Raw genomic sequence first — 57,671 nt, 5'->3', positions numbered from 1 at the left:
ACTGGTGGTCCTCCGTGACACCGAGCGCGGCCAGCAGCCGCTCGCGGTACTCGCCCAGCACCGGCTCGCGGTAGGAGCGCGGGTGGGGACGGTCGATGGTGAGGTCGAGTCCGATCCGGCCCCGGTCCAGGACGAGGACCCGGTCGGCGAGCACGATCGCCTCGTCCACGTCGTGGGTGACCAGCAGCACGGACGGCCGGTGGCGTTTCCACAGATCGCGCAGCAGGTTGTGCATCTTGATCCGGGTCAGCGCGTCCAGCGCGCCGAACGGCTCGTCCGCCAGCAGCAGTTCGGGCTCGCGGACCAGGGAGCGGGCCAGTGCCGCCCGCTGGGCCTCGCCGCCGGACAGCTCGCCCGGCCAGGCCCGCTCGCGGCCCCCCAGGCCGACCTCGGCCAGCGCGGCCCGGCCCCGCTCCTCGGCGTCCTTGCCGCCCAGGCCGAGCAGGACGTTCTCCAGCACCCGTCGCCAGGGCAGCAGCCGGGAGTCCTGGAACACCACCGAGACCCGCTCGGGCGCGGTGAGCTGCCCGCTCCCGGCCACCCCGTGGTCCAGGCCGGCGACCGCGCGCAGCAGGGTGGACTTGCCGGAGCCGCTGTGCCCGAGCAGGGCGGTGAACTGTCCTGCAGGCAGGTCCAGATCGATGCCGTCGAGGACCGTACGGCCCTCGAAGGAGCGGGTCAGGCCGCGCAGCTGGACGGCGGGCCGGGTCAGTTGCTCAGTGTGCGGCGCCACGACAGCACCCTCCGTTCGACGAGACGGACCACGCTGTCGGAGACCAGGCCGAAGACGCCGTAGATCAGCAGGCCGACCAGGATGACGTCGGTCTGGCCGTAGTTCTGCGCCTGGAACATCATGTAGCCGAGTCCGCTGGTGGCGTTGATCTGCTCCAGGACCACCAGGCCCAGCCAGGACCCGGTGACGCCGAGCCGGAGTCCCACGAAGAATCCGGGCAGCGCGCCGGGGATCACGACCTGGCGGATGAAGGCGAACCTGGACAGCCCCTGCACTTCGGCGAGTTCGACGAAGCGGCTGTCGATGCCGGACAGCGCGGCGTGCGTGTTCAGATAGAGGGGTATGTAGACGACGATCGCGATGATCGCGATCTTGAAGGTCTCCCCGATGCCCAGCCAGAGGATGAACAGCGGTATCAGACCGAGGGTGGGGATCGCCCGGTTGAGCTGCACGGTCCCGTCGATCAGCGCTTCCCCGGTCCGGCTGAGGCCGGAGGCGAGCGCGAGCAGCACCCCGGCGGTCAGGCCGATCGCGAAGCCGTAGCCGGCCCGCTCGAGGGAGGTCAGCACATCGGTGGGCAGTGTGCCGTCGGTCCACAGATGCCCGGCGGTCCTCAGCACCGTCCAGGGCGCCGGGATGGCACCGGTGTCGAGGGTTCCGGCGGCCGAGGCGCCGGCCCACAGGGCGAGCACGGCCAGCGGGCCGGCCAGCCGGGCGGCGGGCAGCCGCCGGCCGGGGGAGAGGCGGCGGCGCCTGCGGACCTGGGGGAGTTCCCCGGCCGCTGTCGCCGGTGCCGTGGTCGTCGTGGTCACGGTGGTCACCTCCGGTACTCCTCGGGTACGGCCTTGGCGGCGAGGGGCTCGAAGCGGTGGTCGAAGAGGTCGGACACGTCGAACTTCTTCACGAAGCCGCCCTCGGCGAGCAGGTCGGCGGTCTCCTGCTCCCACCTGATCGCCTCGTCCCAGCTGGGCGGGAAGAACGGCTTGTTGGCGAGCGCGGTGACGGCCTTGGCCTGGTCGAGGGTCAGGTTCTGCGTCTTGACGTAGAACTCCTCGTTCCACTCGTCCGGGTGCTCGTACGTCCACACCTGGCCCTTGGCCCACTGGGGGATGTAGGCGGCGATCGCGGCGGCCTTCGCCGGGTCGTTCAGCACGGACTGCGGCGCCCACAGCAGGTTGAGCAGGTCGACGACGTCCGTCTTGATGACGTGGGCGCCCTTGCCCTCGTACTGCTTCAGGTACGCCGGTGCCTGGCTGTTGCCGAGCGGTGCGATGTCCACCTGGCCGGACTGCAGGGCGGTCAGGAACTGGTTGCTGGTCAGCGGGACCAGCTTCACCTCGTCGTACTTCAGCCCCGCCTGCTTCAGTGCCCGCAGCAGGACGACGCCCTGGGCCTGCCCCTGGGAGAAGGCGAGCCGCTTGCCCTTGAAGTCCTCGACCGTGCCGATGTCGCTGCCGGGCTTGGTGGCGAAGAGGTAGTTGGGCTTGCGGGTGACGTTGATCGCCACGATCTTCGCTTCGAAGCCCTGGTAGTGCGCCTGGATCGGCGGGATGCCCGCGTTGTTGGCGAGGTCCAGGGACTTGGCGCGGAAGGCGTTGATGACGTCCGGGCCCGCCCCGATGTTCGCCCAGCTCGACACCGTGAAGGGCAGCTTGGGCAGCTTCGCCAGCTTGAACTGGAGCTGCTGGGTGTTCTGGTACGAGGCGATCTTGAGGCTGGTGCCGGCCGGGACCGTGCCGGCGAGCGGCTTGGCGGCGGCGGCCTTGGTGTCGGCGGAGGCATCGCCCTCGGCGCAGCCGCTGAGGCCCGCGACGGCGGCGGACGCCCCGACCAGGGACGTGAGAAAGGTACGACGGTGCATGGGAGGACTCCCAGGAGAAAAAGAGCGGAAAGGCAGGAGGAATTCCGGGAAACCAGGCCGGAGGAAGGGAAACTCACACAGCGGGAAACACGCGCTTCATGCGCGGCAATATGTCAGCAACAGAAGGTGCGACAGCTGGTGAGTACGTCCATGACCAGGATGTTCCCGGTCATCAGCGGCTCCTGTCAACATTCGGAGTTTCTGAATTAAATAGCCTCAGGTGATGCGCCCAGCGGATCCCGGTACAACACGTCGAGCGCCACGGATCCGCCCGCAAGTGCCAGCACGGAATCCGGGAAACTGGTCGGCAGCACGGCCGCCGCACGGCTGTCTCCGGCCGCTTCCCGCAGCGCGTTCAGGCAGTCCTCGAAGTGGATGACACCCAGCTCGGTCACCACGACGGTCTCCGGGTTCAGCACGTCCAGCAGCAGCCCGGCCGCCCGCCCGGTCATCCGGGCCCGGTCCACCAGCAGCCGCCGGGCCACCAGGTCCCCGTGCGCCGCCGCGGCCACCACATGCACCGGATTCGCCGAGTCGATCACCCCGGCCGCCCGGGCCCGCCGGCACAACGTCCGCTCGCTCAGCTCCACCTGGAGGCAGCCGGTACGGCCGCACGCGCACGGCTCGGTACCGCCCGGCACCGGCAGATGGGCGATCGCCCCGGCCGCCGAACGCGGCCCGTGATGCACCTCGTCGCCGGTCGCGAAGGCCGCGTCGACCACGTTGCCCACGAACAGGTGCAGCACGCTGCGGCTGCCCCGGGCCCGCCCGAACAGCCGCTCCCCGTGCACCAACGCCCGTGCGTGGCCGTCCACATGGACGGGCAGGCCGGTGCGGGCGCCTAGCAGCTCCCGCACCGGCACCTCCCGCCAGCCCAGCAGCTCGTGCTCGACCACGGTGCCCGTGTCCCGGTCCACCCAGCCGCCGACCGCCACCCCGACCCCCAGCGGGCGGCGCCCCGGCACCGTGGCGAGCAGCCCCGCGAGCCCCTCGGCGGCCCGCGCCAGCACCCGGCCCGGATCGGTCCGCTCGTGCTTCAACTCCCGCCGGGCCACCACCCGGCCCCGCAGATCCAGCAGCGCCACCGTGGTGTACGGCACGGCCACATGCACTCCGGCGACCAGGAACCGCGTGTCGTCCAGGTCGACGGGCACGTGCGGGCGGCCCACCCCGTTCGAGCGGCGGGGCGCGGCCGACTCCCGGATCAGGCCCAGGTCGGCGAGCCGGGCACAGTGCTCGGTCACCGACGCCGGGGACAGCCCGGTCAGCCGGGCGACGGTGCTGCGCGCCACCGGCCCGTGCTCCAGCACGGAGCGCAGCACGACGCTGGCACTGGTGCGCCGCCGGTCGCTGTCGGCGGCACGCGGAACGGGGGAGGGCAGGGTGGAAACCGCGGTACGGGGCATGGAGACCGTCCTCGGGAACGGGGCCGACACGTCTCGGAAGGCGAGGCGTGCCGCGCGGCCCGCCCCTACGGGGTTTCGTTCGGATCAGCTCGGATCAGGCCGCGGCGTCCGGTGCGGTGCGTCGCGAGGCGGAGGATCACCCGCGTACCGGGCGTACTCGGGTGGTCCGACAACGCGGCGAGGTGCCGTGCCGGACGTCGCGGACCCGGGCTGACCGAAACGAAGTCCCTTAACCCGGGCGGCGACAGGTGGCCGTGCCCTGGCGTCGCAGGTCGACATAGCGACGCGACGTGAAGTACCGGGCCTGGGCAACCATGCGTCCGAAGCTAGCAAAGCGCCCCCACGCTGCCCAGACGGCGACCGACGGGCGAGACGGGCGGCCGCCCGGCTTCGGCGGGCCCCGCTGCGACCGCGACGGGCGTCCGGATGTCCCCGACCACTCCACCGCAGTGACCGGTATCACGCCATGACCGGTGTAACCGGCAGCCTTTGTCTGGAGCCCACCACGTGCCCGTTCGAGCCTTTGTCGAGCGCTGACGGTGATCGGCGCGAGGGCGCCGGTATAGCGTCACGGTGTTCCCACCTGCCCAGACACCCGCGGAGTCCCCATGAGCACCGCCACCGCCACCGCTCGCCCCGGCGCAGTCCTCGCCGACCTGCTGCCAGCGTCCCGCGTCCGCGACGCCGCCCTCGTGCTCGGCGGTGCCGTGTTCACCGGCCTCGCGGCCCAGCTGTCGGTCCCGGTGCCCGGCTCCCCGGTGCCGGTGACCGGGCAGACCTTCGCCGCGCTGCTCGTCGGCACCTCGCTCGGCGCCCGCCGCGGCTTCCTCTCCCTCGCCCTGTACGCGCTCGCCGGTGTGGCCGGCATGCCGTGGTTCGCGGGCGGCACCTCCGGCGCGGGCGCCGTCTCCTTCGGCTACATCCTCGGCATGCTGCTGGCCTCCGCGGCCGTGGGCGCCCTGGCCCGCCGCGGCGCCGACCGCTCCCCACTGCGCATGGTGGGCACGATGATCGTCGGCGAGGCGATCATCTACGCGATCGGCGTGCCCTACCTGGCCCTGGCCGCCCACATCTCCGCGTCCCAGGCGATCGCGGCCGGCCTCACCCCGTTCCTGATCGGTGACGCCCTCAAGGCCGCCCTGGCGATGGGCGTGCTGCCCACCGCCTGGAAGTTCGTCAGCAAGCGCTGACGCCGTAGTTCCCGCGGAAGAGGTTCGCCGGATCGTGGCTCTCCTTGAGTCCGGCGAGCCTCTTCCGCGTCTCCGGGTCGTACAGCCCCGCCCCCCGGTCGCCCGCCCCGAAGGCGAAGTTGAGGGACCGGCCCAGCGTGTCACCGGCCAGCAGCGCGAACGCCGGGTCCAGCACGGACCGCGCCCGCTCCCGCTCCCCGACGCCGAGCAGCCGCACCAGGAACCGGCCCTCGCGGTACGGCACGGCGTTCGGCGCCGGCCGGGCCAGCGCCCCGCCCAGGTGATTGACCTGCACGACACACATCAGGTCCGCCTCCGGCCCGGTCCGCGCCAGCAGCTCCCCGGCCCGCTCGACGTCCAGCTCCCGCAGCACCGCGCTGTCGCCGTAGTAGGCGTGCGGGAAGTCCGGGTCGCTGTGGATGGTGTGGCTCTCGGCGTACGGCATCACACGCAGCGAGTCCGACAGCACCGGCCCGATCTCCCGCAGCGGCGCGACGAGTTCCTCGCCGTCCCCGCCCGTGTGGGCCACCCTGATCGAGACCACGTACGCGCCGCGCAGATGCGGTGGCAGGGCGGGCAGGTCGGGGTAGGGGACGGCGGCGAAGGACGAGGTCAGCCCGTCCGGCACGGTCCGCGTCCAGGCCTCGTACGCCCGCAGCACCACCGCCGGGTCCACCACGCGCCCGTCGAAGGCGAGCGAACCGCCGTACAGCGTCCGCACGGGTACGAGGCCGATCTCCAGCTCGGTGACGATGCCGAAGTTCTGCCCGGCGCCGAGCAGCGCCCAGTACAGGTCGGGGTCGGAGCCGGGCGTGACCCGGCGCGGTTCCCCGTCGGCGGTGACGACCTCCAGCCACCGCACATGGTCGGCCGCGTAGCCGAACCGGCGGGCCAGGATGCCCAGCCCGCCGCCCAGCGTGTACGACACCGCGCCCACGCTCGGCGCCGAGCCGCTCAGCGGTGCCAGGCCGTAGGGCTCGGCCGCCGCTATGACCTGGCCCCACCGCACACCCGCCTGCACGCGGACGGTACGGGCCCCGGGGTCGACCGTGATCCCGTCCATCCGCTTCGTCGTCACCAGCATCCCGCCCTCGTGACCCCCCGGCAGCCCGTGGCCGGTGGCCTGCACCGCCACCGGCAGGCCCTCGGCGGCGGCACACCGCACGGCGGCCGCCACCTCGGCGGCCGAGCGGGCGGCCACCACCACGGCCGGCCGCTGGGTGAACCCGAGCTGGAATCCGGCGAGTTCACCGGCGTAGCCGGGGTCGCCGGGGCGGAGGAGGATCAGGTCTGTGAGGTCGTCCACGAAGGTCATACGGCACAGGATGGCCGCATAACCTGACAGCTTCCGTCAGGTTATGCGGCCGCTTCCCGCCCGCTCCGCTCAGACCGGCCGGCGCCGCTGCGACCACCACAGCCCGGCCGCTCCGGTCGCGACCAGCGCCGCGCCGGCCGCGCCGAGCGGCAGCACGTCACGGCCCACACCGGTCCTGGGCAGCTCGTCGCCGCCCGGGGCGGCCGGCTTGTTGTCGGTGCCGAGCAGCAGCGGGGTGGCCGGGGCGTTCGGCGACGGGTTGGCCGTACCGAACGGCACCGGGCCCTGCTGCCAGAACGTCTTCTTCCCGTCCGCGGTCTGCACGGGCAGACAGATCCTGCCCTTCTTGCCCAGGTCGTACGTGGCCTGGACCGGGTACGACTTCGACGCGCCGGCCGCGAGCGTGCCGACCGGGCAGCTGAAGCCGCTGTTCGAACCGTCCGGCAGGTCCTTTTCGGGAATCGCCGAACAGCCCGGCACACCCGTGATCCTCAGTCCCTCGAAACCGACCACCAAAAGCCGCAGGCCCTTGGCGTCCCTGGTCCCCTCGTTCTTCACCGTGGCGGTGATCGCCGTTTTATTCGAACTGTTGTCGACCGAGATCTTCTCCGGCAGCAGCGTGCGCAGCCCGACACCTTCCGGAGCCTGGTCGACCGCCTTTCCCCCCTTGCCGCTGCCCGGTCCCTGGTCATCGGCCACCGACAGACCCGAAAGGATCAGCACGGCCGAGAAGGATGCCGTGACCAGCGATCCCATGATGGCCATCCGTTGACGAGAACTCATGTTCGCCCCCCTTGTAACCCCTGTACTGCGCCTGAATTCGCAGTACTTGAAGAGGTACCACAAGATTTCGCCACACTATGCTGGTACGGCCTGAAGCGTGACCGTTGTGTGGGGGCGGACACGCTCGTTGAGGGGGGTGCGCGGAATTGCCGGGGAATTTCACACGTGGTGGTGTTCCGGGGTTACTCGTGATGGGGCGCTACCGGTTGGTCGAAAGCATCGGCCAGGGGGGAATGGGGCGTGTGTGGCGGGCCGTCGACGAAATGCTGGACCGGTTGGTCGCGGTGAAGGAGATACGCATAGACGGCCTGGACGCCGAGGACGTCCGCACCCGCCGGGAACGCACCCTGCGCGAGGCCAGGGCGACGGCCAGGATCGACCATCCCCACGTCGTCCGCGTGTACGACGTGGTCGACGAGGGCGAACGCCTCTGGATCGTCATGGAGTTGGTCGCCGGACACTCGCTGGAGCGGATCACCGCGGAAGGGGGTGCGCTGAGCCTGCGTGAGACGGCGCGGATCGGACTGGGCCTGGTGGCGGCACTGCGGCAGGTCCATGCCCGGGGCGTGCTGCACCGGGACATCAAACCGGGGAACGTCCTGGTGGAGGACAGGGCCGGGGGCCGGGTGGTCCTGACCGACTTCGGCATCGCCGCGATCCAGGACGCGAAGGCGCTCACGATGGCCGGCATGCTCGTCGGATCCCCCGACTACATGGCCCCCGAACGCGTCTCCGGTCGCCGCCAGGGCCCGCCGTCGGACCTGTGGTCGCTCGGCGCGACCCTGTGCGCGGCCCTGGCGGGCCGGTCCCCGTTCTCCCGGCACACGACACTCGCGACCCTGCACGCCGTGCTGTACGAGGAGCCCGAACTCCCGCCTGCGGGCCCGTTGCGCGACCTCCTGGCGGCCCTCCTGCACAAGGACCCGCACTCCCGACCCGGCCTGGCGGACGTGGAGGCGGCCCTGGCGGCGGTGGCCCTGCCTGCGCCTGCGCCTCCGCCTCCGCCTCCGCCTCCGCCTCCGCCTGCGCCGGCGGAGGCAGGAGAGCGGGCGGAGCAAAGGGCGTCCGCCCGGGCCGGCGACGGCTCCGGCACCACCCCCGCCGGCCTTCCCGGCCGGGCTCAGGCCGTGACCGAGCCGCGCGCGGGCGGGCCGTACGGCTCCCCGCCCACGGCGGATCCCCGTGGTCCCGCGGACCCCGGCCTGTCCGACGGCCGTCCGGTGGGCCCCCGTCGCCGTACCGCCCTTCTGGCCGTGCTGGGAGCCGGTGCGGTGACGGTCGTGGTCACCCTGCTCCTCGTCACCGCCTCCACCGGCGCGCGCCACGGCGCCCGCGCGGGCGGCACCGCGGCCTCCTCCGCGTCCCCTCCCTCTCCGGCCTCCTCACCCGTGTCCTCCTCGCCGGCGTCCCCCACGCCCGCGCCCGACGGCACCGTCCGTCCGCGCACCCTGCCGCCGGGCGCGCGACGGGAGGCCGGCGGCTTCGCGTGGGTCACGCCGGACGGCTGGCGCAGGGACGTGAAGACTGGCGCCGAGGTGCACTACACCTCGCCCGACGGGCGCCAGGAACTCGTGGCCAAGTCCTCGCTGGCCCGGGGCGATCTCATGGAGACCTGGCGCCGCTCCGAGCGCGACGCCCGCCGGGGCAGGGACTACGTCAAGATCCGGCTGGCGGAGACCACCTTCCAAGGGCACCCGGCGGTCGTCTGGGAGTACACCTTCTCCCTCGCGGGCACCCCCTGGCACGCCCGCCTGCTCGGCTTCGAGGCGGAGGGGACGTCGTACCAGGTCAACACCTGGTACCAGCCGGGCATCGAACCACGGGCCCTGAAGACGTACAGCACGGTGAAGGAGACCTTCACCGTGCTGTAGCCGGGGACGAGGGAGGGTCAGGCGGTGGGCACCTTGTCCTCGATCTCGGCCGCGGGCGCCTCGGCGGTGCGGCCCGCCGACATCTTCTGCTTCACGAAGGCGAGCCCGATCACGACGGCCGCGACCAGCAGCGACAGGCTGACGGTCTTGCGACCGCTGCTCGGGCCCTCCGTGTCGGTGAGCATGTAGCCGAGGACGAACACGATCATCGCGGCCGTGGCCCAGGTCAGGTACGGGTACAGCCACATCTTCACGACGAGCTTCTCCGGCGCCTCACGCTGGATGATCTTGCGCATCCGCAGCTGCGAGAAGCAGATCGCCAGCCACACGAACAGGGCCACCGCACCGCTGGAGTTGAGCAGGAACAGGAAGACGGTGTCCGGGAACTTGTAGTTGAAGAAGACCGCCACGAAGCCGAAGACGACCGACACCAGGATGGCCGTCATCGGCACACCGCGGGAGTTGGTGCGGGCGAACGCCTTGGGGGCGTCACCGCGCTGGCCGAGCGAGAAGGCCATCCGGGAGGCCGTGTAGAGGCCGGAGTTGAGGCAGGACAGCACCGAGGTCAGCACGATGACGTTCATGATCTCGCCGGCGTGCGCGATGCCGAGGGAGTTCAGGGCGGCGACGTAGGAGCCGTCCTTCGCGATGGACGGGTCGTTCCACGGCAGCAGCGAGACCACGACGAGGATCGAGCCCAGGTAGAAGACGCCGATCCGCCAGATGATGCTGTTGGTGGACTTGGTGACCGCGCGCTGCGGGTCCTCCGACTCGCCGGCCGCCAGGGTGGCGATCTCGCTGCCCATGAAGGAGAAGACGACCAGCAGCACACCGGTGAGGATCGCGCCCGGACCGTGCGGCAGGAATCCGCCGTGACTCGTCAGATTGCCGAAGCCCGCCTTGTCGGAGTCCACGCCCGGCAGCACGCCGAACACGGCGAGCAGGCCGATGACGACGAACGCGCCGATCGCCACGACCTTGATGCCGGCGAACCAGAACTCGAACTCGCCGTAGGAGCCGACGGAGACCAGGTTGGTCGCGGTCAGGACGACCATCACGATCAGTGCCCAGCCCCACTGCGGGACGGCCGGGATCCAGCCCTCGAGGATCTTGGCGCCGGCGGTCGCCTCCACGGCGAGCACGACGACCCAGAAGAACCAGTACAGCCAGCCGATGGAGAAGCCGGCCCAGCCGCCGAGGGCACGGTCGGCGTGAGCGGAGAAGGAGCCGGAGGTGGGGTTCGCGGCCGACATCTCACCCAGCATCCGCATCACGAGGACGACGAGGGTGCCGACGAGGGCGTACGACAGGAGGATGCCGGGGCCCGCGGTGGCGATACCGGTACTGGAGCCGACGAAGAGTCCGGCACCGATCACACCACCGATGGCGATCATCGACAGGTGACGGTTCTTGAGACCTGCTTGAAGTCCGGAACCAGGGGTCATGGGACGGATTTCCTTTGCGCCGGTGTGCATTTCCCGCACAGGAGGGGGGTGCCGTTGTGTGGCGATGTACGGGGCCTCGCACGAGCGGTGTACGAGGCGGTCCAGTGAATCCGAGGCGAATCAATTCGGGAACCTCTGAATCCAGATTGTTACTTGAGGTTTCCTTGAGGTTCTATGCCCTAGCTCACATCTCACCGGCGTCGGCACCCGGAGCTGCTGCCCCGATACAGGCGTGTCACACTCGTGGCATGCGCGTGTATCTCGGCTCCGACCATGCGGGCTACGAACTCAAGAACCACCTCGTCGAGTGGCTCAAGGCCGCCGGCCACGAGCCCGTCGACTGCGGGCCGCACATCTATGACGCCCAGGACGACTACCCGCCCTTCTGCCTGCGGGCCGCGGAGAAGGCGGCCGGGGACCCGGACGCCCTCGGTGTCGTGATCGGCGGCTCCGGCAACGGCGAGCAGATCGCCGCGAACAAGGTGAAGGGCGTGCGGGCGGCCCTGGCCTGGAGCGAGGAGACGGCGGCCCTCGGCCGGCAGCACAACGACGCCAACGTGGTGGCCGTGGGTGCGCGCATGCACAGCACCGACGAGGCGACCAAGTTCGTCGAGGTCTTCCTCAGCACCCCGTTCTCGGGTGACGAGCGTCACATCCGCCGCATCGACATGCTGTCGGCGTACGAGACGACCGGCGACCTGCCCCCGATCCCGGCCCACCACCCGCAGCAGGACTGAGGCTCCCCCTGGGGGCGGGAAGGAACAGAGGACCGTGCCAGAGGGGCACACGATCCACCGGCTGGCGCATGACTACGCCGCCCGCTTCTCCGGCACGGCTCCCCGCGTCACCAGCCCCCAGGGCAAGTTCTCCGACGCCGCGGACCTGCTGAACGGTGCCGTGCTCACGGCCACCGAGGCCCACGGCAAACACCTCTTCCTGCGGTTCCGGGACGCCGACTGGGTCCACATCCACCTCGGCCTCTTCGGCAAGGTCGGCTTCGGGGACGCCCCCGCGCCCCCGCCCACCGACACCGTCCGGCTCCGGCTCGCGACCGACACCTCGTACGTCGACCTGCGCGGCCCCACCACCTGCGCGCTGATCACGGACGACGAGAAGCGGGCCGTCCACAGCCGGCTCGGCCCCGACCCGCTCCGCGAGGACGCCGACCCGGGCGCGGCGTACCGCAGGATCTCCCGCAGCCGTACGACGATCGCCGCGCTGCTCATGGACCAGAAGGTCGTGGCGGGCGTCGGCAACGTCTACCGCGCCGAGGTCCTCTTCCGGCACGGCATCGACCCGTACCGCGCGGGCCGGGACATCACCCCGGCCGAGTGGGACGCCCTCTGGGCCGACCTGGTCGAGCTGATGCGCGAAGGGGTCCGCAACAACCGGATCGACACCGTACGGCCCGAGCACACCCCGGAGGCGATGGGCCGCCCGCCCCGCGTGGACGACCACGGCGGCGAGGTCTACGTCTACCGCCGCGCGGCCCGGCCCTGCCACATCTGCGGCGACGACGTCCGCACCGCCGGCCTCGCCGCCCGCAACCTCTTCTGGTGCCCGACCTGCCAGACACGGTGACCCGGGGTCCGTCCCCGGACGGCAGGCCCTAGAAGCCGTGCGAGAGCCACGGCGCCACCGGTGAGCCGAACGCCACCGACGCCTGCGCCAGCGCCCCCGGCCGCAGCTCGCGTACCCGCCCGGCCGCCGCCAGCGACAACAGGGTCACGCCGCCGAGGCAGGCCGCGCCCAGCTCCCGTACCGCGAGGGCGAGATCGGGTGCGTCCGTCGTGCGCGCGCAGGACGCGCCCGCGGCGTCCCCGGTCAGCCGCCAACGCCCCGCGTTCCACGGGCAGAAGGCGTCCTCGACGTCGAACACGACGTCCACCGGTGTCAGATACGTGCGGGCCGACAGGGCCGCGCCGACGTCCACGAGACGGATGTACCCGGCGTCCCGCATCCGCGTCCGGCAGCGGCGGATGTCGGAGACCAGGTGCTGCCAGGCGTCGTCGACCGGGCGGCGCCGCACCGTCAGCGTCGTCATCAGGTCGATGCCGAACAGGAAACGCCACAGCGCGCCCTCGGTCGCCGGATCGAGCGCGGCCAGGTCCTCCAGGGTGACCGTGCCGTCGTGTCCGCTCGGCCCCCAGCCCATCTTGGTGCGGAAGCGCGCGTAGCCGGTGACCTCGCCGTCCTGTTCGGCGACCACGCACTGCAGCGCGGACGCCCCCTCCCGGTCGCTCTCCGGGTCGACCAGGCCGGCCCGCTCCCAGCCGGGCCGGCGGGCCAGCATGCCCGGGCGGCGGGGCACCAGGGCCGCGTACACCGCCTCGCACTCCTTCAGGGCGTCGGCGGGCGACGTGTAGCGCACGCGGACCTCGTCGGTGCCCGCGGGCAGCGCCAGGGCGACCCGGCCGGTGTCGATCTCGGCGCCGACCTGGAAGGTCGCCGCGCCGTACCCGAAGCGGCCGTAGATCGCGGGCTCGGAGGCGAACAGCGCCGCCAGCGGCTCGCCCTTGGCGTGCGCGTCGTCCAGCAGCCGCCGCATCATCGACGTCAGCACCCCGCGCCGCCGGTGCGTCGCGGCCACGCTGACCATGGTCACGCCCGCGGTGGGCACCTCCGCCCCGCCCGGCACGGTCATCCGGAAGCTGAAGGCCCCGGACGTACCGACGATCGCGTCCTTGTCCCAGACGGCCAGGGAACGGTCGAACTCGGTGAGTGATTTGTCCAGTTCACGCTCTTCGGGCGAGGTCGGCCCACCGCCGAACGCGCGGACCAGGTGGTCCCACCACCGGTCGAACTCCTCCGGGCGCAGCGTCTTCAACTCGGTCGTGTGGTCAGTCCCCATGAGCCATGCCTATCAGGGCATTGCGGGACGAGCCAGCGAATTTCTCCCGGACGGCGGCGCGACGGCCGCGCGTGCCGTTCACTGTGAGGACGCACCGCGAAGCGAGCGGCGACGACGAACGGCGCGGCGGAGCCTCGCACGGGGGACAAGTGGGACCTCCCGTGCCAAGCGGCCGGTCCGATGGATAGGGTCCCGAACTGATGGCAGCAGGACGAGAGCGGCGTGCGAAGGCCGAGACGTTCACAGCCCGGTGCAAGATGCAGTGGCACCGGGCACGCGTCGGCCTGCGCAGAAGTGCCGTCGACTACTTCCGCGGCGACGGCTCGGACTGGATCGCGTTCGTCGGACTGCTGCTCGTCATACCCGTTCTCGCGGCCATGACCCTCGTCGACTCGGTGTGGTGCTCGCCGGCCACCCTGGTGCTGCCGATCGTCGCGGGCGGCCTGCTGCTGCGCCCGGCGAGCCTGCTCGGGCTGTACGCGGCGGCGGCCACCGCGCTGATCGTGGAGTCGGTGCGCCTCGGCCCGTACACCGAGGGGCCGTCGCGGGTCACCCCGGGCGTGGTCCTCGTGGTCGCCGCGTGCGGCTTCTTCGGGCTGCTGACCGCGCAGTTCCGCAGCCGGGTCGGGGTGCCCTGGCGGCGCGGCGGCACCATGCTCTTCGACCTGCGCGAGCGGATCCGGGTGCAGAGCAAGCTGCCGAAGCTGCCGCAGGGCTGGCACCACGAGATGGCGCTGCGCCCGGCCGGCGGACAGTCCTTCTCCGGTGACTTCGTCGTCGCGGCCCGCACGAACGGCGGCCGCACGCTGGAGGTCGTGCTCACGGACGTGTCCGGCAAGGGCATGGACGCGGGCTCGCGCGCCCTGCTGCTGTCCGGTGCCTTCGGCGGCCTCCTCGGCTCGCTCCCCCCGCACGCCTTCCTCCCGGCCGCGAACGGCTACCTGCTGCGCCAGGACTGGGACGAGGGCTTCGCCACCTCCATCCACCTGGTCCTGGACCTGGACTCCGGGGACTACGAGTTGTACTCCGCGGGCCACCCGCCGGGGCTGCAGCTCAGCGCGGGCAGCGGCCGCTGGGAGGAGAAGGCCGCCGAGGGGCCGCTGCTGGGTGTGTACGACGGTGCCCAGTTCGACCCCGTGAAGGGGGCGCTGCGGCCCGGTGACGTGCTGATGGTGTTCACGGACGGACTGGTGGAGACCTCCGACCGCGACATCGTCGAGGGCATCGACCGCCTCACCGGCGAGGCCGACCGCTACGTCGCCGGCGGCTTCCACGGTGCCGCCTGGCACCTCATCGAAGCGGTCGCGAAGGATGTCAACGACGACCGCGCCCTCCTGCTCATCTGCCGCCAGGCCTCGCCGAACGGCCACTGAGCCGGGACCGGGGGCCTGCCCTCGGGCGCACCGCGGTCACCGTTCCGGCCCCGGGCGGCCCCGCGGCGGGAGACACTGGCGGGGTGACCGAGACGCAACTCACCCCGGCCGAGGTCGAAGCCGTCGCGCGCGCCGCCCACGAGGGGCAGACCGACAAGGCGGGACGGCCCTACGCCGAACACCTCGCGGCCGTCGCCGAGGGCGTCCGCGCCCGCGGCGGCGACCCGGAGCAGATCGCGGCGGCCTGGCTGCACGACTCGGTCGAGGACGCCGCGCTCACCCGGGAGTGGCTGGCCGCGGCCGCCCTGACCCCGCGCACCAAGGCCATCGTGGACGCCCTCACCAAGCGCCCGGGGGAGGAACCGCAGGAGTACGCCCGCCGGATCCTCGCCACCCCGGGCGCGCTGCTGGTGAAGGAGTCCGACCTGGCGCACAACGCCGACCCGGGGCGGCTGGCCGCCCTGCCCGAGGCGACCCGGAGACGACTGACCGAGAAGTACGCCCGGATGCGCGCACTTCTCGGCCTGGACCCGGCCGGCTAGACGCCGACCTTCTCGCGCTCGCGTTCCTCGCGCTGCCGTTCCCGGGCCAGTTCGGCCGCGTCCTGCTTGAACGCCCACTCCATCTTCGGCTCCATCGCGAAGCGGAAGACGCGCTGCACCGGCTTGGTGCACAGCAGGGTGACGGCGGCGGCCGCGAGGACGGTGACCGCCATGTCGCCCAGGGCCCCGTACTGATCGGCGAGGTCGAACCCGCCCGTGTAGACGGCGCTCTTGACCACGAAGCCGTGCAGCAGATAGCCGTACAGCGTGCCCGCGCCGAGCGCGGTGAACCACGTGCGGCGGCCCGGCACCCAGGCGAGGAAGCAGGCGGTCAGCAGCAGCGCGCAGCCGAACATGGCCAGCGTCATGAGCGGCCCGGTCCACCAGGGCGCACCGAGATCCTGCGCGGAGAACTGCCGGTAGAACCATCCGCCGTCCACGCGCGGCACGGTCCACCAGCCGACCGCCAGCGCGGCGGCGAACACCGGCACGGACAGGATCCGCACCCGCCGTCGGCGTATCAGCGCGAAGTGCTCCGGCTTCAGCAGCAGACCGACGACGAAGCACGGCAGGAACTGCAGGACGCGGCCGAGGTCCAGATTGTCGTCGATGCCCCGGGTGGCCGACGCGACCATGGCGATGCCGAGCGCGATGGGCAGCGGCCAGCGCACCACCTTCCACAAGGGGGTGGTCAGCCGCCAGATGAACAGCGCGCACAGGAACCAGGTCAGGTAGTACGGGGAGACCAGGCTGATCGGGTCGTCGGCCTGGCCCGCGTAGCGGCGGAAGAGCGAATAGGCGACCTGGAACAGCAGGTAGGGGACCGCGATGCCGGTGACCAGCCGCTTCAGCCGGTCCGGGCGCATGTCGAAACTGCGGGAGAAGTAGCCGGAGATGACGATGAACGCCGGCATGTGGAAGGTGTACACGACGTTGTACAGGCCTTCGAGCACCCGGTTGTCGGTCTTGATCGCCGACCAGGAGTGTCCCAGCGCCACCAGCACGATCGCCAGGTACTTGGCGTTGTCGAAGAACGCGTCGCGCTGTCTGCCCGGTCTGTCGGTCGGTGACTGCCTTTCCTGCGCACGCGTCGGGGTACGCGGACCGGGCACTCCGCGCGCCGGCGACTGTGCCGGGGGGAGCGGCCTGCGGTTGTGGCCGGGGGACGGGGCGGCGTCAAACATCTCAGGCACCCTAGCGTCGGCTGTGGGATTCCGTAAAACCCGCGTTGTTATTCCTGGTTATCACGCCCGGGTACCCCGTAATTCGACGAACTTGCCTGCCTAGCCGACGTGATGATGGGCACACAGGTGTCGCCCGTTCACCCTGGATGTACCGATTAATCCAGACTAATTCGGGCATACGGCGCCTCTGCGTTATGTACTTCGAATCGCCGGCCCAGATGGTGCGTGGATATGGAAACGAAGTCTCGTAAATTCGTGGGGATTTCGTGACCGGGTGTCCTGTCGCATTCCTGTGCGAGGTGTCGCACGCGCGAGTACTTGCCCGACGTTGTGTCACGAACGGCATGAGGAAGCCGGGTTGGTGGCACGATGGTTCTGGCGGGGGTGCGCGGGCCGTACCCCCGGGCCGGCGGAGCGGACCGACCGAGGGTGTGATCAGTTGTGGCCATTTCACTGTCAGTGGTGCTGCTGTTGGCGATCATCCTGGTGGTGCTGATCCGAGGGGGGAACATCAAGGCCGGACCCGCGATCGTCGCGATCCTCTTCGGGTTCTTCCTCGCCTCGACCGGCATGGCGCCGTCCATCAACAGATTCCTGAACTCGATAGCGGAGTCCATCAACTCGATCAGGTTCTGACCCGGCGGGGGGCCGGTAGATCCTGGACGACTGTGACAACGGGGGATGCAAAGGGCATGGCGCTGCGCGACTCCGACCCGGCGGAGGTCGGCGGCTACCGGATCGAGGACCGCCTCGGCAGCGGCGGCATGGGCGTGGTCTACCTCGCCCGCTCCGCGTCCGGCCGCCGGCTCGCCGTGAAGGTCGTCCACGGCCAGTACGCCGACGACGACGAGTTCCGCATCCGGTTCCGCCGCGAGGTGGCCGCCGCCCGCCAGGTCAGCGGCGCCTTCACGGCGCCCGTGGTGGACGCGGACGCCGACGCGCCGCGCCCCTGGATGGCCACGCTCTACATCCCCGCCGAGGACCTCGGCACCCACGTCCGCCACCACGGCCCGCTCCCGCCCGACCGGCTGCGCGAACTCGCCGCCGGCCTCGCCGAGGCCCTGCGCGACATCCACCGCGCCGGAGTGGTCCACCGTGACCTGAAACCGGCCAACGTCATGCTCGCCGAGGACGGCCCCCGGGTCATCGACTTCGGCATCTCCCGCGCCGCCGAGTTCGCCGCCATGGACGCCCTCACCCAGACCGGCCGCGTGATGGGCACCCCGCCCTTCATGTCCCCCGAGCAGTTCGCCTCCCCGCACGAGGTCGGCCCGGCCACCGACATCTTCTCGCTCGGCGCCGTCGTCGTGTACGCCGCCACCCGGCGCGGCCCGTTCGACAGCACCAGCCCCTGGGAGACGGCGACACGTGTCGTCGAGGGACGTGCCGACCTCGACGGCGTCCCGGACGCGCTGCTCCCCTTCGTCCGCCTCTGCCTGGAGAAACACCCCAAGTCCCGGGCCACCCCGGACGAGCTGCTGGGCCTGCTCCGCGACGGCCGGCTGCCCGACCGCGCCCCGGCACCCGAGGCGGAGGCGGCCGGACCGGCGACCCGGCCCGAGCAGCCGCCGCGCCGCCGCCGGCGCCGGTGGTGGCCGGCGGCGGTGGCCACCGCCGCCGTGCTGGCCGCCGTGACCGCCGCCACCACCGTCCTCGCCCGCGACGGCGGCAGCGCGCCGCACGCGCTGCCGGCCGGCTGGCACGCCTGGCACCGGCAGGCCGCGGACCCCACGGCCGAGAAGCCGAACGCCATGGGACCGAGCAGCTCCTTCAACCGCTGCGTCGTCTCGCGGCAGTCGCTGCTGTGCGCCGGCGACGGCATCATGGCCGCCCGGTTCGACCTCGCCGACGGCCGCAACGCCTGGACCCGGCCCATGGACCCCACACCCGCCGCGACCACCAGCAGCGGCGGAGGCACGATCATCGGCACCCGCCCCGGCGGCGTGTACGCCTTCGGCGCCGACGACCGTGACATCAAGGGCGCTAAGCCGGACCCGGAGAGCCGGACCCGCTACACCGTGCAGTCCCTGGACACGGCCACCGGCAAGGCGGCCTGGACGACGGTCGTCGCCGACAACGTGAACGGCGTCGGACCGGACTCCGGCGGCGCGGTCGCCGTCCCCGCGGGCGTCATCACCACCTACGGCGACGCGTCCGGCTCCTACGCCCTCCTCGACGCCGCACACGGCCGGGTCCGCTGGCACCACCGGCTGCCCTACGGCATGAACGACGAGGGCGACTGCATGCTGAGCGGCGCCGGCGGCCAGGCCTACCTGGTGTGCCACACCCCCGACGGCAAGGGCGACGCCGACCACACCACCATCGCCCAGCTCGACCCCGCCACCGGCAAGCCCCGCTGGACCCGGACGGCCGAGGGCGGGGTGTACCCGTTCGGCCAGGCACGGGGCCGCCTGGTGCTGGGCACCGACCCGTTCCTGGGGAGACTGAGCCGCCTGACCCTCATCGACCTCTCCTCGCGCGTCGTGACGACCGTACGGCTGACCGTCCCGAAGGCCGCCACGGGCGTCTACCTGGTCCGGGGCACCCTCTACCTCACCCTCGGCAGCGGCAGTGTCCGCGCGGTCGACCCGGACACCGGCCGGCAGCTGTGGCAGAGCAACTCCACCGTCGAACAGCCCGGCCCGCCCACCGCCTCCGCCACCCGGCTCTACCTGGCCTCGCCCACCGGTCGGCTGGCTGCCCTGGACCTGCGCACCGGCCGGGTCACGGGCACGCTCCCCGGCCGGGACGACAGCGACACCACCGGCTCCTCCGAGAGCCCCGCGTCCCCCGTCCTGTCCGGCGACGCCCTCTACGTCCCCTACGGCATCCGCTCGGTCTACAGCGTGGACGTCAAAGACCTGTGAACACGCCAGGGGCCCGGCTCCGCCGAAGCGGAGACCGGGCCCCTGGACCGATCGAGCCCAGCCCGTCCCTAGGCGGTCGTCTGCGGCAGCCGCGCTGACACGGCCCTCACCGCCGAGCCCGAGACGAGCACTCCTGACAGGGCGACCAGAGTGGTCAGGATGTCCTGGATCTGCGCCGCCGGGACATAGACGATCACGATGACGATGAGCAGGGCCGCCCAGTCCCTCGGGCGAGCGATTGACAGTGCAGAGCGGATCGGAGCCACACTCATAGCGGTACCTCCTGGTACTCGGTGCCCGCCCCACCGATCTTGCCGCCAAGCCCGTTCGGTGGTGCGGGCCTCCTGCTTGAGACCCATAGTGACGTCTCTTCCGCCAGGACGTATCCAGGGCGCCTCGGGCAAGGCCCACGGTCCCTCGGACGGGTGATTGCGGAGGCGTGTGCCTACGCCGAACACGCTGCCGAGGGGCCGCGCCGCGCTGATCCCAGCTCCGGGAAACGGCTCAGGGCCGGGTCGGAGGAATCATCCTCCGACCCGGCCCTGAGCCGTACAGAGCGGGCGACGGGAATCGAACCCGCGTAGCTAGTTTGGAAGACTAGGGCTCTACCATTGAGCTACGCCCGCAGCACTGCGCCGCAGGTCCGTGACCGCGGCACTGGAGGCATCGTAGCGGGTCGCACACCGCCGAGGCCAACGTGTTGCCCGGCGCGTGGACCGCGCGCATGCCGCACCCGACCGCTCCCGTGAATGCGGCCGACGTATCCGGCCGGGGCATGTACCCTACGTGTCGCACCAGACGGGGTGTGGCGCAGCTTGGTAGCGCGTCCGCTTTGGGAGCGGAAGGCCGTGGGTTCAAATCCCGCCACCCCGACCACCGGCTCGTGACCTCGTGATGATCGCCTTTTGGGGCGCTGACCGGCTGCGGTTACTATGCAAGCTGCGCGCCCGTGTGTCCCGGCCCACTCGGCCTACGAACTCCTCCGGGCGACGAAATCCGCCGGACCAGTCTGGCTCCGGCAGAAACCAAGAAGTCAGCCACAAGGAGACCGAACCGTGAAGAGCGCCGTGGAGACCCTGAACCCGACCCGGGTTCGGCTCACTGTCGAGGTGCCCTTCGAGGAGCTCAAGGACAGCCTCGACGCGGCGTACAAGAAGATCAACCAGCAGGTCACGGTGAAGGGCTTCCGTAAGGGCAAGATCCCGGCCCGCGTCATCGACCAGCGCTTCGGCCGCGGTGCGGTGCTGGAGGAGGCCGTCAACGACGCGCTGCCGAAGTTCTACACCGAGGCGGTCAACGAGGCCGAGCTGAACCCGCTGGGCCAGCCCGAGGTCGACATCACCGAGCTGAAGGACGGCGAGACGCTGAACTTCACCGCCGAGGTCGACATCCGCCCGGCCCTGGAGATCCCGGACTACTCCGGTATCGAGGTCGAGGTCGACGCCGTCGAGGTGACCGACGAGGACGTGGAGAAGTCGGTCGAGCAGCTGCGCGAGCGCTTCGCCTCCACCTCCCCGGTCGAGCGTGCCGCCGAGGACGGCGACGTCGTCACCATCGACCTGCAGGCCAAGGTCGACGGCGAGGTCCTCGAGGACGGCGTCGCCGACGGCGTGTCCTACACCATCGGCTCCGGTGAGCTGCTGGACGGCATCGACGACGCCGTCAAGGGCCTGTCCGCCGACGAGGAGGCCACCTTCACCTCCGAGCTGAAGGGCGGCTCCGCCGCGGGCAAGGAGGCCGAGGTCACCGTCAAGGTCACCCAGGTCGCCGCCCGTGAACTGCCCGAGCTGGACGACGAGTTCGCGCAGCTCGCCTCCGAGTTCGACACCCTGGACGAGCTGAAGGCCGACAGCCGCAAGCGCCTGGCCAACATGAAGCAGTTCGACCAGGCCACCCAGGCCCAGGAGCGCGTCCTGGAGAAGCTCCTCGAGCTGGTCGAGGTCCCGGTCCCCGAGAAGCTGCTCGAGGACGAGATCAACACCCGCAAGCACAACCTGGAGCACCACCAGCTCGGCCAGATGGGCCTCACCCTCGACAAGTACCTGGAGATCCAGGGCAAGACCGCCGAGGAGTTCGAGACCGAGACCCGCGAGGCCGCGGTCAAGGGCATCAAGACCCAGTTCGTCCTCGACGAGCTGGTCAAGAAGGAGCAGCTGAACGTCAACCAGGAGGAGCTGACCGAGCACCTCATGCGGCGCGCGGCCTCCTCCGGCATGTCCCCCGACCAGTTCGCCCAGGCCGTCGTCGAGGGTGGCCAGGTGCCGCTCCTGGTCGGCGAGGTCGCCCGCGGCAAGGCCCTGGCCGTCGTGGTCGAGGCCGCCACGGTGAAGGACACCAACGGCGAGGTCATCGACCTGGACGACGAGGAGGAGGAGACCGAGGCCGCCGCCGAGGCTCCGGCCGCCGAGTCCGACGAGGAGAAGACCGAGGGCTGAACCGCCCTACGGCGCCTCTGACGCGCGTACGACGGGCCCTGGGGACTTTCCCCGGGGCCCGTTCGTCTCCCCGGGCGGTGCCGCCGGCCCAAGGGGCGCGGGGAACCGCGTGAGGGGCCCCGCGCATCGCGCGGTCCGGATCACGGCGGGGCCGCCTCCTACGAACCGCACCGGTCCGTCTGCGGAGCGCTACGCCCCCGGCGAACACTCCCATCTCCGGGATTCCCCGAAGGGACCCGCGCGTTAGGGTCCATGAGTACGGGGGCAGGGGAGTCTCCTGAAACCCCCAGCCAAGCCTCCGGCAGGACGACGTGAGACGGCCCGGCGCCGTCGTAAGACGAGCAGGTGGATACGTGACGAATCTGATGCCTTCAGCCGCCGGCGAGCCTTCCATCGGTGGTGGCCTCGGCGACCAGGTCTACAACCGGCTGCTCAACGAGCGGATCATCTTCCTCGGCCAGCAGGTTGACGACGACATCGCCAACAAGATCACCGCACAGCTGCTGCTCCTTGCCGCCGATCCGGACAAGGACATCTTCCTCTACATCAACAGCCCCGGTGGCTCGGTGACGGCCGGCATGGCGATCTACGACACCATGCAGTACATCCCGAACGACGTGGTCACCATCGCCATGGGCATGGCCGCCTCGATGGGCCAGTTCCTGCTCACCGGTGGCGCCGCGGGCAAGCGCTTCGCGCTGCCGCACGCGGACATCATGATGCACCAGGGTTCCGCGGGCCTCGGCGGCACGGTCTCGGACATCAAGATCCAGGCCGAGTACCTGCTGCGCACCAAGAAGCGCATGTCCGAGCTGACCGCGCAGCACTCCGGCCAGACGGTCGAGACGATCATCCGCGACGGCGACCGCGACCGCTGGTTCACCCCGGAAGAGGCCAAGGAGTACGGTCTCATTGACGAGATCATCACGCACGCCTCGGGTGTTCCGGGAGGCGGCGGCACCGGTGCCTGACCGGCCAGGCCACGCCACGCACCGCCGAGACCGAAGCCCCCAGAACGCCACCAGGACGGTGAACACCCCATGAGCAACTTCCCCGGCGCCGCCAGCGGCATGTACGAAGGGCCCCGCCCCGACAGCCGCTACGTCATCCCGCGCTTCGTCGAGCGCACCTCCCAGGGCATCCGCGAGTACGACCCGTACGCGAAGCTCTTCGAGGAGCGCGTGATCTTCCTGGGCGTCCAGATCGACGACGCCTCCGCCAACGACGTCATGGCGCAGCTGCTGTGCCTGGAGTCGATGGACCCGGACCGGGACATCTCGATCTACATCAACAGCCCCGGTGGCGACATGACCGCCCTGACGGCGATCTACGACACCATGCAGTTCGTGAAGCCGGACATCCAGACGGTGTGCATGGGCCAGGCGGCCTCCGCCGCGGCCATCCTGCTGGCCGCCGGTACCCCGGGCAAGCGCATGGCGCTGCCGAACTCCCGCGTGCTGATCCACCAGCCGGCGGGTTCCACCGGCCGTGGCCAGCTCTCCGACCTGGAGATCATCGCCAAGGAGTTCACCCGGATGCGCGAGCAGCTGGAGGACATGCTGGCGAAGCACTCGAACCAGCCGATCGAGAAGATCCGCGAGGACATCGAGCGCGACAAGATCCTCACGGCCGAGGAGGCGCTGCAGTACGGCCTCGTCGACCAGATCATCTCCACCCGCAAGCTGAACAACTCCGCGGTCCGCTGACCCGGAGGGCGTACTTTCTGCCCCTCTTGGCACGGTGCACGTCAAAGTGAACCCTGCCAAGGGGGGCCCGAACACCGGGCCCGGCAAGGTACCGTCGGACATAAGGCAGCACCAGGAGCCGCTGGATCTCAGTGTCCAGGCGTCTCCCAGGCGAAGGGGAAGCACACCGTGGCACGCATCGGTGACGGCGGCGATCTGCTCAAGTGCTCGTTCTGCGGCAAGAGCCAGAAGCAGGTCAAGAAGCTCATCGCAGGGCCCGGTGTGTACATCTGCGACGAATGCATCGACCTCTGCAACGAGATCATCGAGGAAGAACTCGCGGAGACCAGCGAGGTCCGCTGGGAGGAACTGCCCAAGCCCCGCGAGATCTACGAGTTCCTCGAGGGCTACGTGGTCGGCCAGGAAGCGGCCAAGAAGGCGCTCTCCGTCGCGGTGTACAACCACTACAAGCGGGTCCAGGCGGGCGAGAACGGCGGCGCGAGCGGCCGTGACGACGCCATCGAGCTGGCGAAGTCCAACATCCTGCTGCTGGGCCCCACGGGCTCCGGCAAGACCCTCCTCGCGCAGACCCTGGCGCGCATGCTGAACGTCCCCTTCGCGATCGCCGACGCGACGGCGCTGACCGAGGCGGGCTACGTCGGCGAGGACGTCGAGAACATCCTGCTGAAGCTCATCCAGGCGGCGGACTACGACGTCAAGAAGGCCGAGACGGGCATCATCTACATCGACGAGATCGACAAGGTGGCCCGCAAGAGCGAGAACCCGTCGATCACCCGCGACGTGAGCGGCGAGGGCGTGCAGCAGGCGCTCCTGAAGATCCTCGAGGGCACCACGGCCTCGGTCCCTCCCCAGGGCGGCCGCAAGCACCCCCACCAGGAGTTCATCCAGATCGACACGACGAACGTCCTGTTCATCGTGGGCGGTGCCTTCGCGGGCCTGGAGAAGATCATCGAGGCCCGGGCCGGCGCCAAGGGCATCGGCTTCGGCGCGACGATCCTCTCCAAGCGCGAGCTGGAGGCCAAGGACGTCTTCGAGGACGTCATGCCGGAGGACCTGGTCAAGTTCGGCATGATCCCCGAGTTCATCGGCCGCCTCCCCGTGATCACGAGCGTCCACAACCTGGACCGTGAGGCCCTGCTCAAGATCCTGGTGGAGCCCCGCAACGCGCTGGTCAAGCAGTACCAGCGCCTCTTCGAACTCGACGGCGTGGAGCTGGACTTCGAGCGCGAGGCGCTGGAGGCCATCGCCGACCAGGCCATCCTCCGCCAGACCGGCGCCCGCGGCCTGCGCGCCATCATGGAGGAGGTCCTCCAGGGCGTGATGTACGAGGTCCCGTCCCGCAAGGACGTGGCGCGCGTCGTCATCACGGCCGACGTGGTCCTCTCCAACGTCAACCCGACCCTCATCCCGCGGGAGGCCCGGGGCCGGGGTTCGGGCGAGCAGAAGACGGCATGACCCCAGGTACGAGAAAGGGCCCCGGTCGACCGACCGGGGCCCTTTCGGCGTAGCGCCGTCCGCGTCAGGCCTTGACGCGGACCTCGTTGCGGAACTTGGCCGCCAGTTCGGCGTCGGCCGCCGGGTCGCTGGACCGGCCGGCCGCGAGGGTGGCGATGTCCATCGGCATGACCATGCCCAGGGTGCTCTTGTCGCCCCAGATGCAGACGTCGAACGTCATCTCCTTGGGACCGCTGGCGGTGCTGTCGGGGTTCGTGCCCTTGATCTGCTGGCACTTGAGGACCGCGCCCTTGAGCGAGGCGGGCTTGTACTGCTTAGGCTCGCCCACGAGGCCGACACCCTCGCTGCTGTCCTTGTTGCTCTCCTTCTTCATGTACGCGAACATCGCGTCGACGGCCTTCTCGGGGTCGTCGATCGTCCCGTACACCCCGCCGAACTTGATCATCTTCTGGCTGAGCGGGTTGCTCTCGTCACCGGACTTGTATTCGGCGCTGACGTCCTTGGGGTCGTGCACGCCCCAGTTCTCGGCGTCCTTGAGGTCACTGGACGTCATGGTGTCGGACTCGCTCTTGGACTTCTTGTACTCCGTCAGCACCGTCGCCGGAGTCGTCAGCTTGTGCGGGCCGTCGTCCGCGACGTCGCTGCCGCCGCTCCCGCCGCCGATCACGAAGTACGCACCCACGGCCACGGCCGCCACCACGGCCACCGCGGCGATGATCAGGCCCGTCTTCTTCTTCCCCCCGCTCGGCTGCGGCGCCTGCGGCATGCCGTAGGGCTGCTGCTGCCCGTACGGGTTCGGCTGCGGCGGCACGCCCTGCTGCGGGTAGCCGTACCCCGGCTGCGCCGGAGGGGTCTGCTGGGGGTAGCCGTAGCCGGGCTGCGGAGCCTGCGGCTGCTGGCCGTAGGGGCCTGCCTGGCCGTAGGGGCCCGACTGGCCGTACGGACCGGGCTGCCCCTGCTGGCCGTACGGACCCGGCTGCTGGGGCGGGCCGCCGTACGGGCCCGGCTGGTTGTTGCTCATTCCTGCGTTCCCCTCCAGGAGCTTATGTGTTCCTGACATCCTGGCCCAGGCCCGGCAAACACACGGCACCGGGGGTCGCACCGTTACAGAACAAACGCGTTTCGGGACCACCCCGTGACACCTCTAAACTGACCCCCGTGACCGAGAACGCTCAGCAGCAGCCACCCGCGCCCGACTCCGAACTGCCGACCCAGTACGCGCCGGCCGATGTAGAGGGGCCGCTGTACGAGCGCTGGGTAGAGCGCGGTTACTTCGAGGCCGACGCGAAGAGCGACAAGCCGCCGTACACGGTCGTCATCCCGCCGCCGAACGTCACCGGCAGCCTGCACCTCGGGCACGCCTTCGAGCACACCCTCATCGACGCCCTGACCCGCCGCAAGCGCATGCAGGGCCACGAGACGCTGTGGCAGCCCGGTATGGACCACGCCGGCATCGCCACGCAGAACGTGGTCGAGCGCGAGCTGGCCAAGGAGGGCAAGTCCCGCCACGACCTGGGCCGGGAGGCGTTCGTCGAGCGCGTCTGGCGGTGGAAGGGCGAGTCCGGCGGCCAGATCAGCGGCCAGATGCGCCGCCTCGGCGACGGCGTCGCCTGGTCCCGTGAGCGCTTCACCATGGACGAGGGCCTCTCCCAGGCCGTCCAGACCATCTTCAAGCGCCTCTACGACGACGAGCTGATCTACCGCGCCGAGCGCATCATCAACTGGTGCCCGCGCTGTCTGACGGCCATCTCGGACATCGAGGTCGAGTACCAGGACGACGACGGCGAGCTGGTCTCGATGAAGTACGGCGACGGGGACGACACGATCGTCGTCGCCACCACCCGTGCCGAGACGATGCTCGGCGACACCGCCGTCGCCGTCCACCCCGACGACGAGCGCTACCGGCACCTCATCGGCAAGCTCGTCAAGCTCCCGCTGACCGACCGCTCCATCCCGGTCGTCGCCGACACGCACGTCGACCCCGAGTTCGGTACCGGCGCGGTCAAGGTCACCCCGGCCCACGACCCGAACGACTTCGAGATCGGCCAGCGGCACAACCTGCCGTCCCTCACCGTGATGGACGAGCACGCCGTCATCACCGCCCACGGCCCCTTCCAGGGCCTGGACCGCCTCGAGGCCCGCTCCGCCATCGTCGCCGCGCTGCGCGCCGAGGGCCGGATCGTCGCCGAGAAGCGGCCGTACGTCCACTCCGTCGGCCACTGCTCGCGCTGCAAGACCACCATCGAGCCGCGCCTGTCGATGCAGTGGTGGGTCAAGGTCGGCCCGCTGGCCAAGGCGGCCGGTGACGCCGTCCGCGAGGGCAAGGTCAAGATCCACCCGCAGGAGATGGAGAAGCGGTACTTCGACTGGGTCGACAACCTCCACGACTGGTGCATCTCGCGGCAGCTGTGGTGGGGCCACCGCATCCCGGTCTGGTACGGCCCGAACGGCGAGGTCGTCTGCGTCGGCCCCGACGAGCAGCCGCCCGGGACCGAGGCGGAGGGCTGGAAGCAGGACACCGACGTCCTCGACACCTGGTTCTCCTCCGGCCTGTGGCCGTTCTCCACCCTCGGCTGGCCCGAACAGACCGAGTCGCTCGCGAAGTTCTACCCGAACTCCGTGCTGGTCACCGGCTACGACATCCTGTTCTTCTGGGTCGCCCGGATGATGATGTTCGGCCTGTACGCGATGGACGGCACCCCGCCGTTCCACACCATCGCCCTGCACGGCATGGTCCGCGACCAGTTCGGCAAGAAGATGTCGAAGTCCTTCGGCAACGCGGTCAACCCGCTGGACTGGATGGACAAGTACGGCTCCGACGCCCTGCGCTTCACCCTGGCCCGCGGCGCCAACCCGGGTGTCGACGTGCCGATCGGCGAGGACTGGGTCCAGGGCTCCCGCAACTTCGCCAACAAGATCTGGAACGCGACCCGCTTCGCGCTGATGAACGGCGCGACGGTCGAGGGCCCGCTGCCGGACGCCTCCGCCATGTCCGCCACGGAACGCTGGATCCTCTCCCGCCTCAACTCCGTCATCGCCGAAGTCGACGCGTTCTACGAGGACTTCCAGTTCGCGAAGCTCTCCGACGCCCTCTTCCACTTCGCCTGGGACGAGGTCTTCGACTGGTACGTCGAGCTGTCCAAGACGACGTTCCAGGCGGGCGGCGAGCCGGCCGAGGTCTCCAAGCGGGTCCTGGGCGAGGTCCTGGACGTCACGCTGAAGCTGCTGCACCCGGTGGTCCCGTTCGTCACGGAGACCCTGTGGACCACCCTCACCGGCGGCGAGTCGCTCGTCATCGCCGACTGGCCGGCCGACAGCGGCTTCCGCGACGCGGCCGCCGAGCGGGAGATCGAGAGCCTGCAGTCCGTCATCACCGAGGTCCGCCGCTTCCGCGCCGACCAGGGCCTGCAGCCGGGGCAGCGGGTCCCGGCCCGCCTGACCCTGGACGGTACGGCGCTGGCCCCGCACGAGGCGGCCATCCGCCAGCTGCTGCGCCTGCAGCCGGAGGGCGAGTCCTTCACGGCCACGGCCACCCTGCCGGTCGCCGGCGCGGAGGTCGCCCTCGACCTCTCCGGCACGATCGACGTGGCCGCGGAGCGCAAGCGCCTCGCCAAGGACCTCGCGGCCGCGGAGAAGGAGAAGGCCCAGGCCACGGCCAAGCTCGGCAACGAGGCGTTCCTGGCCAAGGCCCCGGAGAACGTGGTGGACAAGATCCGCACGCGCCTTTCCAAGGCCGAGGACGACATCGCCCGCATCCAGGCCCAGCTGGACAAGCTGCCGCCCGCGTAAGGGTTCGTTCCGACGCCAGGCCCCCGGAGCCGTTCATACACCGGGGGCCTTCGCGTACCCCGCGAGAGGCGCCGCTCGCCGCGAGGTGCCGCCCGCGCCCACCCGTACCGCCCCGAGCGGCATCACCGCCCGGGGGCCGTGCCGCCTCGACGGCAGACGGCACCGCGGCTCCCCGAGGGCGCGGGGCCGTGCCGGGGTGCGGCTCCGCCGCGTGGGCGCGACCAGCCACGAGACACCCGCAGCCCGCCGACGAGACAAGCCATCCCATACCGGCGCCGCAACGCCACCGCCCGCTCCGTAGACTGGGCCTCGTGAGCGACCCGAACGGCACCGACCAGCCAGACCCCCTCGACGACTTCGAGGAGATCGTCTCGGCCGAGACCGACCGCGACCCCGACCTCGCCGTGATCGAGGCCGGCAGCCGCACCCTGCGTACCCAGGGCGGCCCGCCGCAGGCCGACGTCCCGGCCCGACCGGAGGACCCCGAGGTCGACAAGGCCCTGCGCGAGGTCGAGGCGGAGCTGGCCACCCGCTGGGGCGAGACCAAGCTGGAGCCCTCGGTCAGCAGGATCGCCGCGCTGATGGACGTACTCGGCGAGCCGCAGCGCTCCTACCCGTCCATCCACATCACGGGCACGAACGGCAAGACCTCCACCGCCCGCATGATCGAGGCCCTGCTCGGCGCCTTCGAACTGCGCACCGGCCGCTACACCAGCCCCCACGTGCAGTCGATCACCGAGCGGATCAGCCTGGACGGCGCCCCGATCTCCGCCGAGCGGTTCATCGAGACGTACCAGGACATCAAGCCGTACGTGGAGATGGTCGACTCCTCGCAGGAGTACCGGCTGTCCTTCTTCGAGGTGCTCACCGGCATGGCGTACGCGGCCTTCGCGGACGCCCCCGTGGACGTCGCCGTCGTCGAGGTCGGCATGGGCGGTTCCTGGGACGCGACCAACGTGATCGACGGCGACGTCGCCGTGGTCACCCCGATCGACCTGGACCACACCGACCGGCTCGGCGAGACGCACGCGGAGATCGCCGCCGAGAAGAGCGGCATCATCAAGCAGGACGCGACCGTCATCCTGGCCCAGCAGCCGGTGGACGCGGCGCAGGTGCTGCTGAAGAAGGCGGTCGAGGTGGACGCGACCGTGGCCCGCGAGGGCCTGGAGTTCGGGGTCGTCGCCCGGCAGGTCGCCGTCGGCGGGCAGCTGCTCACCCTGCGTGGCCTCGGCGGCGAGTACCAGGAGGTCTACCTCCCGCTGCACGGCGCCCACCAGGCGCACAACGCGGCCGTCGCCCTCGCCGCCGTCGAGGCGTTCTTCGGCGTCGGCGCGCAGCGCGCGGAGCCGCTGGACCTGGACACCGTCCGCAAGGCCTTCGCGGCCGTCTCCTCGCCGGGCCGCCTGGAGATCGTCCGGCGCTCCCCGACGGTCGTGCTGGACGCCGCGCACAATCCGGCGGGCGCCGCGGCCACCGCGGAGGCCGTGCGGGAGGCGTTCGACTTCACCCGGCTGATCGGTGTCGTCGGCGCGAGCGGCGACAAGAACGTGCGCGGGCTGCTGGAGGCCTTCGAACCGATCTTCGCCGAGGTCGTCGTCACCCAGAACTCCAGCCACCGCGCCATGGACGCGGACGAGCTGGCCGCGATCGCCGTCGAGGTGTTCGGCGAGGAGCGGGTGCAGGTCGAACCGCGCCTGCCGGACGCCCTGGAGGCCGCGATCACGCTGGCCGAGGAGGAGGGCGAGTTCGCCGGCGGTGGCGTGCTGGTCACCGGTTCCGTCATCACGGTCGGCGAGGCCCGGCTGCTGCTCGGGAAGGGCTGAGATCTCCTGTGCGTACGCTCTGTGCATCGACGCTCATCGGCGAGTTCTTCATCGTCGGGTTCGCCGCGCTCGTCGCCATGAAGGACCCTGACCTGTCCACCTCGACGGTGTGGCTGGTCAGCGGCATCGCCATGGTCCTGTGCCTGCTGCTGTGCGGCATGGTGACCCGGCCGGGCGGCGTCGCCCTCGGCTGGGCCCTGCAGCTCGCCCTGATCGCCTCCGGCGTCTTCGTCCCGAGCATGTACTTCCTCGGCGCGATCTTCGCGGCGCTGTGGTGGGCGTCGGTGCACTTCGGCAGAAAGGTGGACGAGGCGAAGGCGCGCTTCGCGGCGCAGGCGGAGTCCTCCTCCTCCACGGCTGACGCTGCGTGACGGGCGCCCCGACACGCCCTGTAACCTCGTCCCACCGCACCCGTCAGTCGCGTAAGGAGTCCTCCCGTGAGCCAGCGCACCCTCGTCCTCCTCAAGCCCGACGCCGTCCGTCGCGGCCTGACCGGCGAGATCATCAGCCGTATCGAGCGCAAGGCCGACTGGCAGATCACCGCGCTGGAGCTGCGCACCCTGGACCAGGAGACGCTGGAGCAGCACTACGGTGAGCACAAGGGCAAGCCGTTCTACGAGCCGCTGGTCGCGTTCATGTCCTCCGGTCCGGTCGTCGCCCTGATCGTCGAGGGTGAGCGGGTCATCGAGGGCGTGCGTCAGCTGGCCGGCCCGACCGACCCGATCGCCGCCGCCCCCGGTTCGATCCGCGGCGACTACGGCGTGATCGTCCGCGAGAACCTGATCCACGCCTCCGACTCCGAGGAGTCCGCCGAGCGCGAGGTGAAGATCTTCTTCCCCGGCCGCGCGTAACGCCTCGAGGCCGGCCGAAGCGGAATGTCCGGGGGCCCGCTCCCGGACACCCGTTTTCCTGGCACGAGTGCATGAGTACCGGCGATTGAGGGAACGAGCGCCCCCGAACGCCCGTCTCCACAAGCGGGGCGGCCCGCCATCTGGTGACAATGGCGGAGACCCTCGCGCAGTGTTCGTGCAGGCCCGTTTACGATGGAAGCCTTCACGTCACAGCACCCGCCTCGCCGACCTGACATGCCCTCAAAAGCGCAGGAAGGCCAGATGAATCCGGATGGGGAACTCAATGTCGTTCATCGGCCGTGACATGGCTGTCGACCTCGGGACCGCCAACACGCTGGTGTACGTCAGGGGTCGCGGCATCGTGCTCAACGAGCCGTCCGTCGTCGCGATCAACACCAACACGGGCGGGATTCTCGCGGTCGGTGCCGAAGCGAAGAAGATGATCGGCCGGACGCCGGGCAACATCGTCGCCGTGCGGCCGCTGAAGGACGGCGTGATCGCCGACTTCGAGATCACCGAGCGGATGCTCCGCTACTTCATCCTGAAGATCCACAAGCGTCGTTATCTCGCCCGGCCGCGGGTCGTGGTCTGCGTGCCCTCGGGCATCACGGGCGTCGAGCGCCGCGCCGTCATCGAGGCGTCCTCCCAGGCCGGTGCCCGCCAGGTGCACATCATCGAGGAGCCCATGGCGGCGGCCATCGGCTCCGGTCTGCCGGTCCACGAGGCCACCGGCAACATGGTGGTGGACATCGGCGGCGGCACCACGGAGGTCGCGGTCATCTCGCTCGGCGGCATCGTCACCGCCCAGTCCATCCGCGTCGCCGGCGACGAACTGGACAACGCGATCATCCAGTACATCAAGAAGGAGTACAGCCTCCTGCTGGGTGAGCGCACGGCCGAGCAGATCAAGATCACGATCGGTTCGGCGTACGACCTCGACGCCGACGAGCACACCGAAGTCCGGGGCCGGGACCTGGTCTCCGGACTGCCCAAGACCGTCGTCATCTCGGCCGCCGAGGTCCGCAAGGCGATCGAGGAACCGGTCAACGCGATCGTCGACGCGGTCAAGACGACCCTCGACAAGTGCCCGCCGGAGCTGTCCGGCGACATCATGGACCGAGGAATCGTTCTGACCGGCGGCGGAGCCCTGTTGCGCGGGCTCGACGAGCGGCTGCGCCGGGAGACCGGCATGCCGATCCACATCGCCGAGGACCCGCTGGACAGCGTCGCGCTCGGCTCCGGCAAGTGCGTCGAGGAGTTCGAGGCGCTGCAGCAGGTCCTGGACGCTCAGCCGCGCCGATGACACAACTCTTCGATGCCGCCGTACGAGACGTTCCCCTCTCGTGCGGCGGATCGTTGATATAGAGGCATAAGCTCCCCCAAATGGGCCTTTTGGGTTTGCGTGGCACCATGCGCGTCTTCCAGGGGCCCGCCGAATTCCTACTTGAGGAAGGGCACGGCCGCCGCACGTGAGGGACACGAAAGAGAGCCGGCTGCTCCTGGTCCTGCTGATCGCCATCGCGTTCGCGCTGATCACGGTGGACATCCGCGGAGGCCGCAACTCCCCGGTGGACGGTGCCCGGCAGGCCGCGGCCGCGGTGTTCGGCCCGGTCGAGAACGGACTGTCCTCGGCGGTCGACCCGGTCGGCAACGCCGTCTCCGCGATCCGGGACTCCGGCGGCCGGCACGACCGGCTCGCGGCACTGGAGAAGGAGAACGCGGCCCTCAAGGCGAAGCTCGGCAGCGACGACCGCAACCGCAGCCGCCTGGGCCAGCTCGACAAGATGCTCAAGATCGCCGGCGAGGGCCAGTACGGCATCAAGGGCGCCCAGGTCATCGCCATCGGGGCGGCGCAGGGCTTCTCCTGGACCATCACCATCGACGCCGGCGCCGACGACGGCATCAAGCGGGACATGACCGTGCTCAACGGCGACGGGCTGGTCGGCCGGGTCACCACCGTCGGCCCCGGCACCGCCACCGTGCTGCTCGCCAACGACCCCGACTTCACCGTCGGCACCCGCATGGAGGGCAGCGACGAACTCGGCTTCGCCTCCGGGCAGGGCGACCGCCCGCTGCGCGTCGAACTGCTCAACGGCAAGGCGGAGGTCGAGAAGGGCGACCGGCTCATCACCTTCGGCTCGCAGGCCGACAAGCCGTTCGTGCCGGGCGTCCCGGTCGGTGTCGTCTCCCGCGTCGACCCCTCCGGTGGCGGCCTCACCCGCACCCTCTACGTCACCCCCTACGTCAGCTTCACCAAGCTGGACGTCGTCGGCGTGGTCGTCGAGGCCCCGAAGAAGGATCCGCGGGACACCGTGCTCCCGGCCAAGCCCAAGCCGATTCCGACGCCGACGGTGACCGTCACGGTGACCCCCTCGGCGGACGCACCCGCCGACGAGCAGCAGCAGTAGGAGCTGACTTCCCCATGCGTCTCAACCGGATCCTGCTCTCCAGCGCGCTGGTGGTCGTGGCCCTGGTGGTCCAGGTGAGCGTCCTGGCCCGCCTGCACCTGCCGGGCGCGGTCCCCGACCTGCTGCTGCTCACCGTCCTCGGCCTCGCCATGGTGTACGGCCATGTCGGCGGCGCCCTCGTCGGATTCGGCGCGGGCCTGCTGGCCGACCTGGCCCCGCCCGCCGACCACGCCGCCGGCCGCTACGCGCTCGTGCTCTGCGTCATCGGCTACTTCGCCGGGCTCATCAAGCCGGAGAACGGGCGCCTGAAGTCGGCGACCGGCCCGATGGCCGTCGTGGTCGCCGCCGCAGTCGGCTCCACCCTGCTGTACGCCGGCGTGGGCGCCCTGGTCGGCGACACCGCCGCCCGCCACGTCGGCCTGACCGGGCTGCTGATCTCGGCCGCCCTGTACGACCTGCTCCTCGCCCCGTTCGTGGTCCCCGGAATCATGTGGCTGGCCCGCCGCTCCGACAACGACCCGCTCACCGAGACCGGCCCCGCCGCCAAGGCGGGCGACATCTCCTCCGGCTGGCTCTCCTCCGGTACCGGCCTGCGCATCGGCAGCCAGCGCGGCGGCCTCGGCGCCCTGAAGGCCAAGGCTCGCACCCGCTCCGCCCGGGTCGGCCGCATCAAGGGGGTCAAGCGGCTGTGAGCGCCGGGGAGTTCACCCGAACGAGGCAGCTTTCGCGGAACGTCCGTTCACAGGACGGTCGTTCATCATTCGTACACGCGCAGCCGGTTCGTACACACGCGCTTCGCGTGCGGACGTCCGTGCACTGAGAGGGGGAGACAGCCGCAGTGACCAACATCCCCGAGACCGGTCGGACCCAACGGGTCCAGATCCGGCTCGTCGTGATCCAGATCCTCGTCCTCTCCCTCCTCGGCACGCTCGGCGGCCGGTTGTGGTACCTGCAGATCCGGGAGGGCGCCGAGTACCAGAAGGAGGCGTCCGGCAACCACGTCCAGCAGGTCGTCGACCCCGCCGTGCGCGGCGACATCCTGGACGCCCGGGGCGTGCCCCTCGCCGACAACGAGACCCGCCTGGTCGTCTCCGCCTCCCGCACCGACCTGCTCAAGCAGCCGGACGGCGGCAAGGCCGTCCTCAGCAAGCTGGCAGGCGTCCTCGGCATGAAGCCCGAGGAGGTCGGGCAGAAGGTCCGGCTGTGCGACGCCAAGACCCCCCAGCCCTGCTGGAACGGCTCGCCCTACCAGCCGATCCCGATCACCGACGAGGCAACGCCCAAGCAGGCCCTGCAGATCCGCGAACGCTCCGAGGACTTCCCCGGCATCACCGCCGAGCCCGAGGCCGTGCGCCGCTACGCGGGCCCCGGCAAGTCCAACTCCGCGCAGGTGCTGGGCTATCTCTCGCCGGTCACCGACACCGAGATCCAGAAGGCCCAGGACACCGACTCGCCCTACCTGCGTTCCGACATGGTCGGCCGCTCCGGCCTGGAGCGTCAGTACGACAAGGTGCTGCGCGGCAAGGCCGGCGTGACCCGCTACGAGGTGGACAACCTCGGCCGGGTCATCGGCAAGGCCAAGTCGGACGCCGCCGAGGCCGGTTCCAACCTGGTCACCAGCATCGACTCCCGGGTGCAGCGGGTCGCCGAGTACGAGCTGGACAAGGCGATGAAGATCGCCCGCCAGCAGTTCGACAAGATCACCGGTGAGAACTACAAGGCCGACTCCGGCGCGGTCGTCGTCATGGAGGCCAAGACCGGGCGGATCGTCGCCATGGCCTCCGCGCCGACGTACGACCCGAACGTGTGGGTCGGCGGCATCTCCGCCAAGGACTACAAGGCCCTCACCGGGAAGGGATCCGACTACCCGCTGCTCAACAGGGCCATACAGGGTCAGGCCGCGCCCGGCTCGACCTTCAAGGTGGTCTCCACGGCCGCCGCGGTCCAGGCCGGCTACCCGTGGGACGGCGGCTACCCGTGCACCAGCTCGTACTCCGTGGGCGGCCAGGTCTTCAAGAACTTCGAGGGAGAGAGCTTCGGCCCGATCTCGCTCGGCCGCGCGCTGGAGGTCTCCTGCGACACCGTCTTCTACGGCCTCGCCGACAAGGAGTGGAAGCGGGACGGCGGCATCAACCCCAAGAAGGGCCAGCCCAAGGACTGGTTCTTCAAGACCGCCCACCAGTTCGGCCTCGGCAAGGAGACCGGCGTCGACCTGCCCAACGAGGTCACCGGCCGCGTCCCCGACCGCCAGTGGAAGGAGGCGTACTGGAAGGCCAACAAGGACGCCTGGTGCAAGTCCGGCAAGAAGGACGGCTCCTACGTCGAGAAGATCGCCTACGAGAACTGCCTCGAGGGCAACAAGATGCGCGAGGGTGACGAGATCAACTACTCCATCGGCCAGGGCGACACCCTCGTCACGCCGATCCAGGAGGCCGTGATCTACGGCGCCGTCGCCAACGGCGGCACCATGTACCAGCCGACCATCGGCAAGGCGATCATCAGCGCGGACGGCAGGACCGTCACGCCGATCAAGCCGAAGAAGAGCGGGAAGCTGCCGGTCAGCCAGGCCACCCTCAAGGGCATGGACGACGCCTTCGCGGGCGTCATCACGCGCGGTACGGCCGCCTGGAAGTTCGGGGGCTGGCCGCAGGACGAGATCGCGCTGCACGGCAAGACCGGTACGGCCGAGGTCTACGGCAAGCAGACCACCTCCTGGCTGGCCACGTACTCCGAGGACTACACGGTGATCATGACGATCGCCCAGGCCGGTACGGGTTCCGGCGCCTCCGGTGAGGCCGTGCGCAACATCTACAGCGCGCTCTACGGCGTCCAGGGCGACGGCTCCGTCGACCACAAGAAGGCGCTGCTGCCGGAGCCGCAGAAGGGCCTGCCGAAGGTCCGCCCGGACGGCACCATCGTCAATCCCAAGGTCACCGGCGACCCGGCCAAGGACGTCGAGGCCTCCCAGAAGGACAACACCACCAACGGCGACGACCAGCAGCCGCCGGCCACCACACCCCCGCCCACCACGGGCAACCGTGACACCCGCAGGCGGCCTCGCAGGAGGGGAAGCCGGAGGATGCCCTCATGACCGGCGCCAACAGCTTCTCCGTCTCCGGGTACGGCCCCGAGCGGGCCGGCTGGACCAGGATCTTCGCCCGCGACTCGCTGACCCGCAGGCTGGACTGGCCGATGCTGTTCGCGGCCACCGCCCTGTCCCTGCTGGGCTCGCTGCTGGTGTACTCCGCGACCCGCAACCGCACCGAGATCAACCAGGGCGACCCGTACTTCTTCCTGGTCCGGCACCTGATGAACCTCGGCATCGGGATCGCCCTGATGACCGGCACGCTCTGGCTCGGCCACCGGGCCCTGCGCAACGCCGTGCCGATCCTGTACGGCCTGTCGGTGCTCCTCGCCCTGGTGGTCCTCACCCCGCTCGGCGCGACCATCAACGGCCAGCGCAACTGGCTCGTCATCGGCGGCTTCTCGCTCCAGCCCGCCGAGTTCCTCAAGGTGACGATCATCCTGGGCATGGCGATGCTGCTGGCCGCGCGGGTGGACGCGGGCGACAAGCCGTACCCGGACCACCGGACCGTCTTCCAGTCCCTGTGCCTGGCCGCCGTACCGGTCCTGATCCTGCTGCTCATGCCCGACCTCGGCTCGGTGCTGGCCATGGTGGCGATCGTCCTGGGCGTGCTGCTCGCCTCCGGCGCCTCCAACCGCTGGGTCTTCGGCCTGCTCACCGCCGGTGTGATCGGCTGCATCGCCATCTGGCAGCTGCACATCCTGGACGAGTACCAGATCAACCGCTTCGCGGCCTTCGCCAACCCCGACCTGGACCCGGCCGGAGTCGGCTACAACACCAACCAGGCCCGCATCGCCATCGGCTCCGGCGGACTGACCGGATCCGGGCTCTTCCACGGCTCGCAGACCACCGGCCAGTTCGTGCCCGAGCAGCAGACGGACTTCGTCTTCACGGTCGCGGGGGAGGAGCTGGGCTTCGTCGGCGCGGGCCTGATCATCTTCCTGCTCGGGGTCGTCCTCTGGCGTGCCTGCCGGATAGCGCGTGACTCGACCGAGCTGTACGGGACGATCGTCGCCGCCGGGATCGTCGCCTGGTTCGCCTTCCAGTCCTTCGAGAACATCGGCATGACCCTCGGCATCATGCCGGTCACCGGCCTCCCCCTGCCGTTCGTGTCGTACGGAGGCTCATCGATGTTCGCGGTGTGGATGGCGATCGGGCTCCTGCAGTCGATCAAGGTGCAGCGGCCCATGTCGGCGTAGTGGTGGGAGGCGGGCGGTGCCCCCTGCCATCGGGGCCCGCCTCCCACTAGATTCGTTTCATGGCGGATACGAAACGCGAGATCGAGCGCAAGTACGAATCCGACGACAGCGGGCTGCCCGACCTGACCGGCGTCGGCGGGGTGGCGGCCGTCCTGGACAAGGGCCTGGTCGAACTCGACGCCCTCTACTACGACACCCCCGACGAGCGCCTGGCAGCCGCCGCCCTCACCCTGCGCCGCCGCACGGGAGGCACCGACGCCGGATGGCATCTGAAGTTCCCGGTCTCCCCCGGAGTCCGCGACGAGATCAGGGCCCCGCTCTCCGACACCGTCCCCGAGGAGATCGCGGCTCTCGTCCGCTCCCGCGTCCGGGACGTCGAACTGGTCCCGCTGGTGCGGCTGCGCTCCGCCCGTGACGTCCGCCACCTGGTCGACGCCGACGGCGCCCTGCTGGCGGAGGCGAGCGTCGACGCCGTGACCGCCGAGCGGCTCACCGGCAAGGGCGGAACCGCCCAGTGGACCGAGATCGAGGTGGAACTCGCCGAGGGCGGCGACCCCGCCTTCCTCGACCGGGTGGAGAAACGGCTGCGCAAAGCGGGTGTACGCCCCGCCGAGTCGCCGTCCAAACTGGCCCGCGCCCTGGAACAGACCGCCGCAGGCAGCCGCGCCCGCCGCCGGAGGAGAACCGGGCCCGCGCGCCCGGAGACCGCCGGAGACCACGTCCTCGCCTACCTCCGCGCCCAGCGGGACGTGCTCGTCGAACTCGACCCCGCCGTCCGCCGCGACGTACCCGACTCCGTGCACCGCATGCGGGTCGCCACCCGGCGCGCCCGCAGCACCCTGCGCACCTTCCGCACCGTCCTCGACCGCGCCGTCACCGACCCCGTCGGCGCCGAGCTGAAGTGGCTCGCGGGCGAGCTGGGCGTGGACCGCGACCAGGAGGTACTGGCCGAACGCCTGACGACCGCGCTCGCCGCCCTCCCGCCGGACCTGGTCGCCGGCCCCGTCCCCGAACGGCTCGCGGCCTGGGCGGACACCCGCCGCGGCGGCGCCCACGGCCACCTCACCGGCGTCCTGGACTCCCGCCGCTATCTGACCCTCCTGGACACCCTGGACACGCTCCTCGCCGACCCCCCCTTGCGGAAGGCCGCCGGCAAGAAGCCCCACAAGGCGCTCGACAAGGCCGTACAGAAGGACCTGGCCGCGCTGTCGGGCCTGGTGGAGCAGGCGCTGGACCTGCCGCCGGGCAAGGAACGCGACCTCGCCCTGCACGAGGCCCGCAAGAAGGCCAAGCGCACCCGCTACGCGGCCGAGGCGGCCACCCCGGCCCTGGGCAACCCCGCGCGCTCCCTGACCAAGGCGATGAAATCCCTGACCACCCTCCTCGGCGACCACCAGGACAGCGTCATGGCCCGCCTCACCCTGCGCGAGCTGTCCGCCGTGGCCCACGCGGCGGGGGAGAACGCGTTCACCTACGGGCTCCTGTACGGCAGGGAGGAGGCCCGCGCGGCGGCGGCGGAGACGGACCTGCCCGGCCTGTGGAAGGAGATCGGCACCGGGGCGTCCGGCTGAGCGTACGGAGGAGGCCGCCGATCGGGTTACGCTTGATGGTCACCCCCGTCAGCTCATGAAGGTTCGCGAGATGCCTGTCGAGTCGGTTTTCCCGCAGCTCGAAGCTCTGCTTCCCCACGTGCAGAAGCCCATCCAGTACGTCGGCGGAGAACTCAACTCCACCGTGAAGAACTGGGACGAGTGCGACGTCCGCTGGGCGCTCATGTACCCGGACGCCTACGAGGTGGGTCTGCCCAACCAGGGCGTCATGATCCTCTACGAGGTCCTCAACGAGCGGGAGGGCGTCCTCGCCGAACGCACCTACAGCGTCTGGCCGGACCTGGAGGCGCTGATGCGTGAGCACGGCGTCCCGCAGTTCACGGTCGACAGCCACCGCCCGGTGAAGGCCTTCGACGTGTTCGGCCTCAGCTTCTCCACGGAGCTGGGCTACACGAACATGCTCACGGCCCTGGACCTGGCCGGTATCCCGCTGGAGTCCAAGGACCGCACCCTCGACGACCCGATCGTCCTGGCCGGCGGCCACGCGGCCTTCAACCCCGAGCCGATCGCCGACTTCATCGACGCGGCGGTCATCGGCGACGGCGAGCAGGCCGTGCTCGACATGACCCGGATCATCCGCGAGTGGAAGGCCGAGGGCCGTCCCGGCGGCCGCGAGGAGGTCCTCCTCCGCCTGGCGAAGACCGGCGCGGTGTACATCCCGGCGTTCTACGACGTCGAGTACCTGGCGGACGGCCGGATCGCCCGCGTGGTCCCGAACCGCTCCGGCGTCCCGTGGCGCGTGTCCAAGCACACGGTGATGGACCTGGACGAGTGGCCGTACCCCAAGCAGCCCCTGGTCCCGCTCGCGGAGACGGTCCACGAGCGCATGTCGGTCGAGATCTTCCGCGGCTGCACCCGCGGCTGCCGCTTCTGCCAGGCCGGCATGATCACCCGCCCGGTGCGCGAGCGCTCGATCACCGGTATCGGCGACATGGTCGACAAGGGCCTGAAGGCCACGGGCTTCGAGGAGGTCGGCCTCCTCTCCCTGTCCTCCGCGGACCACTCGGAGATCGGCGACATCGCCAAGGGCCTGGCGGACCGCTACGAGGACGACAAGATCGGCCTCTCGCTCCCCTCCACCCGCGTGGACGCCTTCAACGTCGACCTGGCGAACGAGCTGACCCGCAACGGCCGCCGCTCCGGCCTCACCTTCGCCCCCGAGGGCGGCTCGGAGCGCATGCGCAAGGTCATCAACAAGATGGTCTCGGAAGAGGACCTGATCCGGACCGTCGCCACCGCCTACGGCAACGGCTGGCGCCAGGTGAAGCTGTACTTCATGTGCGGCCTGCCGACGGAGACGGACGACGACGTCCTCCAGATCGCCGACATGGCGACCCACGTCATCCAGAAGGGCCGCGAGGTCTCCGGCTCCAACGACATCCGCTGCACGGTCTCGATCGGCGGCTTCGTCCCCAAGCCCCACACCCCCTTTCAGTGGGCGCCGCAGCTCTCCGCCGAGGAGACGGACGCGCGCCTCGAGAAGCTCCGCGACAAGATCCGCGGGGACAAGAAGTACGGCCGCTCCATCGGCTTCCGCTACCACGACGGCAAGCCCGGCATCGTCGAGGGCCTGCTCTCGCGCGGCGACCGCCGCATCGGCGCCGTGATCCGCGCGGTCTACGACGACGGCGGCCGCTTCGACGGCTGGCGCGAGCACTTCTCCTACGACCGCTGGATGGCCTGCGCCGACAAGGCCCTCGTCCCCTTCGGCGTCGACGTCGACTGGTACACCACCCGTGAGCGCACCTACGAGGAAGTCCTCCCCTGGGACCACCTCGACTCCGGCCTGGACAAGGACTGGCTCTGGGAGGACTGGCAGGACGCCCTCGACGAGACCGAGGTCGAGGACTGCCGCTGGACGCCGTGCTTCGACTGCGGTGTCTGCCCGCAGATGGACACGCACATTCAAATCGGCCCGACCGGCAAGAAGTTGCTCCCTCTGACGGTCAAGAACGCGGGTCCGACGCCGGCTTCGAGCGGTCACGTGCACTGAGCGACGCCGGCGACCGTCAGAGCCCCCTTCGACCCGGAGGGGGCTCTGTGGTGTCGACGTGAGGCGTTCGAGGGCGCCCTGAGCCTGCCCGGTTCGCGGCGAGTTGTCTTGCTTGCGCAGTGGGCCGCTGCTAGGCCTTGGGCACACAACTCTCAGGGAGAACGCTGTGCATCAAGGGCCCCCTCTTCCCGTTCCTCCGCGTTCACGTGTCCGAGCATTCGTCTGCGCCGTCGCGGCCATCGCCCTCGTGACGCTCACCGCCGCGACAAGTCCCCCCGACGCGGGCACCCGGACCGCGGCGGATCCGGCAGCCGTGGTCCGCGAGTGGAACGCCATCGCCACCGACACGATCAAGACGAGCCTTGGTCCACGCCCCTCCGGGCAGGTGGCGATCTGGGAGGGGTTCGTCTCCGTCGCCGTGTACAACGCCGTGGTGGGGATCGAGGGCGGCTACGCCCTGTACCAATGGCGCGAGCGCGGTCCGGCCAAGGCGTCCTCCGCGGCGGCCGCCGCCACCGCGGCCCATGACGTGCTGCTCACGTACTTCCCTGCCTTCAAGGAGCAGCTCGACACCGCCTACGCGGACTCGCTCGCAGCCCTCCCGGCCGGTCAGGCCAGGGACCGGGGCGTGAACTACGGAAAGCGCGCCGCCGCCCGCGTCATCGAACTCCGGCAAGGAGACGGCAGGTTCGCGGACGTTCCTTTCACCGCTGCCCCGGCACCGGGGGTCTGGCGGCCCACCCCGCCCGCGTTCCAGCCCTTCATCGACACCTGGCTCGCCAGGCTCCGCCCCCTCCTGCTCGCCTCCCCGCAGCAATTCCGACCCGGCGCACCACCGGCCCTCTCCTCGGCCGCTTACGCCGAGGATGTCCAGGAGCTGAAGGCCATGGGTGTGAAGACCGGCTCGGGCCGGAGCGCGCAGCAGACCGAGACCGCCCTCTTCTTCAGCGGCAACCTGATCGAACAGGTCCAGACAGCCGTACGGGACCACGCCGCCCGGCACCGGCTCGGCATCGCCGAGACGGCCCGGCTGTTCGCCGCGGTGAACGCGTCGGCGACCGACGCCGTCATCACCGCATGGGACGCCAAGCTCCACTACGGCTCCTGGCGGCCGATCACCGCCATCCGCCTCGCCGACACCGACGGCAACCCCGCGACGACGGCGGACCCGGTCTGGGAGCCGCTGCTCCTCACCCCACCCCACCCGGACTACATCGCCGGCCATACGACCGTCGCCGCTGCCGTGACACGTGCCCTGACCGGCGTCCTCGGCACTGCGCGCATCGACCTTCACGTCCCCTCCGGGGTCACCGGCACCACGCGGTTCTACGGGTCCGCCGACGACCTCAACCAGGACGTCGTCGACGCCCGTGTGTGGGGCGGCGTCCACTCCCGCACGGCGGACGTGGCCGGCTGCCGGGCCGGTACCCGCGTGGCCGCCTGGGCGCTGGACCACTACTTCCAGCCGGTCGCCAAGGGGAGTACCCAGTCGTCCTCCCCGACACGAACGGCTCGGCAGGGCCGGTCCGCCGAGCCGAAGTGCGGCGACGGCACCGACTGAACCAAAGAGCCGAAGCGGACGCGGCGTCGAGCCGGGGAGGGGTCACCCCTCCCCGGCGACAGGCGTCACCGTGGGAGGTCTTGTGCCGCGTCACATGAGGGTTGCCGCAACGGCAACCACAGGGCGTGGCGGCGCCGTACGTCGGCAGCCGGTTCCGCTCGCGGTTGTCAGCCGCCCAGGATGACCTCCTCGACCTGGTGGGCGGCGTTGGCGTGGCCGCGGGCGTTGGGGTGGACGAGTGCCCAGGTGTCGGGGTCGTCGTCGACGCCGAGGCGTTCCTTGGCCCCCTCCACCCATTTGTCCTCGCCGGTGGCGCACACGCTGTGGCCCCTGCTGGAGGTGTAGATGTCGGCGTAGGTGTCGCCGTGTCTGGTGGAGGCGCGGTGGATGGCGGCGTTGAGCGGTTTGAGGACCGCGTCGCGCAGCCAGTTCAGGTCGGCGTGGCGGACGGTGGCGAACTGCAGGAGGTCGCCGTACAGGCAGTCGGCGGCGTTGTCGGGGATGACCGCCGGGTAGCCGACGGTCACGACCCTGGCGAAGGGCGCGCGCTGGTGGATGGTGTCGAGCATGGTGTCGTACTCGTGCTCCATGGACCGAAGCCGGGTTTCGACGCTCGGCGTTTCTCCGGACGTGTAGTGGTCCTTGCACGGGCTGGAGTCGGCACCTCCGCCGGGACCGAGGTTGATGCACGTGCCGAGGATGTCGCCCAGGCCGAGGCTGTTGCCTCCGATGCCCACGGTGACCAGGTCGGTGCGGGGGGACAGGGCGTCGGTCTGCGGGGGGACCGGATCGAAGGGATGGTCGGGGTCGTGGATGTCGACGACGCCGGGGATGTGCAGCTCGTAGCCGACGGGCGTCTGCCGGTCGTGCGAGACCTCGGCGATGGTCGCGTTGGCGCAGCTGACGTTGCGGAGATCGACCAGAGAGCCCAGATCCCGCCTGACGACCTCCGGATAGGAGCCGGTGGTGCGCTGGCAGCCGTCGCGGGGTTCCTCGAAGGTGGGGCCTGTCGCATGGATGCCACCGGCGGTGTAGGAGTCGCCGAGCGCGACCCAGCTCAAGCGTTCCGCCGCTGACGCGTGGGTGGAGTAGGTGCCGGCGCCGAGGAGGCAGAGGGTCGCGGCGACTGCCGCTCCTGCCGGCCGCGCGCGGAATCGAGACATGCCAACCCCCATCGGGACGGGTGGGACAGAGCACGGACGCGATGCGGGCTCGACGCCGAGAGACCGCGACCCGCCCAGGCGATCACCTGGAGTAGTCGTAAGAATACTATGAGTGCTCATCCAGGCTGTGACAGGGGGTCCGGAAAGCTCGTCTTTTCATACCGGTGCCGCCGCTGTGGCGTGAGTATGGAAGGGGCGCCGGGTGTGCCCCTGAGGGCTCTCGAGCGCGAGGTGTGCGGATCGCGAGGTATGCGGATCATGGCGAATCGGAGTCGCGTCAGAAGGCTGCGCCGGCGGGCCCGGGTGGGCGCGGCAGTGGTGCTCCCGGGTGTGCTCGCGGTCGTTCTGTCGGGGTGTGCCGGCATGGGCAGCGCCACCAGCGGTCCGTCCACCTCTGCATCGCTCGCCCCCACGCCGCCGAAGCAACCGCCGCCGCAGTTGACGCAGGCGCAGGTGAACGCCGCCGTGGGCCGGCTCGACGGCTTGGTGGACACCGCGATGCGGCAGACCGGGGTGCCGGGGGTCGCCGTGGGCGTCGTCCACCGCGGCAAGGTCGTGTACGAGAAGGGCTTCGGCGTCCGTGAGCTGGGCAAGGGCGACAAGGTCGATCCCGCAACGGTCTTCCAGCTGGCGTCGTTGTCCAAGCCGCTGTCATCGACCATCGTCTCCGGGGCCGTGGGGCGCAAGGTCGTCGGCTGGGACGACCGGGTGGCCGTCCTCGACCCGGGCTTCGCGCTCAAGAACCCGTACGTGAGCGCGAACGTGACGGTCGCGGACCTGTTCTCGCATCGCAGTGGACTGCCCGACCACGCCGGTGACCTGCTGGAGGACCTGGGTTATCCGCGCGACTACATTCTGCGGCACCTGCGGCTGGAGCCGCTGGCTCCCTTCCGCGCGACCTATGCCTACACCAACTACGGCTTCACCGAGGCGGGGGTGGCGGTGGCCGACGCGGCGAAGACCGGCTGGCCGCAGCTGGCGGCGAACACGCTGTTCAAGCCCTTGGGGATGGATCACTCCAGCTACCGGCGCGCCGACTACGACAGGGCCGCCGACCGGGCGTCGGCCCACGTCGAGGTCGACGGTCGCTGGAAGCCCTCGATCACCGAGAACGCCGACAGCCAGGCGCCCGCGGGCGGTGCGAGTTCGAGTGTCGACGACCTCACGAAGTGGATGCGCCTGCAACTGGACAACGGCGCGTTCGACGGGAGGCGGCTGGTGGACCCGGCGGCCCTGGACCGGACCCGCATCCCGCATTCCGTCGCGATGGACCCGCTCGCCCCGGCAGGTGAGCCGGGCTTCTACGGACTCGGCTGGAACGTCATGTACGACGAACGCGGACGGCTGCGCCTGAACCATTCCGGCGCCTTCGACCTGGGCGCCGCGACCGAGGTCACCCTGCTGCCCACCGAACGGCTCGGCATCGTGGTGCTGACCAACGGACAGCCCATCGGCGTGCCCGAGGCGGTGGCCGCCGCGTTCTTCGACATCGCCCAGAACGGAAAGCAGACCGTGGACTGGCTGGCCTTCTACAGGAAGGTGGTGCGGGCCGCCGCCTACACGGGTGTCTCCCCCACGAACTACGCCAAGCCGCCCGCCGACGCCGCACCGGCCGGGGCCGACGACGTCTATACGGGCACCTATGCGAACGAGTACTACGGGCCGGTCACCGTGACCAGGGACGACAGCGGCAACCTGAGCATGACCCTGGGCCCGCAGAAGACGGCGTTCCCCTTGAGGCACTACACGGGTGACACGTTCAGCTACCGGACCCGGGGCGAGAACGCCGTCGGCCTGTCCGGCGTCACGTTCCACACGCGCTCCGGCAAGGCCACGAGCGTCACCGTCGAGCACCTCGACGCCAACGGACTGGGCACCTTCAGCCGCTGAGGGGGGAAGGGGCCGGGATGACCGATCTGGCCGTCTGACAGCCTGGTGTGCACACCCAGAGCCGGAAGAGCAGCCCGCGGTGTCGCAGCTCGCACAGCACCCGGCCGCTCGCCCCCAACGGGCGCGCACAGACGGCGCAGTCCAAGGCCATCTGCTGGCGGGGGCGGAGCCGACCGACGTCGGGGAGGATCGGATGCGCCGTGGTGACGGGGCCGTTCATCTGGCTCCTCTCGACCGGATTTCGGCGAGGACCTCTGCTTCTTCGCATAAATGTGTCATCGATCCGGAGCTTTCAGCCGTGGTCAGTCGTTGGTGATCTTTCGGTGGACGTCGCCGCTGTTCGACGGTGAACCGGCCTTCGGCGGTTGTTCGGCCGTCACTTCGTCGACGGGTGTCTCGGGAGGTTGCACCCTGTGTCGCGGATGTGCCCGCCGAGGCGGCCTGGTAAGGGTGATCTGACGAACTACCTGCTGAAAGCAGGCAAGAGAAGCGAAAGTCGGCAGGGCGGCGGTTGCGATGCCGATGACGTTTCTCTGCGCCTGTGCGGCACAAAGTGTCATGGCGATGATGGAAAAGATCAGGAGCACGGACCAGGAATGGAAAGCCCGGCGCTGATACAGCGCGGCTCGGAGAATGGACAGGGATGCCACCAGCCAGGGGCCGAACACCAGAAGGGGCCACCAGCCGACCACACCGCTCTGGGTGCGAGACGCTGCCACGAACCGCAGCGGGTCGTAGGCGATCAGGCCGCCGAAGGTGCTCACGGCGGAGGCGATGGCTGTCGCCAGGGCGACCATGACGTAGCTGGCGATGCGGATCTTGCCCGGGCCCTGCCGGGTCCTGACCTTGCGATGGCCTCGCGAGGGAGTCCTCACCGGTGGCAGCTCGGCCGTGAGTTCCACCAGGGCTTCGCGCGGAGTCTTCCCGCCCGTACCGGCCGGCTGCTCCTCTTGGCGTGCCGCTGGGATCCTTGGTTGCTGCTCGAGGCTGTCGCGCAGCATGAAGGCCAGCTCTTCTGCGGGATCCCAGCTCGAGTCCGGAGGGATCAGGGGCGGATTGAACTCGCCGGCGGGCGCTCGGTGTCGCCCCCCGCCGCCCTGATAGCTGTCCGGGTACTCGACAGGGAACTCGGGGTGATACCCGAACTCAGGAGACATGAGACGGTTCGATCATTCCGCCGCTGGGCGGCCGAAGGCGCCTCCCGAACTGCCCCATCCTCTGGAGATGTATTCCTCCAGGAAGGTGATCCTGTCCATGAACTGCTGGAGAATGTCCTCGGTCACCTCGAGCGTGACGGGAAGTCCACCCTTCATCAGGACTCCCTTGGTGGTATCCATGCCGGTCGTCGCAGGCAGGTAGGTGTAGGAACCCAGCCGCACGGGGGGTCGCCCAGCAGTCGAGCGAGATGGATCTGGAAGCGATTCCAGTGCCCGTCCGATTACCTTCGTCATGCTGTAACTAACGCCGCCATCCGGCGGCGGATGCGCCGCGAACGGGTGAAGGATTACTACGAATTCCGGCTCAATTGTCTCGGCTTGTCAGCAGCCTGTATGAGGAGTGAAAAGCCTCTCTTTCGCGCCCGCCTCACGAATCGGTCGGATCTTGTTCGATGATGTGCCGATCAGTGAGGATCATCGCCACATCGTCCGCCAGGTCGCCCTCGGTGTGACGGGTCAGCGCCTCGTGCAGCAGCTCCAGGAACACCGGTGGGGAGGTGTCGGCGCCCAGCCCCTCCACGGTCTCCGGCAGAGCGAAGAACTCGCCGTCGCGGTCGCGGGCCTCGATGACGCCGTCGGTGTACAGCAGCAGACGGTCGCCGGGGACGAACGGATAGCTCTCAGGCTTGGCGGGGAGGTCGGTGGTGAGGTCCTCGAGGCCGAGAGGCGGCAGTGGCGAGGACGGCATCAGGGGCGTCGCCCTGCCCTGGTGCAGCAGCAGGGGCGGCGGGTGCCCCCGGTTGATCAGCTGCACCACGGGTTCGTCCGGCACCTGCGCGATGAGCGCCGTGATGAACCCTTCCAGCAGGACTTCCTCGTCGTACGCGCCCGGTACGGCGACTTCCCGCCGCAGCGCAGCCGCACAGCGGTTCATGACCTCCGTGAGTTCGTCCTCGTAGTGCACGGCTTCCCGGAACGCGCCCAGCACCACGGCGACGGCTCGCACCGCGGACAGCCCCTTGCCCCGGACGTCGCCCACGATCAAGCGGACGCCGTACGGCGTCTCCACGGCCTCGTACAGATCGCCGCCCACCCGCGCTCCCGTCCCGGCCGCCAGGCACAGGCTGCCCGCCGACAGGGGGCCCAGCCGTGCGGGCACGGGCCGCAGCACGACCTCCTGGGCCGCCACGGCGATCCGGCGGACCTGGTCGAGTTCTCGCTGCCTGCGCGCCTGCACAGCGCTGCTCGTGATGAAACCGGCCGCGGAGACCAGGCTCAGAGCCAGGAAATTGGTGTAGACCTGCAAGGTGCCCCAGGCGTCGTTGTGAGCCGCGGTCGTCACACTGATCGCCAGCGCGAGGGCCGCGGCCGCGGCGGTGCCCTTGGGCCCCATCGTCACCGCCGCCAGCGCCGGAACCGCGGTGAGGAAGGGGCCGGTGTAGATGAAGTGCGCGGGCGTGAGTTCGATGACCAGAACGGCCAGCGCGATCAAGAAGGGCACGCACTGCATCAGCGTGAAGAGGACCCGGCCCCGACCGCCTGCTCCTGGGCGCGGGGGTGAGCGCAAGAGCGACTTCATGCACCCAGCCTGCCTCGCCGGAGGCCACGGCTCCACCCGCTGAACCGTGGCAGCCGGCGGCCCGGACGGAGCCCTCGGCCGTCGCGTCAGCCGCCCCCCTGCACGACGGGCAGATGGATCGGGCCGCGAAGAACGGGGCTTCGCCGGTACGGCGGCGGGTCGTCGACCAGCCGGGGCCGGTCGAGGCGGCGTACCAGCTCGCCCAGCGCGATCTGGGTTTCCCGTCGGGCCAGCGGGCCGCCGAAGCACAGGTGGATGCCGCTGCCGAAGCCGAGGTGCTGGTTGTCGCGCCGATCGGGGTCGAAGCGGTCGGGATCGTGGAAGCGGTCCGGGTCGCGGCTGCCCGAGGCCAGCATGAGCATGATCTGCGAGCCTTTGGGGATGACGGTGTCGGCGACGGTGATGTCGCTGTACGCCGCCCGCCAGGGAATGATGTGCACCGGAGGCTCGTAGCGCAGCAGTTCCTCCACGAGCGGCACGATGAGGTCCGGTTCGTCGCGCAGCCGCTGCAGCACCTGGGGGTGGCGCAGCAGTGTCAGCATGCCGTTGGTGATGAGGTTGACGGTGGTCTCGTGGCCGGCGATCAGCAGCAGGTTGGCGGTGCTGATGATTTCCTCGTCGGTCATCCGCCCGTCCGGACCGTCGTCGTTGGCCAGCCGCGTCAACAGATCCTCTCCCGGCCGGCCGTGGCGTTGCTCCAGTAGTCCGCCGAGGTACTGGCGCAGGTCCGCGCGGGCCCGCACGCCGTTTTCCAGTTTTTCCTTCGGGTCGGTCTTGGGGTTGTAGTCGATGGAGTTGACGAGGGCGTCCACCCACAGGTGGAAGCGCGGTTCGTCCTCGCGTGGCACGCCGAGCAGGTGGCAGATCACGGTGACGGGGAACGGGTAGGCGAAGTCGTCGACGATGTCGATCTGTTCCTTTCCCGCGAAGCCGTCGATCAGACCGCTGACGACGGCGGTCAGATCGCCATCCATGCCGGCCACCAGCCCCGGGGTGTGCGGGGGGCCGAAGTGGCGCATCGCCATGCGCCGCAGGCGGTCGTGCTCGGGGGGGTCGAGGTTGATGAACGCCGGCGTGGTCTGCCCCTCGTGCGTGGGCATCGGATGCGCCAGGTTGCGGACGTCGGAACTCAGGTGCGGGTTGTGCAGGATGTCCGCGATCTCGCGGTAGGTGCTGATGACGAAGCTGCCGTCCTCCTGCCGGGCCACCGGCGTTCTGCGCAGTTCGGCGTAGAGCGGGTACGGGTCCGGCCGGGAGGAGTAGTCGAGGATCCGGCGGAGGGTGTCGGGCGTCTGGGTCGTGGTCATCTCGCTGTCCCTCCTACCGGTGGTGCTGGTAAGCGGCCGTGACCCGTCGCTCGCTCGGGTCGTGACCGGTGACGACCACGGTGGCTCCCTGGGCGAGCAGTTGAGGTCCGGGGAAGTCGACGGGTACCGGTTTCGAGTCGAGGGGCTGGTCGGGTGTGGGGCTGGGCGGCGGGAAGGGTGCCGCCGTCTCGATCAAGCGTCGGTAGTGGTCCAGCCATTTCGCGTTGTTGAAGCTCACCGCCGCGGTGACGCGTCCGCGGTAGCCGTATGCGGCGACGAAACGGCGGTCGGACACCGACCCCTGGGCGACGATGACCTCGTCGGCGAAGGTCGGCACGCCGACCGACTTGATGTTGACACCGAACTGGATCGACCAGAACGTCGGGATGCTCAGGTGGGGCCAGCGGTCCGCCTGGCCGCTGACCATGTTGTGTGCCGCGACCTCGGCCTGCTCCACGGCGTTGGCCCAGTGCTCCAGCGAGATGAGCCGGTACTCGTAGACCGGGTTCGGGCAGCGCGCCACGTCCCCGGCGACGAAGATGTCGTCGGTGATCAGGCCGTCGAGGGTGAGGGCGCGGCAGCCCGTGTCGCAGGCGATCCCCCAGGGGCCGGCCGCCAGTCCGGAGCCCCGCAGCCACTCGGTGTTGCGGATGCCCCCGAGCGCCACCACCGCCACGTCGGCGTCGACCGTGCTGCCGTCGTCGAAGTGAGCACGGCGGAAGTGTCCCTGCGCGTCACCCTCCAGCCGAGTGACCTTGACGCCGCAGCGCAGGTCGACGCCGTGAGCGCGCTGCAGGTCCGACGCGATCTCACCGATCATGGCGCCGAGTGCTCCGACCAGCGGTCCGGGCGCGAGTTCGGCGACGGTCACCGGGATGTCCCGCTCGCGGCAGATGGAGGCGATCTCGGAGCCGGTGAATCCCGCGCCGATGACCAGTACGCGGGAGGGGCCGGCGGCGAGGGCGCGCTGGAGGCCCTCGGCGTGCTCGCGCGTCCGTACGACGAACACGCCGTCCAGCGCCGCCTCGCTCTCGACGAACCACGGCCGGGCCCGCACGCCGGTGGAGATCAGCACCCGGTCGAAGGGAATCTCACGTCCGTCGGAGAGACGCACCTGGTTGGTGGCCAGGTCCAGTCCGGTAGCGGGCACGCCCAGCAGCCACTCCGCGTCGACGTCACGGCGTCGTGGCAGCGTGGTGCCGTCGGCCGGCACCCACCCGGTCAGGACCTGCTTGGACAGGGGTGGGCGGTCGTAGGGCTCGCCCGTCTCGTCACCGATCATGGTCAGCGAGCCGGTGAAGCCCTCGGCGCGCAGCGCCTCCGCGGCCCGCAGTCCCGCCAGCGACGCGCCGACGATCACGATGCGGCCTTCTCGCTTGAACGCGCGCAGGGTGTCGGCACTGGTCATGACGTCGACGCCTCCGCCGGTACGTCCCGTCCCTCCAGCCGGTCGACCAGGATCGCCTGGACCGGGCAGGCCGCCGCGGCGCGCAGCACCTGCTCGCGCCGGTCGTCGTCGGGGTTCGGGTCGTACATCAGCGCTTCCTCGCCGTGCATGCGGAACACGTCCGGAGCGAGGAACGCGCACTGCGCGTACCCTTCGCATCGGGAAAGGTCCACGACAATTCTCATCCCGACCTCCACGGGGACTGCAGGCTGCGGACCCTGAAGCCGGTGCCATTACGGCTCGCACAGCGCGAGAAGGGCTTCGAGAAAAGGGAATCGGCCCGTTGCCCACCGCTGCCGAGTGCGCGGGGTGCCCACCGCGCCCTTCGGGTCTGCGCAGAAAGAATCGACCGTCGCGAACAAAGCGACCGGTGTCCGTGACACGTCCAGAGATCCTGACCCTGTCGTCAAGAGCCTAGCCCGCATGCACATCGGCCGCACCCGGAGAACCATGGCTGCTGTGGGTGCCGTTCAGTGCGGTTCTTGTATGTGCGGAGGCACGCATGGGTGAAGTGCTGGGCGATGTACTGGGCTTGGCGGCCGGTGTCGTCGTCAGTCCACTTCCGATCATCGCCGTCATCATCGTGTTGGCAACGCCTCGGGGACGCGTGAACGGATGGGTGTTCGCCATCGGCTGGGTGGTGGGTCTGTCGGCGTTGGGCGCGGTGACGCTGCTCATCGGCGGCAAGGGGGACGCCGGCGCCCATGGGCAGCCGGCCGACTGGGTGGGGGTGCTCAAGCTCGTGCTGGGGGCGGCCCTGGCTGTCCTCGCCGTGCGGCTCTGGCGTCACCGGCCTGCCGATGTCACGCAGGCGCAGCTGCCGCAGTGGATGGCCGCGATCGACCGCTTCACACCGGTGAAAATCTTCCTTCTCGCCGTCCTGCTGTCTGCCGGAAACCTGAAGAACGCTCCGCTGACCATCGCCGCGGCGGCGACCATCAGTTCGTCGGGACTGCCGGTCGCGGAGCAGATCGCCGCGCTGGCGGTCTTCGTCGTCGTCGCTTCCCTCGGGCTGCTGACTCCGCTGGGGGTCTTCCTGGTCATGGGTGAGCGGGCGAGGAGCATGCTGGGCAACTGGAAGGAATGGGCGGCACGGCACAACACCGCTGTCATGGGGGTTCTGTTCTTCGTGTTCGGGCTGAAGCTGCTGGGGGACGGCATCGGCGTTCTGGTCTCCTGAGCGAGCCGCCCCTCGCCTGCCGGTCAGGCGGCCGCTGCGGCCCGGCAGGAGAGCCAGAAGTCGAGGAGAGCGGTCGCCGTTTCGGCGGGCCTGTGCACGTTGGGCGAATGCCCGCCCCCCTCGATCCTGACGAACCGGGCGCCCAGGTCGCGGGCCATCCGCTCCACTCCCTCGGGGGGCCAGGTCTCATCAGGGGTCCCCGAGATCACCGACATGGGAATCGACAGCCGCGCCAGTTCAGCCGTCCGGTCCGCCTCGTTCAGCATCTGCTCCGCGGCAGCCGCCAGTTGCGCCGGGCTGTTGCTCAACCACCGCCGCTCCATGAAGAGTTCCACCTCCTCCGCGGTGGAGGCGCCCCCGCTCCTCACGAAGGGCCACAGCTCGGCGAGCGACATCGAGTCGATGACGGACAACAGCAGTCGAAGACGTTCCTCCTGCCAGGGGGAGACACCGGCCGGACCGAAATTCATGAGCGTGACCGACGCCCAGAGGGCGGGATCCGCGTGCGTGTCCAGTACCGCCGCGCGTGCCAGGATTCCACCGTACGAATGACCCACGAGATGCACGGGACCGGCGTCGACGTGCCGTGCGACGGCCACGAGATCACGTGCGAGGTCGTCAAGGCGGTACGAGGGTTCCGGCGACGCCGCACCGGTTTCGTACTGGCCGCGACCGTCGATGGCCAGGACGCGTACGCCCCCGTCGCTCAGGCCGGACAGTACGGGGAGGAAGTCCTCCTTGCTGCCCATGAAGCCGGGGACGAGCAGGGCCGTCGCCCGGGCCTGCCCTTCCGGTGCGATGTCGAGGGCCGCGAAGACGCCTCGCTCCGTGTCCAGGCGAACCGGACGCGCATTGCCCGGGACCTCAAGGGTCAGTAGCTGGCTCATGGGGCGCCATGATAAACGCACCGTCGAAGCCTCACGCGCCCGATACGGGACGCGTGATCGTCGTCAACCGCCCTGTTTCAAGCAGTGGTTCGACTGTCGGGCCGGCCTTCGGGGGCACCCCCTTGCCCCGGCACCCGCACCTCCGGATCGTCGCGGTGCCAGCCGCCGAAGCGCCCGATCGCTTTCCAGATCTTCTTTTCCCCGTTTCTGCCGACCTGCCTGTGGGATTCCCACGAGAGGACGTCCCGGCCGTATGCGCCGCGCGCGAGAGAATTCACGTCCTCTTCGATGGACCGTAAATGTTTGCCCAGTCTCTGGATTCCGTCGTTGCTGTCCCGCAGATACAGGTAGGCGATGAGGAGAACGAGTCCCACGATCAAGATCCGCCAGTACCCCAGATTGCTTCCGAGAGTTGCCGCGATGGCGGTCGCCGCGCCCGCGTACCCGGCCAGTTGCTGCCTCGCCGCGATCCTCTGCACCACCTCGGCCCGCAGGGATTCGTACTCCTTCATACGGAGTTCGATGACCTTGCCGACCTTGTCATGATCGCTGCCAAGTTCGCCCACAGCACCTCCCTTTCGCACGGATGATGCCCTGCGGGGAACTGATCAACCCCTTCCGGACCGGGCGCGGACGCCGTGACGGCATCGCAACCCAGGACCGGAATCCGGACAGGCGTGCGGTGCGTCTTGGCAGGTATGGAACCGCTGAACCCGCCGCCCCGGCCCCGGCAGCCCGAAGGGTGCCTCGCCGTCGCGATCCGTATCCCGGTGCGGATCGTCGTCCTCGTGCTCGTCGTGCCGGTGCGGATGGCGTGGGACGCCCTCGTCGTCAGCGGGCGGTTCCTGCGGGACACCGTCTTCCGGCCGCTCGGCCGGGCGCTGCTGTGGGTCGGCAGGGCCCTGTTCGTGTGGCCGTTCGTGGGCCTGTGGCGCTACCTCCTGGTCCCGGTCGGCAAGGCGCTCGCCTGGCTCGCGAACATCCTCTTCGTCGTACCGGCGGTGTGGTTCCACCGGCACGTGCTGACCCCCGTCGGGCATGCCGTCCTCTGGCTGGCGCGCGCGGTGGGAGCCGGGTTCGCCTGGGTGTACGCGCGGGTGCTCCGCCCGATCGGGCACGGGATCCTCTGGCTGCTGAAGGGCGTCGGCGCCGTGCTCGCCGCCCTCGGCATCGGCGTGTACACGGGCCTGGCCTGGCTGGGCCGGTACCTGTTCGTCGTCCCCGCCCGCTGGCTGTACACGTGGGTCCTCACCCCCGTGGGACACGCCGTCGCCTGGTGCGTGCGCGGGCTCGGGTGGCTGCTGGGCCTGCTCGCCACCGGCATCGGCCTGGCCCTGTACTGGACCGCCCGGGTGCTCCTCGTGCTGCCCGCCCTCGCGCTGTGGCGCTGGATCCTGGCGCCCGTCGGCCGGGCCCTCGCCGTCGTGGCGCGGGAGCTGGGGGAGGCGTTCGGGCATGCCTGGCGGGTCGCGGGCCGGATCTCGCGGGCCGTCGGGCGGGCGCTCGGGACCCTCTTCCGGTGGATCTTCGTGGAGCCGGTGCGCTGGGTGTACCGGACCGTCCTGACTCCGGTCGGACACGTGGTCCGGGACGCCGTCCTGCGGCCCCTCGCGGCGGGCGCGCGGGCGGTGGGCCGGGTCGCCCGCGAGGCGCTCACCGCGGCCCGCGACACCGCACGCCAGGCCCGTGCCGACTTCCGCCGGATGCTCTTCGGAGAGCCCCGGCAGCCGGCCGCGGTGGACCGGCGGGAACCTGCGGCCCGCGGCACACGTACTCTTGATAGCAGTACCACCGCTCTCACGAAGGACTAGGACACTGGGCAAGCGACAGCCCGAAGGCCCGCCGCCCGCACCCGCGGTGCAGCGCATCCGACTGCGCTACACCAAGCGCGGCCGCCTGAGGTTCACCAGCCACCGAGACTTCCAGCGCGCCTTCGAGCGTGCGCTGCGCCGCGCCGAGGTGCCCATGGCGTACTCGGCGGGGTTCACGCCGCATCCGAAGGTGTCGTACGCCAATGCCGCACCCACCGGCACGGGCAGTGAGGCGGAGTACCTGGAGATCGCGCTGACCGCGCCGCGCGATCCGGATTCCCTGCGCGACCTCCTCGACGAGTCGCTGCCCACCGGGCTCGACGTCGTCGACGCGGTCGAGGCGCGGACCTCCGGTCTCGCCGACCGGCTGACGGCCTCCGTCTGGGAGCTGCGGCTGGACGGTGTGGACCCGGCCGCCGCCGACCGCGCGGTCGAGGCCTTCATCGAGGCCGACACCGTCGAGGTGCAGCGCAGGACCAAGAACGGCGTCCGTACCTTCGACGCCCGACCCGCGGTCGTGAGCCTGGAAACGCTCAGTTCCCCGGCTGATAGGCCGAGCGACCAGCCCTGTGCGATACTGCGGCTGGTTGTTCGGCACGTGACGCCTGCCGTACGACCCGACGACGTCCTGTCCGGTCTCCGCGCCGTGGCCGACCTGGCGCCGCCGGTCCCCGCAGCGGTGACCAGGCTGGCGCAGGGGCTGCTCGATGAAGAGACCGGCACGGTGACCGACCCGCTCGCGCCCGACCGCGAGGCAGCTAAGGCCCTGACGGCCGCACCGGCTGCCGCCGCGACGGCGCCGACGCCGGAAGGTCCCGCGTAGGGACGGACGTCGTAGCGCCGCCCTCGTACTCGGGAGCCACCTGGGTCGGGCAGCGCACCGACCAGAAGACTTTCGCCAGGCCGTACCGACAAGGCGTACGGAACCGGCGAGACAGGACACAGAGTGCTCCCGTGCGGCGCCCGCGCCCCGGACGGCGGCCATCGCGCATCGCGCGGGCCGCGGACGTCACCGGCGTACGGTCTTTTCGGACCTACGCCGGACCAGGTACGGCGCCCGGGAGCCTGACGGGAGAAACGCCCGCATGCTCGAGCCGACCGAATCCACAGAGTCCTCAACGGGCTCCGACACCCCCAGCGACACCCTGCCGCCGCGCAAGCGTCGCCGTGCCGCCTCCCGCCCGGCGGGTTCGCCCGTCGCGGCCGAGGCGTCCACCGAGGTCACCGTGCCGGCCATACCGGCCGCGGACGCCGACGAGATCACCGAGGTCGTGGAGACCACCGGGGCCGAGGAGGCGGAGGAGACCCAGGAAGTCCAGGAGCCTCAGGCCGCCGGCGCACAGGCGCCCGCCGCCGAGGAGGCCGCGCCCGCCGGCCGTCCGCGCCGCCGGGCCACCCGCCGTGCGTCCGCCCCGGCGGGTTCGCCGACGTCCGGCGAGGCCGTCGAGACCGTCGTACCGGCCGCGTCCGCCGTCGCCGAGGAGCCCGCCGCCGTCACCGAGGGCGGCGAGGTCGTCGCCGGCGAGGAGGCCGCGCCGCGCCGCGTCCGGCGCCGTGCCACCCGCAGCTCCTCCGCGCCGACCGGCGCCGCAGCCGAGGCGCCGGGCACCGAGGAGGCTGCCGCCCCCACCGAGACGCCCGCCGCCGAGGAGGCGGCGCCCGCCCGTCCGCGTCGTCGCGCCGCGCGTCGTGCGTCGGCGCCCGCCGGTGCTCCTGCGGCTGCCGAGGTGGCCGAGACGGTGGTTCCGGTCGTCGCGGAGGCCGAGAAGGCCCCGGAGGAGACCCGAGCCGTCGAGACGCCCGCCGCCGAGGAGGCCGCGCCCGCCCGTCCGCGTCGTCGCGCCGCGCGTCGTGCGTCGGCGCCCGCCGGTGCTCCTGCGGCTGCCGAGGTGGCCGAGACGGTGGTTCCGGTTG

General features: G+C 70.5%; 49 protein-coding genes, 2 tRNA genes and 1 pseudogene (2 of these 52 cut by a window edge). 30 read left to right on the top strand and 22 right to left on the bottom strand.

The genetic code is table 11. The features are described 5' to 3' along the window. A protein-coding gene (locus ACZ5CW_RS07105; protein ID WP_468599139.1) for an LLM class flavin-dependent oxidoreductase crosses the window boundary here: on the bottom strand, nt 1-2 show a 2-nt sliver of it. Its footprint begins 1,348 nt before the window's first position; just 2 of its 1,350 coding nucleotides fall inside the window; its start codon straddles the left edge of the window (only 2 of its three bases are visible, at nt 1-2); its stop codon lies beyond the left edge, outside the window. Beyond that, nucleotides 1-733, bottom strand: the 5' portion of a protein-coding gene (locus tag ACZ5CW_RS07100; RefSeq protein ID WP_468599138.1) for an ABC transporter ATP-binding protein. It extends 2 nt beyond the left edge of the window; 733 of the gene's 735 nt are visible here — the first part of the coding sequence; it begins with the start codon at nt 731-733; the stop codon is cut by the window's left edge — 1 of its three bases falls inside, at nt 1. The genes ACZ5CW_RS07105 and ACZ5CW_RS07100 overlap by 4 nt, the downstream gene beginning before the upstream one ends. Continuing rightward, a complete protein-coding gene (locus ACZ5CW_RS07095; protein ID WP_468599137.1) occupies nt 709-1,554 on the bottom strand; it encodes an ABC transporter permease in 846 nt (281 codons plus the stop codon). Before ACZ5CW_RS07095 ends, ACZ5CW_RS07100 begins: the two co-directional genes overlap by 25 nt. After that, the gene (locus ACZ5CW_RS07090; protein ID WP_468599135.1) at nt 1,551-2,594 is read right to left on the bottom strand and encodes an ABC transporter substrate-binding protein; all 1,044 of its coding nucleotides are present in this window, start codon (nt 2,592-2,594) and stop codon (nt 1,551-1,553) included. Before ACZ5CW_RS07090 ends, ACZ5CW_RS07095 begins: the two co-directional genes overlap by 4 nt. Before the next feature lie 206 nt (nt 2,595-2,800). Continuing rightward, nucleotides 2,801-4,000: an ROK family protein gene (locus tag ACZ5CW_RS07085; protein ID WP_468599133.1), complete on the bottom strand. Its 1,200-nt coding sequence runs from the start codon at nt 3,998-4,000 to the stop codon at nt 2,801-2,803. A 608-nt stretch (nt 4,001-4,608) separates the two neighbouring features. On the opposite strand from ACZ5CW_RS07085, the gene ACZ5CW_RS07080 reads away from it, so the two are divergent. Beyond that, nucleotides 4,609-5,190, top strand: coding sequence for a biotin transporter BioY (locus tag ACZ5CW_RS07080; RefSeq protein ID WP_468599131.1), 582 nt, complete (start codon nt 4,609-4,611; stop codon nt 5,188-5,190). Here the strand turns inward: ACZ5CW_RS07080 and ACZ5CW_RS07075 are convergent. Continuing rightward, complete coding sequence (locus ACZ5CW_RS07075) at nt 5,177-6,505, bottom strand: FAD-binding oxidoreductase (RefSeq protein ID WP_468599129.1); 1,329 nt, start codon at nt 6,503-6,505, stop codon at nt 5,177-5,179. The two genes, ACZ5CW_RS07080 and ACZ5CW_RS07075, sit on opposite strands and share 14 nt — an antisense overlap. Before the next feature lie 69 nt (nt 6,506-6,574). Beyond that, nucleotides 6,575-7,288, bottom strand: coding sequence for a hypothetical protein (locus tag ACZ5CW_RS07070; RefSeq protein WP_468599127.1), 714 nt, complete (start codon nt 7,286-7,288; stop codon nt 6,575-6,577). Between the two features lie 233 nt (nt 7,289-7,521). On the opposite strand from ACZ5CW_RS07070, the gene ACZ5CW_RS07065 reads away from it, so the two are divergent. Then, complete coding sequence (locus tag ACZ5CW_RS07065; protein ID WP_468599126.1) at nt 7,522-9,159, top strand: serine/threonine-protein kinase; 1,638 nt, start codon at nt 7,522-7,524, stop codon at nt 9,157-9,159. A 17-nt stretch (nt 9,160-9,176) separates the two neighbouring features. Here ACZ5CW_RS07065 and ACZ5CW_RS07060 read toward each other — a convergent pair whose 3' ends face one another. After that, a complete protein-coding gene (locus ACZ5CW_RS07060; RefSeq protein ID WP_468599125.1) occupies nt 9,177-10,604 on the bottom strand; it encodes an amino acid permease in 1,428 nt (475 codons plus the stop codon). Between the two features lie 248 nt (nt 10,605-10,852). On the opposite strand from ACZ5CW_RS07060, the gene ACZ5CW_RS07055 reads away from it, so the two are divergent. Both ACZ5CW_RS07055 and ACZ5CW_RS07050 read left to right on the top strand, forming a co-directional pair. Further along, the gene (locus tag ACZ5CW_RS07055) at nt 10,853-11,341 is read left to right on the top strand and encodes a ribose-5-phosphate isomerase (RefSeq protein WP_468599124.1); all 489 of its coding nucleotides are present in this window, start codon (nt 10,853-10,855) and stop codon (nt 11,339-11,341) included. Nucleotides 11,342-11,375: 34 nt separating this feature from the next. Then, a complete protein-coding gene (locus ACZ5CW_RS07050) occupies nt 11,376-12,185 on the top strand; it encodes an Fpg/Nei family DNA glycosylase (RefSeq protein WP_468599122.1) in 810 nt (269 codons plus the stop codon). A 28-nt stretch (nt 12,186-12,213) separates the two neighbouring features. Here the strand turns inward: ACZ5CW_RS07050 and ACZ5CW_RS07045 are convergent, their stop codons facing one another. Further along, a complete protein-coding gene (locus tag ACZ5CW_RS07045) occupies nt 12,214-13,455 on the bottom strand; it encodes a GNAT family N-acetyltransferase (protein WP_468599120.1) in 1,242 nt (413 codons plus the stop codon). Nucleotides 13,456-13,655: 200 nt separating this feature from the next. On the opposite strand from ACZ5CW_RS07045, the gene ACZ5CW_RS07040 reads away from it, so the two are divergent. Next, on the top strand, nt 13,656-14,828 hold the full coding sequence (locus tag ACZ5CW_RS07040; protein ID WP_468599119.1) for a SpoIIE family protein phosphatase: 1,173 nt from the start codon (nt 13,656-13,658) through the stop codon (nt 14,826-14,828). Nucleotides 14,829-14,911: 83 nt separating this feature from the next. Continuing rightward, nucleotides 14,912-15,370, top strand: a complete 459-nt coding sequence (locus ACZ5CW_RS07035) for an HD domain-containing protein (RefSeq protein ID WP_468599117.1) — start codon at nt 14,912-14,914, stop codon at nt 15,368-15,370. Here ACZ5CW_RS07035 and ACZ5CW_RS07030 read toward each other — a convergent pair. Beyond that, entirely contained in the window at nt 15,367-16,482 is a 1,116-nt protein-coding gene (locus ACZ5CW_RS07030) for an acyltransferase family protein (protein ID WP_468599518.1), read from the bottom strand. The two genes, ACZ5CW_RS07035 and ACZ5CW_RS07030, sit on opposite strands and share 4 nt — an antisense overlap. Before the next feature lie 513 nt (nt 16,483-16,995). On the opposite strand from ACZ5CW_RS07030, the gene ACZ5CW_RS07025 reads away from it, so the two are divergent. Beyond that, nucleotides 16,996-17,190, top strand: coding sequence for a hypothetical protein (locus tag ACZ5CW_RS07025; RefSeq protein WP_030648672.1), 195 nt, complete (start codon nt 16,996-16,998; stop codon nt 17,188-17,190). A gap of 56 nt (nt 17,191-17,246) precedes the next feature. After that, nucleotides 17,247-19,421, top strand: coding sequence for a protein kinase domain-containing protein (locus tag ACZ5CW_RS07020; protein ID WP_468599116.1), 2,175 nt, complete (start codon nt 17,247-17,249; stop codon nt 19,419-19,421). Between the two features lie 68 nt (nt 19,422-19,489). Here ACZ5CW_RS07020 and ACZ5CW_RS07015 read toward each other — a convergent pair whose 3' ends face one another. Both ACZ5CW_RS07015 and ACZ5CW_RS07010 read right to left on the bottom strand, forming a co-directional pair. Then, a complete protein-coding gene (locus ACZ5CW_RS07015) occupies nt 19,490-19,693 on the bottom strand; it encodes a hypothetical protein (protein WP_468599115.1) in 204 nt (67 codons plus the stop codon). A 283-nt stretch (nt 19,694-19,976) separates the two neighbouring features. Further along, nucleotides 19,977-20,047, bottom strand: a tRNA-Gly gene (locus tag ACZ5CW_RS07010). 173 nt (nt 20,048-20,220) lie between these two features. Here ACZ5CW_RS07010 and ACZ5CW_RS07005 point away from each other — a divergent pair. The 5 genes from ACZ5CW_RS07005 to clpX all read left to right on the top strand — a co-directional run bounded on the left by ACZ5CW_RS07005 (nt 20,221) and on the right by clpX (nt 25,017). After that, nucleotides 20,221-20,297, top strand: a tRNA-Pro gene (locus tag ACZ5CW_RS07005). 179 nt (nt 20,298-20,476) lie between these two features. Next, a complete protein-coding gene (tig, locus tag ACZ5CW_RS07000; RefSeq protein ID WP_468599113.1) occupies nt 20,477-21,856 on the top strand; it encodes a trigger factor in 1,380 nt (459 codons plus the stop codon). Between the two features lie 365 nt (nt 21,857-22,221). Beyond that, nucleotides 22,222-22,827, top strand: a complete 606-nt coding sequence (locus tag ACZ5CW_RS06995; protein ID WP_468599517.1) for an ATP-dependent Clp protease proteolytic subunit — start codon at nt 22,222-22,224, stop codon at nt 22,825-22,827. Nucleotides 22,828-22,896: 69 nt separating this feature from the next. Then, entirely contained in the window at nt 22,897-23,562 is a 666-nt protein-coding gene (locus tag ACZ5CW_RS06990) for an ATP-dependent Clp protease proteolytic subunit (RefSeq protein WP_468599111.1), read from the top strand. A 168-nt stretch (nt 23,563-23,730) separates the two neighbouring features. Next, nucleotides 23,731-25,017 carry an ATP-dependent Clp protease ATP-binding subunit ClpX gene (gene clpX, locus ACZ5CW_RS06985; RefSeq protein WP_468599109.1) on the top strand — a complete coding sequence of 429 codons (1,287 nt, stop codon included), beginning with the start codon at nt 23,731-23,733 and terminating at the stop codon, nt 25,015-25,017. A 64-nt stretch (nt 25,018-25,081) separates the two neighbouring features. Here clpX and ACZ5CW_RS06980 read toward each other — a convergent pair whose 3' ends face one another. Then, entirely contained in the window at nt 25,082-26,038 is a 957-nt protein-coding gene (locus ACZ5CW_RS06980; protein ID WP_468599107.1) for a hypothetical protein, read from the bottom strand. A 137-nt stretch (nt 26,039-26,175) separates the two neighbouring features. Between ACZ5CW_RS06980 and ACZ5CW_RS06975 the strand changes: the two genes are divergently transcribed. From ACZ5CW_RS06975 to ACZ5CW_RS06920, 12 genes are all read left to right on the top strand, one after another. Beyond that, nucleotides 26,176-28,806: a valine--tRNA ligase gene (locus tag ACZ5CW_RS06975; RefSeq protein ID WP_468599105.1), complete on the top strand. Its 2,631-nt coding sequence runs from the start codon at nt 26,176-26,178 to the stop codon at nt 28,804-28,806. A gap of 311 nt (nt 28,807-29,117) precedes the next feature. Further along, on the top strand, nt 29,118-30,629 hold the full coding sequence (gene folC, locus ACZ5CW_RS06970) for a bifunctional tetrahydrofolate synthase/dihydrofolate synthase (RefSeq protein ID WP_468599104.1): 1,512 nt from the start codon (nt 29,118-29,120) through the stop codon (nt 30,627-30,629). Nucleotides 30,630-30,637: 8 nt separating this feature from the next. Beyond that, on the top strand, nt 30,638-31,000 hold the full coding sequence (locus ACZ5CW_RS06965; protein ID WP_468599102.1) for a DUF4233 domain-containing protein: 363 nt from the start codon (nt 30,638-30,640) through the stop codon (nt 30,998-31,000). Between the two features lie 66 nt (nt 31,001-31,066). Continuing rightward, nucleotides 31,067-31,480 carry a nucleoside-diphosphate kinase gene (gene ndk, locus ACZ5CW_RS06960; protein WP_468599100.1) on the top strand — a complete coding sequence of 138 codons (414 nt, stop codon included), beginning with the start codon at nt 31,067-31,069 and terminating at the stop codon, nt 31,478-31,480. A 283-nt stretch (nt 31,481-31,763) separates the two neighbouring features. Further along, nucleotides 31,764-32,783 carry a rod shape-determining protein gene (locus ACZ5CW_RS06955; protein ID WP_031158632.1) on the top strand — a complete coding sequence of 340 codons (1,020 nt, stop codon included), beginning with the start codon at nt 31,764-31,766 and terminating at the stop codon, nt 32,781-32,783. 166 nt (nt 32,784-32,949) lie between these two features. Continuing rightward, entirely contained in the window at nt 32,950-33,888 is a 939-nt protein-coding gene (gene mreC, locus ACZ5CW_RS06950; RefSeq protein WP_468599099.1) for a rod shape-determining protein MreC, read from the top strand. A gap of 14 nt (nt 33,889-33,902) precedes the next feature. Then, nucleotides 33,903-34,580 (top strand): rod shape-determining protein MreD, encoded by a 678-nt coding sequence (gene mreD, locus ACZ5CW_RS06945; protein WP_468599097.1) that lies wholly within the window; start codon nt 33,903-33,905, stop codon nt 34,578-34,580. Nucleotides 34,581-34,726: 146 nt separating this feature from the next. After that, entirely contained in the window at nt 34,727-36,979 is a 2,253-nt protein-coding gene (gene mrdA / locus ACZ5CW_RS06940; protein WP_468599095.1) for a penicillin-binding protein 2, read from the top strand. Next, nucleotides 36,976-38,172 (top strand): rod shape-determining protein RodA, encoded by a 1,197-nt coding sequence (gene rodA, locus ACZ5CW_RS06935; RefSeq protein ID WP_468599093.1) that lies wholly within the window; start codon nt 36,976-36,978, stop codon nt 38,170-38,172. The genes mrdA and rodA overlap by 4 nt, the downstream gene beginning before the upstream one ends. Nucleotides 38,173-38,231: 59 nt before the next feature. Continuing rightward, the gene (locus ACZ5CW_RS06930) at nt 38,232-39,743 is read left to right on the top strand and encodes a CYTH and CHAD domain-containing protein (RefSeq protein WP_468599091.1); all 1,512 of its coding nucleotides are present in this window, start codon (nt 38,232-38,234) and stop codon (nt 39,741-39,743) included. A gap of 70 nt (nt 39,744-39,813) precedes the next feature. Continuing rightward, nucleotides 39,814-41,775, top strand: coding sequence for a TIGR03960 family B12-binding radical SAM protein (locus ACZ5CW_RS06925; protein ID WP_468599089.1), 1,962 nt, complete (start codon nt 39,814-39,816; stop codon nt 41,773-41,775). A gap of 247 nt (nt 41,776-42,022) precedes the next feature. Further along, nucleotides 42,023-43,336: a vanadium-dependent haloperoxidase gene (locus ACZ5CW_RS06920; RefSeq protein ID WP_468599087.1), complete on the top strand. Its 1,314-nt coding sequence runs from the start codon at nt 42,023-42,025 to the stop codon at nt 43,334-43,336. A 167-nt stretch (nt 43,337-43,503) separates the two neighbouring features. On the opposite strand, the gene ACZ5CW_RS06915 is transcribed toward ACZ5CW_RS06920, so the two are convergent. Beyond that, nucleotides 43,504-44,499, bottom strand: a complete 996-nt coding sequence (locus tag ACZ5CW_RS06915) for an SGNH/GDSL hydrolase family protein (RefSeq protein WP_468599086.1) — start codon at nt 44,497-44,499, stop codon at nt 43,504-43,506. 363 nt (nt 44,500-44,862) lie between these two features. Between ACZ5CW_RS06915 and ACZ5CW_RS06910 the strand changes: the two genes are divergently transcribed. After that, on the top strand, nt 44,863-46,389 hold the full coding sequence (locus ACZ5CW_RS06910; RefSeq protein WP_468599084.1) for a serine hydrolase: 1,527 nt from the start codon (nt 44,863-44,865) through the stop codon (nt 46,387-46,389). A gap of 302 nt (nt 46,390-46,691) precedes the next feature. Here ACZ5CW_RS06910 and ACZ5CW_RS06905 read toward each other — a convergent pair whose 3' ends face one another. The 6 genes from ACZ5CW_RS06905 to ACZ5CW_RS06880 form a co-directional block, all read right to left on the bottom strand. Then, nucleotides 46,692-47,546 (bottom strand): DUF2637 domain-containing protein, encoded by an 855-nt coding sequence (locus ACZ5CW_RS06905; RefSeq protein ID WP_468599082.1) that lies wholly within the window; start codon nt 47,544-47,546, stop codon nt 46,692-46,694. 12 nt (nt 47,547-47,558) lie between these two features. After that, a complete protein-coding gene (locus tag ACZ5CW_RS06900; RefSeq protein ID WP_468599080.1) occupies nt 47,559-47,702 on the bottom strand; it encodes a hypothetical protein in 144 nt (47 codons plus the stop codon). 271 nt (nt 47,703-47,973) lie between these two features. After that, entirely contained in the window at nt 47,974-49,056 is a 1,083-nt protein-coding gene (locus tag ACZ5CW_RS06895) for a PP2C family protein-serine/threonine phosphatase (RefSeq protein WP_468599516.1), read from the bottom strand. A 155-nt stretch (nt 49,057-49,211) separates the two neighbouring features. Then, nucleotides 49,212-50,432 carry a cytochrome P450 gene (locus tag ACZ5CW_RS06890; protein ID WP_468599078.1) on the bottom strand — a complete coding sequence of 407 codons (1,221 nt, stop codon included), beginning with the start codon at nt 50,430-50,432 and terminating at the stop codon, nt 49,212-49,214. A gap of 13 nt (nt 50,433-50,445) precedes the next feature. Beyond that, the gene (locus ACZ5CW_RS06885; RefSeq protein ID WP_468599076.1) at nt 50,446-51,840 is read right to left on the bottom strand and encodes an NAD(P)/FAD-dependent oxidoreductase; all 1,395 of its coding nucleotides are present in this window, start codon (nt 51,838-51,840) and stop codon (nt 50,446-50,448) included. Then, nucleotides 51,837-52,064: a ferredoxin gene (locus ACZ5CW_RS06880; protein WP_468599074.1), complete on the bottom strand. Its 228-nt coding sequence runs from the start codon at nt 52,062-52,064 to the stop codon at nt 51,837-51,839. Before ACZ5CW_RS06880 ends, ACZ5CW_RS06885 begins: the two co-directional genes overlap by 4 nt. 317 nt (nt 52,065-52,381) lie before the next feature. Here ACZ5CW_RS06880 and ACZ5CW_RS06875 point away from each other — a divergent pair, with 317 nt between their 5' ends. Then, a complete protein-coding gene (locus ACZ5CW_RS06875) occupies nt 52,382-53,059 on the top strand; it encodes a GAP family protein (protein WP_468599072.1) in 678 nt (225 codons plus the stop codon). A gap of 23 nt (nt 53,060-53,082) precedes the next feature. Here ACZ5CW_RS06875 and ACZ5CW_RS06870 read toward each other — a convergent pair whose 3' ends face one another. Both ACZ5CW_RS06870 and ACZ5CW_RS06865 read right to left on the bottom strand, forming a co-directional pair. Next, nucleotides 53,083-53,946, bottom strand: a complete 864-nt coding sequence (locus ACZ5CW_RS06870; protein ID WP_468599071.1) for an alpha/beta fold hydrolase — start codon at nt 53,944-53,946, stop codon at nt 53,083-53,085. 77 nt (nt 53,947-54,023) lie between these two features. Further along, nucleotides 54,024-54,512 carry a hypothetical protein gene (locus ACZ5CW_RS06865; RefSeq protein ID WP_468599070.1) on the bottom strand — a complete coding sequence of 163 codons (489 nt, stop codon included), beginning with the start codon at nt 54,510-54,512 and terminating at the stop codon, nt 54,024-54,026. 132 nt (nt 54,513-54,644) lie between these two features. Between ACZ5CW_RS06865 and ACZ5CW_RS06860 the strand changes: the two genes are divergently transcribed. The 3 genes and pseudogenes from ACZ5CW_RS06860 to ACZ5CW_RS06850 all read left to right on the top strand — a co-directional run. Further along, on the top strand, nt 54,645-55,757 hold the full coding sequence (locus ACZ5CW_RS06860) for a hypothetical protein (RefSeq protein WP_468599068.1): 1,113 nt from the start codon (nt 54,645-54,647) through the stop codon (nt 55,755-55,757). Nucleotides 55,758-55,803: 46 nt separating this feature from the next. Continuing rightward, nucleotides 55,804-56,580 (top strand): TIGR03936 family radical SAM-associated protein, encoded by a 777-nt coding sequence (locus tag ACZ5CW_RS06855; RefSeq protein ID WP_468599067.1) that lies wholly within the window; start codon nt 55,804-55,806, stop codon nt 56,578-56,580. A 262-nt stretch (nt 56,581-56,842) separates the two neighbouring features. Further along, a pseudogene (locus tag ACZ5CW_RS06850) lies at nt 56,843-57,671 on the top strand (Rne/Rng family ribonuclease); the annotation flags it as partial.

This window comes from Streptomyces sp. NPDC031379 (assembly GCF_055569615.1).
This window is presented reverse-complemented; position numbering and strand designations above follow the sequence as displayed.

Coding starts and splice junctions, on each gene's coding strand:
- ACZ5CW_RS06880 (WP_468599074.1), bottom strand. CDS start 52,064: ATGAGAATTGTCGTGGACCTTTCCCGATGCGAAGGGTACGCGCAGTGC.
- ACZ5CW_RS06905 (WP_468599082.1), bottom strand. CDS start 47,546: ATGTCTCCTGAGTTCGGGTATCACCCCGAGTTCCCTGTCGAGTACCCG.
- ACZ5CW_RS07055 (WP_468599124.1), top strand. CDS start 10,853: ATGCGCGTGTATCTCGGCTCCGACCATGCGGGCTACGAACTCAAGAAC.
- rodA (WP_468599093.1), top strand. CDS start 36,976: ATGACCGGCGCCAACAGCTTCTCCGTCTCCGGGTACGGCCCCGAGCGG.
- ACZ5CW_RS07085 (WP_468599133.1), bottom strand. CDS start 4,000: ATGCCCCGTACCGCGGTTTCCACCCTGCCCTCCCCCGTTCCGCGTGCC.
- ACZ5CW_RS06925 (WP_468599089.1), top strand. CDS start 39,814: ATGCCTGTCGAGTCGGTTTTCCCGCAGCTCGAAGCTCTGCTTCCCCAC.
- ACZ5CW_RS07020 (WP_468599116.1), top strand. CDS start 17,247: ATGGCGCTGCGCGACTCCGACCCGGCGGAGGTCGGCGGCTACCGGATC.
- ACZ5CW_RS07040 (WP_468599119.1), top strand. CDS start 13,656: ATGGCAGCAGGACGAGAGCGGCGTGCGAAGGCCGAGACGTTCACAGCC.
- ACZ5CW_RS06915 (WP_468599086.1), bottom strand. CDS start 44,499: ATGTCTCGATTCCGCGCGCGGCCGGCAGGAGCGGCAGTCGCCGCGACC.
- ACZ5CW_RS06885 (WP_468599076.1), bottom strand. CDS start 51,840: ATGACCAGTGCCGACACCCTGCGCGCGTTCAAGCGAGAAGGCCGCATC.
- ACZ5CW_RS07065 (WP_468599126.1), top strand. CDS start 7,522: ATGGGGCGTGTGTGGCGGGCCGTCGACGAAATGCTGGACCGGTTGGTC.
- ACZ5CW_RS07015 (WP_468599115.1), bottom strand. CDS start 19,693: ATGAGTGTGGCTCCGATCCGCTCTGCACTGTCAATCGCTCGCCCGAGG.
- ACZ5CW_RS06980 (WP_468599107.1), bottom strand. CDS start 26,038: ATGAGCAACAACCAGCCGGGCCCGTACGGCGGCCCGCCCCAGCAGCCG.
- ACZ5CW_RS06890 (WP_468599078.1), bottom strand. CDS start 50,432: ATGACCACGACCCAGACGCCCGACACCCTCCGCCGGATCCTCGACTAC.
- ACZ5CW_RS07070 (WP_468599127.1), bottom strand. CDS start 7,288: ATGAGTTCTCGTCAACGGATGGCCATCATGGGATCGCTGGTCACGGCA.
- ACZ5CW_RS06860 (WP_468599068.1), top strand. CDS start 54,645: ATGGAACCGCTGAACCCGCCGCCCCGGCCCCGGCAGCCCGAAGGGTGC.
- mreD (WP_468599097.1), top strand. CDS start 33,903: ATGCGTCTCAACCGGATCCTGCTCTCCAGCGCGCTGGTGGTCGTGGCC.
- ACZ5CW_RS07045 (WP_468599120.1), bottom strand. CDS start 13,455: ATGGGGACTGACCACACGACCGAGTTGAAGACGCTGCGCCCGGAGGAG.
- ACZ5CW_RS06990 (WP_468599111.1), top strand. CDS start 22,897: ATGAGCAACTTCCCCGGCGCCGCCAGCGGCATGTACGAAGGGCCCCGC.
- ACZ5CW_RS06895 (WP_468599516.1), bottom strand. CDS start 49,056: ATGCAGTGCGTGCCCTTCTTGATCGCGCTGGCCGTTCTGGTCATCGAA.
- ACZ5CW_RS07090 (WP_468599135.1), bottom strand. CDS start 2,594: ATGCACCGTCGTACCTTTCTCACGTCCCTGGTCGGGGCGTCCGCCGCC.
- ACZ5CW_RS07080 (WP_468599131.1), top strand. CDS start 4,609: ATGAGCACCGCCACCGCCACCGCTCGCCCCGGCGCAGTCCTCGCCGAC.
- ACZ5CW_RS06875 (WP_468599072.1), top strand. CDS start 52,382: ATGGGTGAAGTGCTGGGCGATGTACTGGGCTTGGCGGCCGGTGTCGTC.
- ACZ5CW_RS07075 (WP_468599129.1), bottom strand. CDS start 6,505: ATGACCTTCGTGGACGACCTCACAGACCTGATCCTCCTCCGCCCCGGC.
- ACZ5CW_RS06900 (WP_468599080.1), bottom strand. CDS start 47,702: ATGAAGGGTGGACTTCCCGTCACGCTCGAGGTGACCGAGGACATTCTC.
- ACZ5CW_RS06955 (WP_031158632.1), top strand. CDS start 31,764: ATGTCGTTCATCGGCCGTGACATGGCTGTCGACCTCGGGACCGCCAAC.
- ACZ5CW_RS07060 (WP_468599125.1), bottom strand. CDS start 10,604: ATGACCCCTGGTTCCGGACTTCAAGCAGGTCTCAAGAACCGTCACCTG.
- ACZ5CW_RS06910 (WP_468599084.1), top strand. CDS start 44,863: ATGGGCAGCGCCACCAGCGGTCCGTCCACCTCTGCATCGCTCGCCCCC.
- ACZ5CW_RS06930 (WP_468599091.1), top strand. CDS start 38,232: ATGGCGGATACGAAACGCGAGATCGAGCGCAAGTACGAATCCGACGAC.
- ACZ5CW_RS06870 (WP_468599071.1), bottom strand. CDS start 53,946: ATGAGCCAGCTACTGACCCTTGAGGTCCCGGGCAATGCGCGTCCGGTT.
- ACZ5CW_RS06995 (WP_468599517.1), top strand. CDS start 22,222: ATGCCTTCAGCCGCCGGCGAGCCTTCCATCGGTGGTGGCCTCGGCGAC.